This window comes from Streptomyces sp. SID9727, from assembly GCF_010550605.1.
Taxonomy (GTDB): domain Bacteria; phylum Actinomycetota; class Actinomycetes; order Streptomycetales; family Streptomycetaceae; genus Streptomyces.
On record NZ_JAAGNI010000184.1, the window covers coordinates 1 to 45,597 of the forward strand.

37 protein-coding genes and 1 tRNA gene are annotated in these 45,597 nt (G+C 71.5%); 16 read left to right on the plus strand and 22 right to left on the minus strand.

From position 1 onward, the window contains the following. Nucleotides 1–840: ATP-dependent helicase C-terminal domain-containing protein (locus tag G3I41_RS12520; protein ID WP_275408404.1), on the plus strand; the 840-nt coding region annotated here is incomplete at its 5' end. A 56-nt stretch (nt 841–896) separates the two neighbouring features. On the opposite strand, the gene G3I41_RS12525 is transcribed toward G3I41_RS12520, so the two are convergent. After that, nucleotides 897–2,612 carry a lytic murein transglycosylase gene (locus tag G3I41_RS12525; protein ID WP_164400285.1) on the minus strand — a complete coding sequence of 572 codons (1,716 nt, stop codon included), beginning with the start codon at nt 2,610–2,612 and terminating at the stop codon, nt 897–899. Between the two features lie 223 nt (nt 2,613–2,835). Between G3I41_RS12525 and G3I41_RS12530 the strand changes: the two genes are divergently transcribed. Continuing rightward, on the plus strand, nt 2,836–3,708 hold the full coding sequence (locus tag G3I41_RS12530; RefSeq protein ID WP_164400286.1) for a DUF4184 family protein: 873 nt from the start codon (nt 2,836–2,838) through the stop codon (nt 3,706–3,708). On the opposite strand, the gene polA is transcribed toward G3I41_RS12530, so the two are convergent. Beyond that, nucleotides 3,694–6,405 carry a DNA polymerase I gene (gene polA / locus G3I41_RS12535; protein ID WP_164400287.1) on the minus strand — a complete coding sequence of 904 codons (2,712 nt, stop codon included), beginning with the start codon at nt 6,403–6,405 and terminating at the stop codon, nt 3,694–3,696. The genes G3I41_RS12530 and polA overlap by 15 nt on opposite strands. A gap of 167 nt (nt 6,406–6,572) precedes the next feature. On the opposite strand from polA, the gene G3I41_RS12540 reads away from it, so the two are divergent. From G3I41_RS12540 to G3I41_RS12570, 7 genes are all read left to right on the plus strand, one after another. Further along, entirely contained in the window at nt 6,573–8,846 is a 2,274-nt protein-coding gene (locus G3I41_RS12540; protein WP_164400288.1) for an FdhF/YdeP family oxidoreductase, read from the plus strand. Between the two features lie 66 nt (nt 8,847–8,912). Further along, nucleotides 8,913–9,383 (plus strand): hotdog fold thioesterase, encoded by a 471-nt coding sequence (locus tag G3I41_RS12545; protein ID WP_164400289.1) that lies wholly within the window; start codon nt 8,913–8,915, stop codon nt 9,381–9,383. Nucleotides 9,384–10,031: 648 nt separating this feature from the next. Next, the gene (locus tag G3I41_RS12550; RefSeq protein WP_164400318.1) at nt 10,032–11,252 is read left to right on the plus strand and encodes a branched-chain amino acid ABC transporter substrate-binding protein; all 1,221 of its coding nucleotides are present in this window, start codon (nt 10,032–10,034) and stop codon (nt 11,250–11,252) included. A 99-nt stretch (nt 11,253–11,351) separates the two neighbouring features. Continuing rightward, nucleotides 11,352–12,281, plus strand: coding sequence for a branched-chain amino acid ABC transporter permease (locus G3I41_RS12555; protein ID WP_164400290.1), 930 nt, complete (start codon nt 11,352–11,354; stop codon nt 12,279–12,281). A gap of 5 nt (nt 12,282–12,286) precedes the next feature. Next, nucleotides 12,287–14,065, plus strand: a complete 1,779-nt coding sequence (locus G3I41_RS12560; RefSeq protein WP_164400291.1) for a branched-chain amino acid ABC transporter permease — start codon at nt 12,287–12,289, stop codon at nt 14,063–14,065. A 4-nt stretch (nt 14,066–14,069) separates the two neighbouring features. Continuing rightward, complete coding sequence (locus G3I41_RS12565) at nt 14,070–14,948, plus strand: ABC transporter ATP-binding protein (protein WP_164400292.1); 879 nt, start codon at nt 14,070–14,072, stop codon at nt 14,946–14,948. Further along, nucleotides 14,945–15,661, plus strand: a complete 717-nt coding sequence (locus G3I41_RS12570; protein WP_164400293.1) for an ABC transporter ATP-binding protein — start codon at nt 14,945–14,947, stop codon at nt 15,659–15,661. Before G3I41_RS12565 ends, G3I41_RS12570 begins: the two co-directional genes overlap by 4 nt. A 67-nt stretch (nt 15,662–15,728) precedes the next feature. On the opposite strand, the gene G3I41_RS12575 is transcribed toward G3I41_RS12570, so the two are convergent. Continuing rightward, nucleotides 15,729–16,379, minus strand: a complete 651-nt coding sequence (locus tag G3I41_RS12575; protein WP_018104545.1) for a response regulator — start codon at nt 16,377–16,379, stop codon at nt 15,729–15,731. A gap of 95 nt (nt 16,380–16,474) precedes the next feature. Between G3I41_RS12575 and G3I41_RS12580 the strand changes: the two genes are divergently transcribed. Continuing rightward, nucleotides 16,475–16,558 (plus strand) — tRNA-Leu (locus tag G3I41_RS12580). Between the two features lie 85 nt (nt 16,559–16,643). After that, the gene (locus tag G3I41_RS12585) at nt 16,644–17,432 is read left to right on the plus strand and encodes a helix-turn-helix domain-containing protein (RefSeq protein ID WP_164400294.1); all 789 of its coding nucleotides are present in this window, start codon (nt 16,644–16,646) and stop codon (nt 17,430–17,432) included. Nucleotides 17,433–17,438: 6 nt separating this feature from the next. On the opposite strand, the gene pyk is transcribed toward G3I41_RS12585, so the two are convergent. Both pyk and G3I41_RS12595 read right to left on the minus strand, forming a co-directional pair. Next, nucleotides 17,439–18,872 (minus strand): pyruvate kinase, encoded by a 1,434-nt coding sequence (pyk, locus tag G3I41_RS12590; protein ID WP_164400295.1) that lies wholly within the window; start codon nt 18,870–18,872, stop codon nt 17,439–17,441. A gap of 146 nt (nt 18,873–19,018) precedes the next feature. Next, nucleotides 19,019–19,720: an SIMPL domain-containing protein gene (locus G3I41_RS12595; RefSeq protein WP_164400296.1), complete on the minus strand. Its 702-nt coding sequence runs from the start codon at nt 19,718–19,720 to the stop codon at nt 19,019–19,021. Between the two features lie 246 nt (nt 19,721–19,966). On the opposite strand from G3I41_RS12595, the gene G3I41_RS12600 reads away from it, so the two are divergent. Next, complete coding sequence (locus tag G3I41_RS12600) at nt 19,967–21,778, plus strand: 5'-nucleotidase C-terminal domain-containing protein (protein WP_164400297.1); 1,812 nt, start codon at nt 19,967–19,969, stop codon at nt 21,776–21,778. Nucleotides 21,779–21,856: 78 nt separating this feature from the next. Here G3I41_RS12600 and G3I41_RS12605 read toward each other — a convergent pair whose 3' ends face one another. From G3I41_RS12605 to pepN, 4 genes are all read right to left on the minus strand, one after another. After that, nucleotides 21,857–22,945, minus strand: coding sequence for a peptidoglycan-binding protein (locus G3I41_RS12605; RefSeq protein WP_164400298.1), 1,089 nt, complete (start codon nt 22,943–22,945; stop codon nt 21,857–21,859). Nucleotides 22,946–23,165: 220 nt separating this feature from the next. Beyond that, the gene (locus G3I41_RS12610) at nt 23,166–24,572 is read right to left on the minus strand and encodes a SidA/IucD/PvdA family monooxygenase (RefSeq protein ID WP_164400299.1); all 1,407 of its coding nucleotides are present in this window, start codon (nt 24,570–24,572) and stop codon (nt 23,166–23,168) included. Continuing rightward, entirely contained in the window at nt 24,569–25,972 is a 1,404-nt protein-coding gene (locus G3I41_RS12615; protein ID WP_164400300.1) for a pyridoxal-dependent decarboxylase, read from the minus strand. The genes G3I41_RS12610 and G3I41_RS12615 overlap by 4 nt, the downstream gene beginning before the upstream one ends. Nucleotides 25,973–26,270: 298 nt before the next feature. Next, nucleotides 26,271–28,772 (minus strand): aminopeptidase N, encoded by a 2,502-nt coding sequence (gene pepN / locus G3I41_RS12620; protein ID WP_164400301.1) that lies wholly within the window; start codon nt 28,770–28,772, stop codon nt 26,271–26,273. 127 nt (nt 28,773–28,899) lie between these two features. Here pepN and G3I41_RS12625 point away from each other — a divergent pair, with 127 nt between their 5' ends. Then, nucleotides 28,900–29,412 carry a MarR family transcriptional regulator gene (locus tag G3I41_RS12625; RefSeq protein WP_073968269.1) on the plus strand — a complete coding sequence of 171 codons (513 nt, stop codon included), beginning with the start codon at nt 28,900–28,902 and terminating at the stop codon, nt 29,410–29,412. A gap of 128 nt (nt 29,413–29,540) precedes the next feature. Here G3I41_RS12625 and G3I41_RS12630 read toward each other — a convergent pair whose 3' ends face one another. From G3I41_RS12630 to G3I41_RS12680, 11 genes are all read right to left on the minus strand, one after another. Next, complete coding sequence (locus G3I41_RS12630) at nt 29,541–30,590, minus strand: aromatic ring-hydroxylating dioxygenase subunit alpha (protein WP_164400302.1); 1,050 nt, start codon at nt 30,588–30,590, stop codon at nt 29,541–29,543. Nucleotides 30,591–30,597: 7 nt separating this feature from the next. After that, nucleotides 30,598–30,819, minus strand: a complete 222-nt coding sequence (locus G3I41_RS12635) for a recombinase-like helix-turn-helix domain-containing protein (RefSeq protein ID WP_164400303.1) — start codon at nt 30,817–30,819, stop codon at nt 30,598–30,600. Between the two features lie 20 nt (nt 30,820–30,839). Next, complete coding sequence (locus tag G3I41_RS12640) at nt 30,840–31,796, minus strand: PDR/VanB family oxidoreductase (protein ID WP_164400304.1); 957 nt, start codon at nt 31,794–31,796, stop codon at nt 30,840–30,842. Next, on the minus strand, nt 31,793–33,463 hold the full coding sequence (locus G3I41_RS12645) for a thiamine pyrophosphate-binding protein (RefSeq protein ID WP_164400305.1): 1,671 nt from the start codon (nt 33,461–33,463) through the stop codon (nt 31,793–31,795). Before G3I41_RS12645 ends, G3I41_RS12640 begins: the two co-directional genes overlap by 4 nt. Nucleotides 33,464–33,496: 33 nt before the next feature. Further along, nucleotides 33,497–34,282, minus strand: a complete 786-nt coding sequence (locus G3I41_RS12650; protein ID WP_164400306.1) for an SDR family oxidoreductase — start codon at nt 34,280–34,282, stop codon at nt 33,497–33,499. Between the two features lie 97 nt (nt 34,283–34,379). Then, a complete protein-coding gene (locus tag G3I41_RS12655; RefSeq protein WP_164400307.1) occupies nt 34,380–35,138 on the minus strand; it encodes an SDR family oxidoreductase in 759 nt (252 codons plus the stop codon). Next, nucleotides 35,138–35,653: a cupin domain-containing protein gene (locus G3I41_RS12660; protein ID WP_343242108.1), complete on the minus strand. Its 516-nt coding sequence runs from the start codon at nt 35,651–35,653 to the stop codon at nt 35,138–35,140. The genes G3I41_RS12655 and G3I41_RS12660 overlap by 1 nt, the downstream gene beginning before the upstream one ends. Nucleotides 35,654–35,699: 46 nt before the next feature. Then, the gene (locus tag G3I41_RS12665) at nt 35,700–36,485 is read right to left on the minus strand and encodes an alpha/beta hydrolase (RefSeq protein ID WP_164400309.1); all 786 of its coding nucleotides are present in this window, start codon (nt 36,483–36,485) and stop codon (nt 35,700–35,702) included. Next, nucleotides 36,482–37,321, minus strand: coding sequence for an aspartate dehydrogenase domain-containing protein (locus tag G3I41_RS37405; protein WP_164400310.1), 840 nt, complete (start codon nt 37,319–37,321; stop codon nt 36,482–36,484). Before G3I41_RS37405 ends, G3I41_RS12665 begins: the two co-directional genes overlap by 4 nt. Next, nucleotides 37,318–38,265 (minus strand): VOC family protein, encoded by a 948-nt coding sequence (locus G3I41_RS12675; protein WP_164400311.1) that lies wholly within the window; start codon nt 38,263–38,265, stop codon nt 37,318–37,320. The genes G3I41_RS37405 and G3I41_RS12675 overlap by 4 nt, the downstream gene beginning before the upstream one ends. 38 nt (nt 38,266–38,303) lie before the next feature. Then, nucleotides 38,304–39,788 (minus strand): aldehyde dehydrogenase, encoded by a 1,485-nt coding sequence (locus G3I41_RS12680; protein WP_164400312.1) that lies wholly within the window; start codon nt 39,786–39,788, stop codon nt 38,304–38,306. Nucleotides 39,789–40,132: 344 nt separating this feature from the next. Here G3I41_RS12680 and G3I41_RS12685 point away from each other — a divergent pair, with 344 nt between their 5' ends. After that, nucleotides 40,133–41,569, plus strand: coding sequence for an MFS transporter (locus G3I41_RS12685; RefSeq protein ID WP_164400313.1), 1,437 nt, complete (start codon nt 40,133–40,135; stop codon nt 41,567–41,569). A 51-nt stretch (nt 41,570–41,620) separates the two neighbouring features. Here the strand turns inward: G3I41_RS12685 and G3I41_RS12690 are convergent, their stop codons facing one another. Together G3I41_RS12690 and G3I41_RS12695 are read right to left on the minus strand one after the other, a co-directional pair. Further along, nucleotides 41,621–41,959: a chorismate mutase gene (locus tag G3I41_RS12690; RefSeq protein WP_164400314.1), complete on the minus strand. Its 339-nt coding sequence runs from the start codon at nt 41,957–41,959 to the stop codon at nt 41,621–41,623. A gap of 19 nt (nt 41,960–41,978) precedes the next feature. Continuing rightward, entirely contained in the window at nt 41,979–42,857 is an 879-nt protein-coding gene (locus G3I41_RS12695; protein ID WP_164400315.1) for an AraC family transcriptional regulator, read from the minus strand. A 123-nt stretch (nt 42,858–42,980) separates the two neighbouring features. Between G3I41_RS12695 and G3I41_RS12700 the strand changes: the two genes are divergently transcribed. Continuing rightward, nucleotides 42,981–44,762 (plus strand): glycoside hydrolase family 35 protein, encoded by a 1,782-nt coding sequence (locus G3I41_RS12700; protein WP_164400316.1) that lies wholly within the window; start codon nt 42,981–42,983, stop codon nt 44,760–44,762. A 71-nt stretch (nt 44,763–44,833) separates the two neighbouring features. Beyond that, on the plus strand, nt 44,834–45,597 hold a 764-nt coding region (locus tag G3I41_RS12705; protein ID WP_164400317.1), incomplete at its 3' end, for a hypothetical protein.

A 45,597-nucleotide genomic window follows, 5' to 3' on the forward strand; every position in this document is an offset into this window, starting at 1 on the left:
TCCTGGCTGGCCGTGGCGGTCGCGGACCGGCCCGCGCACGCGGCGTCCGCCCGGGTGCGGCTGGCGGCCGTCATCGACGAGGACACCGCGCTCCTGGCTGCCGCCCCGCTGCGGTTCGCGGGCGAGGAGGTCCGCTGGGACGGCCGGGACGTGGTGGCCCGCCGGGTGGAGCGGCTGGGCGCGGTCGAACTGGCCGCGCGCCCGCTGAAGCAGCCCGGTCCCGCGCTCGTCCGGGACGCCCTGGTGGAAGGTCTGCGGCAGGAGGGACCGGGGCTGCTGCGGTGGAGCCGGGACGCGGCACAGCTGCGGGAACGGCTCGCCTTCCTCCACCGGGTGCTGGGGGAACCCTGGCCGGACGTGTCGGACGGGGCGCTGCTCGCGGACCCCGGAGCCTGGCTGGAGCCGGAACTGTCCCGGGCGCGGCGCCGCTCCGACCTGGCCGCGCTCGACGCGGGGCAGGCACTGCGCAGGCTGCTGCCGTGGGCGACGGGCGAGGCGGTCCGCCTGGACGAGCTGGCACCGGAGCGGATCGAGGTGCCGAGCGGTTCGCGGATCCGGGTGGAGTACGGCGGGGACCAGCCGGTGCTCGCGGTGAAGCTCCAGGAGTTGTTCGGCCTCCAGGAGACCCCGCGCGTGGCGGGCGTGCCGGTGCTCGTGCACCTGCTGTCCCCCGCCGGGCGGCCGGCGGCGGTGACGGCGGACCTGGCGTCGTTCTGGCGCGACGGCTACCGGGCGGTCCGGGCGGAGCTGCGCGGCCGGTACCCGAAGCACCCGTGGCCGGAGGACCCGGCGACGGTGGAGGCGACCCGGTACACGAAGGCGCGCCCGAAGCGGGAGTGAACGCGGGTCAGCCCCTCGGCCGGGAGCGGCGGAGGGGCTGACCGGGCCGGTCCGCGTCAGGAGGCGGCGGCGGCCGTGCGTTCCTCGACGGTCAGGTCGATGGTGACCGTGGCGCCGCCCTCGGTGGTGAGGCGCAGCTTGTACGTACCGGCAGGGCCGTCCGCGTAGAACTTCGGGAGCTTCAGGCTGCCGTCGGCCGCCGTGGTGAGCTCGATGGTGCGGACGGGCTCGCCCGCGTCGTCCGTGCAGTACGGGCCCTTGTCGTTCACGGCCGGGTCGTCACCGTCGGTGATCATGGTGGCGGTGACGGCGACCTTGCCCGCGGCCTTGCCCTTGTAGGTGGCGGCGACGGCGATGTCGTCGAAGGTCTGACCGGCGACGGCGGTCAGCTTCGTGGTGCCGGTCCTGGTGAGGGCGTCGGCCTGGCGGGGGGTGACGGTCACCTTGAAGGTGGTGGTGACGGAGGTGCCGTCGACGGAGGCCCGCACGGTGAACTCGCCGGTCTTCTCGCCCGCGCGGAGCACCGGCGCGGACACCTTGCCGTCGGCGCCGGTGGCACGGGTGACCGCCTTGAAGCCGCCGTCGAACACGGTGTCGGTGTCACCGACGACGGTGAAGGTGACCTTCGCCTTGGCCACCGTCCTGCCGAGCCCGTCGCGGGCCCGCACCTTGACCGTTGCGCCGAACTTCTCGCCGGCCGTGGCGGTCAGCGTGCCGGTGCCGTCGTCCTGCAGCGCGGCCACCTGCTGGGACGGGGTGGGCGCCGGGGCCGGGGTGTGCACCGGGGGCTTCGGCTTCGAGGGCTCGGGGCTGGGGTCGGAGGGCTGCGTGGGCTCGGTGGACGTGTCCGGCTCCGGCGTCTTGGACGGCGGGGGCGTCGGGGACGTCGACGGGGACGGGGTGCTCGACGGGCCGCCGCCCGGACGGCTGGGGCCCGGGTTCCGGCCGGTGGGGCCGGCCGGGAGGAAGCCGGTGCCGTCGGGGACCTCGTGCGTGCCCCGGTTGTAGTACGTGAACCAGGAGCGGACCGTACGCAGGTACACGTCGGAGTGGTTGTAGCTCAGGACCGCCCGGTCCAGGTCGGTGGCGGTCGACAGGTCGCGGTCGCCGGCGCAGAGGTAGCGTCCGGCGGCGAGCGCGGCGTCGTAGACGTTGTTGGGGTCCTTGCGGCCGTCGCCGTTGCCGTCCTGGCCCCAGGTCGCCCAGGTGGACGGGATGAACTGCATCGGGCCGACCGCCCGGTCATGCGTCCGGTCCCCGTCGTAGGCACCGTTGTCGGTGTCCTTGATCAGGGCGAAGCCGTTGCCGTCGAGGGCGGGGCCGAGGATCGGGGAGAGCGTGGTGCCCTGCGCGTCGACCCGGCCGCCGCGGGCCTGACCGGACTCGACCTTGCCGATCGCGGCGAGCAGCTGCCACGGCAGCCGGCAGGCCGCGTCCGTGCCCGCGATGGTCCGCTCGGCCTTCTTGTACGCCGCCAGAACGGAGGCGGGTATGCCGGACTCTGCGGGGCCGGTCACTGGTATGTCGGCCGAACTGCCGGGCTTTTCCGGGGTGTTCAGTGGCGGCAGGTCCGTGTAGTACGGCGAGTCGCCGGAGACGCCGCCCTGGTCCGCAGGGGTCGAGGAGCCGGCGGACGGGTGCTCGCCGTCCGCCGCGATCAGCGGGGACGGAGCCCCGGGGGCCTGGGAGGCGGAAAGCGCCGCCACGGCGACGGCGGCCACGGCGGTGGTGGCCGCTCCTCTGTAGAACCGGCGACCGAATTGTGCTGCCATGACGTGTGGGCCCTCCCCCTTGTCGCTGTCGGCGCTCCCCTGCGCCTGGACTCAGGCGACCCTACGGCAACTCCTGCGGCCCGCACACGGCAGGTGGGCCGGTTCTTACCGCTTTCTCACCTTCCTGAACACACGTTGTCCACGTGCGGACATTCCCGTGACGGACCTTCCTGCCCGCCGGGCCACCCCGGACCTGCCCCTCCGGGTCGCGCATACTGCCCGCATGCCCTTCACGCTGAGCCACGCCGCCGCCGTGCTCCCGGGGATCCGCCGCGACGGCTCCGGCCGTGGTCCGCTCCTCGCCTCCGCCCTGGTCGCCGGGTCGTTCGCCCCCGATCTGACGTACTTCGCGGACTCGGTGGTTCCGGGCGCCATGGAGTTCGGGGAGGTCACCCACGCGGTGTGGGGCGTCGTCACCGTGGACGTCCTGATCACCGCGCTGGCGCTCGGGCTGTGGCTGCCGCTGCGCGACCCGCTGGTGGCGCTGCTGCCGGAGCGGTGGAGGGGGCGCGTGCACGCCTGGCTGCGGGGCGGCGGGGCCGCAACGGCGCCCGGGCGGGGACTCGGCCCCAGGGACGCCGCGTGGTTCGCGGCGTCGGCGGTGATCGGGTCCGCCACCCACGTCGTGTGGGACGCCTTCACCCATCACGACCGGTGGGGTGTGCGGCTGGTGCCCGGGCTCGACGGCAGCGTGGCCGGATACCCCGTCTTCACGCTCGTCCAGTACGGCACGTCCGCCCCGGCCCTGCTGCTCCTCGTCTGGTTCACGGCGTCCGGGCTGCGGCGGACCGGGGGCCGGCCGGTCCCCGCCTCCGTGCCGGTCCTGACCACGCGGGCCCGGGGCTGGGCGCTCACCTCGATCGGACTGTGCGCCGTGCTGGGCACCGCGCACCGGTGCGCCCGCTGGTACGCGTACCACGGGCACATCGACACGCCGCTGGACATCATCCCGACGGCCTGCTTCGGCGCGGGCGCGGGCCTCGCGGCCGGGCTCCTGCTGTACGCGGCGGCGGTGCGGCTCACCCCGGCGCGGCGGGAGGCGGAGGCGGCCGGGGCCCCTGCGGACCCCGGCCGGAAGCGGTCAGTGGGCCGCTGACTCCCAGTCACCGCCGACGCCGACGGACACGTCCAGCGGGGCGCGCAACCGCACCGCCGCGGACATCTCGTGGCGCAGGATGCGCTCGACCCGCTCCCGCTCGCCCTCGGCGATCTCCAGCACGATTTCGTCGTGCACCTGGAGCAGCATCCGGGACTTCAGCTCCGCCTCGCGCAGCGCCCGGTCGACGTGGAGCATGGCGACCTTGACGATGTCGGCGGCGGTGCCCTGGATCGGGGCGTTGAGCGCCATCCGCTCGGCGGTCTCGCGGCGCTGGCGGTTGTCGCTGTTCAGGTCCGGGAGATAGCGGCGGCGGCCGAAGATCGTCTCCGTGTACCCGGTGGCCCTGGCCTCCTCCACCACGCGGCGCAGATAGTCCCGGACCCCTCCGAACCGCTCGAAGTAGGTGTCCATCAGGCCCCGGGCCTCGCCCGCCTCGATGTTCAGCTGCTGGGAGAGGCCGAAGGCGGAGAGCCCGTACGCCAGGCCGTAGCTCATGGCCTTGATCTTGCGCCGCATCTCCGGGTCGACCGCGGACTTGTCGACGCCGAAGACCTGCGAGGCGACCGTGGTGTGCAGGTCCTCACCGGAGGTGAACGCCTCGATCAGGCCCGCGTCCTCCGAGAGGTGGGCCATGACCCGCAGTTCGATCTGGCTGTAGTCGGCCGTCATCAGCGTCTCGAAGCCCTCGCCGACGACGAAGCCGCGGCGGATCGCCCGGCCCTCGTCCGTGCGGACAGGGATGTTCTGCAGATTCGGGTCGGTGGACGAGAGGCGGCCGGTCGCCGCCACCGTCTGGTTGAAGGTGGTGTGGATGCGGCCGTCGGCGGCGATCGTCTTGATCAGACCCTCGACGGTGACCCGCAGCCTCGCCTGGTCGCGGTGGCGCAGCATCAGCACCGGCAGCTCGTGCTCGGTCTGCGCGGCCAGCCAGGCCAACGCGTCCGCGTCCGTGGTGTAACCCGTCTTGGTCTTCTTCGTCTTCGGCAGGCCCAGCTCGTTGAAAAGGATCTCCTGGAGCTGCTTGGGCGATCCGAGGTTGAACTCGCGGCCGACCGCCGCGTGCGCCTCCTTCACCGCCTGCTGCACGGTCCCGGCGAACTGCTGCTCCATCGATTCCAGATGGGCCCGGTCCACGGCGATCCCGTGCCGCTCCAGGCGGGCGAGCAGAATCGACGTCGGGAGCTCCATGTCGTGCAGCAGCTCCGCCGCGCCGACCTCCTTCAGCCGCTCCGTGAACGCGTCACCGAGATCCAGCACCGCGCGCGCCTGCGCCATCAGCGCGTCGGCCTCCGCCCGGTCGTCGGCGCCGAACGCCAGCTGGCCGTCGGCCGCGGCGGCCGGGGCCAGCTCCCGGCCCAGATACTCCACGGCCAGGGCGTCCAGCGCGAAGGAGCGCCGGCCGGGCTTCACCAGATACGCGGCGAGCGCGGTGTCCATCACGACACCGTCGAGGTGCCAGCCGTGCTCCGGGAAGACACGCATCGCGCTCTTCGCGTTGTGCATGACCTTGGGCCGCGCCGGGTCCGCGACCCAGGCGGCGAACGCCTGCTCGTCGGCCTCGTCCAGCTGCGCCGGGTCCAGCCAGGCGGCGGCACCGTCGGCGGCGGCGAGCGCGACCTCGGTGACCGCGCCGGTGCCGAGCGCCCAGGTGTCGGCCGTCATGACGCCCAGCGGCCGCGCACCGTGCTCCGCCAGCCAGGGACCGACCTCTCCGGTGCCGAGCACGGCCCCGTCCAGCTCGATCCCGGCGGCGGGCGCGGGCGGCTCGGCCTCCGCCGCGCCCGGGTCCACCGCGAGCAGCCGCTCGCGCAGGCTCGGGTTGCGGATCTCCAGTATGTCGAGGATGCCGGTGACCGCCGTGCGGTCGTAGGGAGCCCGCTCCAGACCCTCCGGGGTCTTCGGCAGCTCCACGTCCCGCACCATCTCGGTCAGCACGCGGTTCATCTTCACCGCGTCCAGGTGGTCGCGGAGATTCTGCCCGGCCACACCCTTGACCTCGTCGGCCCGCGCGATCAGCTCGTCGAACGAACCGAACTGGTTGATCCACTTCGCGGCGGTCTTCTCACCGACCTTGGGGATGCTCGGAAGGTTGTCCGACGGGTCACCCCGCAGCGCCGCGAAGTCCGGATACTGCCGGGGGGTGAGGCCGTACTTCTCCACGACCTTCTCCGGTGTGAACCGGGTCAGCTCGGAAACGCCCTTGGTCGGGTAGAGCACGGTCACGTTGTCCGTGATCAGCTGGAACGAATCGCGGTCGCCCGTGACGATCAGGACCTCGAAACCGGCCGCCTCGGCCTGCGTCGCCAGCGTCGCGATGACGTCGTCGGCCTCGAAGCCCTCGACCGCGAACCGGTCCGCGTGCATCGCGTCCAGCAGCTCGCCGATCAGCTCGACCTGCCCCTTGAACTCATCCGGGGTCTTCGACCGGTTCGCCTTGTACTCCGGGAACTCCTGCGCCCGCCACGTCTTGCGGGACACGTCGAACGCCACCGCGAAATGCGTCGGCGCCTCGTCACGCAGCGTGTTCGCGAGCATCGACATGAAGCCGTACACCGCGTTCGTCGGCTGGCCCGCCGCCGTCGTGAAATTCTCCGCGGGCAGCGCAAAGAACGCCCGGTACGCCAAGGAGTGCCCGTCCATCAGGAGCAGGCGCGGTCGGTTGTCTGCCGTCTTCTTCGATGCCGTCTCAGCCACACCCCGATCCTGCCACGGACCACTGACAATCCGGACCGGCCACCGCCCGCGACGCCTCACCAAGCACCCGGCCCGCACCCCGTGCCAGGATCGGAGGACAGGAATCACCCACGGCGGACCCGCGAGACACCTCCCGGGGCCCCGCAGCCGGCTCGAAGGGGAGCACCATGGCCAAGAAGCCGCCCGCAGGAGACCCCGTCCAGGACGCCCCCCGGGTCGGGCCGGCCCCGCACGCGGCCGCCGGGCTGCCCGCCGTCGCCCAGAGCCTGCGCGTCGCCCAGCGGCAGATGGGCCTGCGCCGCACCGCGCAGACCCTCCTCAAGGTCAACCAGAAGGACGGCTTCGACTGCCCCGGGTGCGCCTGGCCCGAGGGCGACAAGCGGCACACCGCCGAATTCTGCGAGAACGGCGTCAAGGCCGTCGCCGAAGAGGCCACCCTCCGCCGGGTCACCCCCGACTTCTTCGCCGCGCACCCCGTCTCCGACCTCGCCGGGCGCAGCGGCTACTGGCTCGGCCAGCAGGGCCGCATCACCCAGCCCGTCTACCTCCCCGAGGGCGCCGACCGCTACGAGGCCGTCACCTGGGAGCGGGCCTTCGACATCATGGCCGAGGAGCTGGGCGCCCTCGCCTCCCCCGACGAGGCCGTCTTCTACACCTCCGGGCGCACCAGCAACGAGGCCGCCTTCCTCCTCCAGCTCTTCGCCCGCGAGTTCGGCACCAACAACCTGCCCGACTGCTCCAACATGTGCCACGAGTCCTCGGGCTCCGCGCTCACCGAGACGATCGGCGTCGGCAAGGGCTCGGTGTCCCTGGAGGACCTGCACCACGCCGACCTGATCATCATCGCCGGGCAGAACCCCGGCACCAACCACCCCCGGATGCTCTCCGCCCTGGAACAGGCCAAGGCGGCCGGCGCGAAGATCATCTCGGTGAACCCGCTGCCCGAGGCCGGCCTCGAACGCTTCAAAAACCCGCAGACCCCGCAGGGCATGCTCAAGGGCACCCCGCTCAACGACCTCTTCCTCCAGATCCGGATCGGCGGCGACCAGGCCCTCTTCCGCCTCCTGAACAAGCTGATCCTGGAGACCGAGGACGCCGTCGACCACACATTTGTCACCGAACACACCCACGGCTACGAGGAGTTCGCCACCGCCGCGGCCGAAGCGGACTGGGACGCGACGCTCGCCGCGACCGGACTCGACCGGACCGCCGTCGAACAGGCCCTCGCGATGGTCCTGGCCTCCGAACGCACCGTCGTCTGCTGGGCCATGGGCCTCACCCAGCACAAGCACTCCGTGCCGACCATCCGCGAGGTCGTCAACTTCCTCCTGCTGCGCGGCAACATCGGCCGCCCCGGCGCCGGCGTCTGCCCCGTGCGCGGCCACTCCAACGTCCAGGGCGACCGCACCATGGGCATCTACGAACGCCCCGCACCCGCCTTCCTCGACGCCCTCGACAAGGAGTTCGGAATCACCTCACCGCGCCACCACGGCTACGACGTGGTCCGCGCGATCCGCGCCCTGCGCGACGGCGAGGCCAAGGTCTTCTTCGCGATGGGCGGCAACTTCGTCGCCGCCACCCCCGACACCGACGTCACCGAGGCCGCCATGCGCAACGCCCGCCTCACCGTCCACGTCTCCACCAAACTCAACCGCTCCCACGCGGTCACCGGCGCCCGCGCGCTGATCCTGCCCACCCTCGGCCGCACCGACAAGGACGTCCAGGCGAGCGGCAAGCAGTTCGTCACCGTCGAGGACTCCATGAGCAAGGTCCACGCCTCGCGCGGCAACCTCACCCCCGCGAGCCCCCACCTGCTCTCCGAACCCGCCATCGTCGCCCGCCTCGCCCGCGCCGTCCTCGGGCCCGGATCCGCCACACCCTGGGAGGAGTTCGAGAACGACTACGCCACGATCCGGGACCGCATCTCCCGCGTCGTCCCCGGCTTCGAGAACTTCAACGCGCGCATCGCCCACCCCGGCGGCTTCACCCTCCCGCACGGCCCCCGCGACTCCCGCCGCTTCCCCACCACCACCGGGAAGGCCAACTTCACCGCCGCCCCCGTCGAATTCCCCGAGCTGCCCGAAGGCCGGCTGCTCCTCCAGACCCTGCGCTCCCACGACCAGTACAACACCACCATCTACGGCCTGGACGACCGCTACCGGGGCATCAAGGGCGGCCGCCGCGTCGTCCTCGTACACCCCGAGGACGCGGCGGCCCTCGGGCTCACCGACGGGTCCTACACCGACCTCGTCAGCGAGTGGAAGGACGGCGTCGAACGCCGCGCCCCCGGCTTCCGGGTCGTCCACTACCCCACCGCCCGGGGCTGCGCCGCCGCGTACTACCCGGAGACCAACGTGCTCGTCCCCCTCGACTCCACCGCCGACACCAGCAACACCCCCGCCTCCAAATCCGTCGTGGTGCGCTTCGAACCCGCGCGCTAAGCGCCCGCTCAGGCGTCTGATAAGAACGACGCAGACGAGCACCACACCGAGACGAAAGGCGGACCCATGGGCGAGCACACCGCACCCACGTTCCCCCAGGAGATCATCGACGAGTACGCCGCGCTCGGCGTCGACCTGCCCGCCCTCTTCTCCGCCGGCCACCTCGGCGAACGCATGGGCGTCCGCATCGTCGAAGCCTCCGCCGAGCGCGTCGTCGGCACCATGCCGGTCGAGGGCAACACCCAGCCGTACGGACTCCTGCACGGCGGCGCGTCCGCCGTCCTCGCCGAGACCCTGGGCTCCGTCGGGTCGATGCTGCACGGCGGCCCCTCCAAGGTCGCCGTGGGCGTCGACCTGAACTGCACCCATCACCGCGGGGTACGGAGCGGCCTCGTCACCGGCACCGCCACCCCCGTGCACCGGGGCCGCACCACCGCCACGTACGAGATCGTCATCACCGACGAACACGACAAGCGGGTCTGCACCGCCCGCCTCACCTGCCTGCTGCGCGAGACCCCCGCACCCCAGGCCTCCTGACCCCGCGCCACCGCACCACCCCGCTGCCCGGCCGCAACCCAAAACGGCCGGGCAGCGGCATATCCGGGCACAACCACCGCCACACCCAGGGCAATTGAACGGCACACCCCCCAACCCCCTTGACCCAGCGCCCCGTTCCATGGCCCACTCAGCTGCCACACCTCACCCGCCCCCACCACCACACCGCGTCGCCGCATCCCCGCCAACGTAACGCAACGTAATCAACGCCCGGGGTGAAGCCCTCCGCCGCGACGCGACCGGCCCGGCCCCGCAGCCACCGGGCCCCTTCGCCGTGCCCTCGCACCCCCACACCGGACCCCCGCCGCGCGACAGCAGCAAGATCGCCTCAAGCCCCTTAGCAGAGCTGCGCGTTCTCACATTGCGGTCACTTCACGGTCCGGTAAAAAGCCGTACATGTCCACCCAGCCACCTCAAGCCTTGCTCAAGGGCATAACAAGACAGTCACATCCTTGGCCGCCACCACTCCCGACCCCCACCACTGCCCTTAGAGTCACGGCCAGTCACCGCGCCGCCGGGCGCGTCTGCAAGCACGGCCCTGTACCAACCCAGTACGGCCCGGCGAACGACACGGCACCTCAAGCAGAGGAGGCCGCGCCAGGGAAAGGACCTTTCGTGCGACACCGTTCTTTGCTCATCCTCACCACAGTGCTCACCACCGGCGCACTGACACTCACCGCCTGCGGGTCGCGCGACGACGACAACAAGAGCGACGGCAACAGCGGCGGCAGCTCCAACACGACCGTCGTCATCGGCGTCGACGCGCCGCTCACCGGTGACCTCTCCGCCCTCGGCCTCGGCATCAAGAACTCCGCCGACCTCGCCGCCAAAACGGCGAACAAGGAGAAGACCGTCCCCGGCGTCACCTTCGAGGTCCAGCCGCTCGACGACCAGGCCCAGCCCTCCGTCGGCCAGCAGAACGCCACGAAGTTCATCGACAACAAGAAGGTCGTCGGCGTCGTCGGCCCGCTGAACTCCGGCGTCTCCCAGTCGATGCAGAAGCCCCTCAACGACGCCGGCCTCACCCAGGTCTCCCCCGCCAACACCGGCACCGAGCTGACCCAGGGCGACAACTGGAAGTCCGGCGACAAGAAGCGCCCCTTCAAGACCTACTTCCGCACCGCCACCACGGACCAGATCCAGGGCGCCTTCGCCGCGAAGTACCTGTACAACAACGCGAAGATCAAGCAGGTCTACCTCATCGACGACCAGAAGCCCTACGGCGCCGGTCTCGCCGCCTCCTTCAAGGCGACCTTCACCGGCCTCGGCGGCAAGATCGTCGGCTCCGACCACGTCAACCCCGACGACCGCGACTTCAACGCCGTCGTCACCAAGGTCAAGAAGTCCGGCGCCAAGGCCGTCTACTACGGCGGCGAGTACCCCGCCGGCGCCCCCCTGAGCCAGCAGCTCAAGGACAGCGTCAAGATCCCGCTCATGGGCGGCGACGGCATGTACAGCGCCGACTTCATCAAGCTCAACAAGAAGGCCCAGGGCGACATCGCCACCTCCGTCGGCAAGCCCGTCGAGAAGCTCGACTCCGCCAAGAAGTTCATCGCGGACTACAAGACCGCCGGCTACAAGGACGCCTACGAGGCTTACGGGGGCGGCACCTACGACGCCACCTGGTCCATCATCGAGGCCGTCAAGCTCGCCGTCTCCGAGAACGACGGCAAGCTCCCCGACGACGCCCGCGCCAAGGTCCTCGACGCCATGAGCAAGGTCAAGTTCGACGGCGTCACCGGCCCCGTCTCCTTCGACGAGTACGGCGACACCACCAACACCATGATGACCGCCTACCAGGTCGACGGCGGCAAGTGGGTCTCCAAGCTCAGCGAGGCGTACAAGCCGTAACCGCTCCCGGGCACACCCCGACCGACCCCAGACCGCGCGGGAGCGCTACGAGCACTCCCGCGCGGTGCCATATCCGAACCACTCCACGGAGGCCCTGCGGTGCACGAACTGCCGCAACAGCTGGCCAATGGACTCATCCTCGGCGCGATGTACGGACTCATCGCGATCGGCTACACGATGGTCTACGGAATCATCCAGCTCATCAACTTCGCCCACGGCGAGATCTTCATGATCGGAGGCTTCGGAGCTCTCACCGTGTACCTCTGGATGCCGGCCGGCTCCAACCTCCTCGCTATCGTCCCCCTCATGATCATCGGCGGCGTCATATGCTCCGTCGCCATCAGCGTCGCCGCCGAACGCTTCGCCTACCGGCCCCTGCGCAACGCCCCCCGGCTCGCCCCGCTGATCACCGCGATCGGACTCTCCCTCGCACTCCAGCAGGCCATCTGGAAGTGGTACCCCGACGCCACCAAGGACCACCCCTTCCCCCAGTTCAAGGGCGAAGCCTTCAACATCTTCGGCGCCCACGTCCAGCGCGGTGACCTCTTCGTCCTCGTCTCCGCCCCCGTCTGCATGATCGCCCTCGGGCTCTTCGTCTCCAAGACCCGCGCCGGCCGCGGCATGCAGGCCACCTCGCAGGACCCCGACACCGCCAAACTCATGGGCATCAACACCGACCGCATCATCGTCATGGCCTTCGCCATCGGTGCCGCGTTCGCCGCCGTCGCCGCCGTCGCCTACGGGCTCAAGAACGGCCAGATCGGCTTCCGCATGGGCTTCCTCATGGGCCTCAAGGCATTCACCGCCGCCGTCCTCGGCGGCATCGGCAACATCTACGGCGCCATGCTCGGCGGCGTCGTCCTCGGCGTCGCCGAATCCCTCGCCACCGGCTACATGAGCGACGTACCCGGCATGGACCTCTTCGGCGGCGGCGCCTGGAAGGACGTATGGGCCTTCGTCCTCCTCATCGTCGTCCTGCTGCTGCGGCCCCAGGGCCTGCTCGGCGAACGCGTCGCGGACAGGGCGTGATACGGATGACCACCGCACTCCTCCCCATCCCCGCCCCCGCCGCCCGCATCGCCACCCTCACCGGCGCCGCGGCCGCCCTCGCCGGCACCCTGCTCCCCTGGACCTGGACCTCCGAATTCCCCGGCGACCTCACCGTCACCGGATACCCCGGCGGCCTCCAGGTCCTCACCCTCACCGGCGCGATCCTCACCCTGCTCCTCGCCCTCACCGGCTACGGCATCCCCGGACTGCGCTGGCTCACCCCCGCCGGCACCCACAGCCCCGTCCGCCTCGCGGCCCTCGCCACCTTCGGCACCACCGGCTACGCCATGGGCGCCATCTCCTACGAACTCGGCGGCGTCGTCAACCTCGAACCGGGAGCCTGGGTCAGCGGCATCGGCGCACTCGTCGCCGTCATCGCCTCCCTCGCCCTCCCCTACGACGTCCCACTCCCCGCCGACGGCCCCGCGCCGAACGCCTGGCAGCGCTTCCGCAACAGCCTCGCCGCACCCTCGGCACCCCGCGCCAAGGCCCTCCCGGCCTGGGCCGAGATCCTCATCATCGCCGTCGCCTTCGGCCTCGCGCTGTACATCTTCACCTACGGGATCGACATCCCCACCGAGGACTCCGAACAGTTCATCGGCTTCCTCATCACCGCGGCCTTCGCCTTCACCGCACTCACCCGGGCCGGCCTCATCGCCCGCCTCACCGCGCTGACCGCCAAGCACCGCAACGTCACCCTCGCCGCGGCCCTCGTCGCCGCACTCTGCTTCCCCTTCACCCAGGACACCGCGGAATACGCCCTCATCGGCGTCAACATCCTCATCTTCGCCACCGTCGCCCTGGGCCTCAACGTCGTCGTCGGCCTCGCCGGCCTCCTCGACCTCGGCTACGTCGCCTTCCTCGGCGTCGGCGCCTACACCGCCGCCCTGGTCTCCGGCGCACCCCTCTCCGCGATCGGCGTCAAGTTCCCCTTCTGGGCCGCCGTCCTCACCGGAGCGGTCGTCTCGATGATCTTCGGCGTCCTCATCGGCGCCCCCACCCTGCGCCTGCGCGGCGACTACCTCGCCATCGTCACCCTCGGCTTCGGTGAGATCTTCCGCGTCACCGTGAACAACCTCAACGGCAACAGCGGCCCCGACCTCACCAACGGCTCCCAGGGCATCCCCAGCATCCCCGACCTCAACCTCTTCGGGATCGACTTCGCCCTCAGCCACGACGTCGGACCCTTCACCCTCAGCAGGCCGGCCAACTACTACCTGCTGATGCTCGTCGTCACCGCCGTCGTCGTCCTCGTCTTCCGCCGCTCCGGGGAATCCCGCATCGGCCGCGCCTGGGTCGCCATCCGCGAGGACGAGACCGCCGCCACCGCCATGGGCATCAACGCCTTCCGGCTCAAGCTCCTCGCCTTCGCCCTCGGCGCCACGCTCGCCGGCCTCGCCGGCACCGTACAGGCACACGTCAACTACACCGTGACCCCCGAGCAGTACCAGTTCGCCGGATCCGTACCCCCGAACTCCGCGTTCCTCCTCGCCGCCGTCATCCTCGGCGGCATGGGAACCCTCAGCGGACCCTTCGTCGGCGCCGCACTGCTCTACCTCATCCCGGCCAAGCTCCAGTTCATGCAGGACTACCAGCTCTTCCTCTTCGGAATCGCGCTCGTCCTCCTGATGCGCTTCCGGCCCGAGGGCCTGATCGCCGACCGCAGGAAACAGCTCGAATTCCACGAGACCGACCAGCTCGACGTGCCCACACCCCGGAAGTCCGACGAAACGGACGCCGGCATCGCCAAGGCGGGGGCGTAACACCATGACCACCACCACGGAAACCGCCACCAGGACGACCGTCCTGGACGCCAGCGGGGTCACCATGCGCTTCGGCGGCCTCACCGCCGTCCGCGACGTCGACCTCCAGGTCAACACCGGCGAGATCGTCGGCCTCATCGGCCCCAACGGCGCCGGCAAGACCACCTTCTTCAACTGCCTCACCGGCCTCTACGTCCCCACCGAGGGCAAGGTCAGCTACAAGGGCACCGTCCTCCCGCCCAAGCCCCACCTCGTCACCAAGGCCGGCATCGCCCGCACCTTCCAGAACATCCGGCTCTTCGCCAACATGACCGTCCTGGAGAACGTCCTCGTCGGACGCCACACCAGGACCAAGGAAGGGCTCTGGTCCGCCCTGCTCCACCTGCCCGGCTACCGGGCCGCGGAGAACTCCAGCCGCGAACGCGCCATGGAACTCCTGGAGTTCATCGGCCTCCAGAACAAGGCCGACCACCTCGCGCGCAACCTCCCCTACGGAGACCAGCGCAAACTGGAGATCGCCCGCGCCCTCGCCAGCGAGCCCGGCCTCCTCCTCCTGGACGAGCCCACCGCCGGCATGAACCCCCAGGAGACCCGCGTCACCGAAGAGCTCATCTTCGCGATCCGGGACCAGGGCATCGCCGTCCTCGTCATCGAGCACGACATGCGCTTCATCTTCAACCTCTGCGACCGCGTCGCCTGCCTCGTCCAGGGCGAGAAACTCGTCGAAGGCACCGCGTCCGAGGTCCAGAGCGACGAACGCGTCATCGCCGCCTACCTCGGCACCCCCTTCGAAGGCGCCCCCGGCGCCGACGAAGTCGCCGAGGTCGAAGCCGCCGAGGCCCACACGAACACCGAAGAGACGGAAGAGGAGGGCAACCGATGACCGCACTGCTGGAGGTCGAGGACCTCCGCGTCGCCTACGGCAAGATCGAAGCCGTCAAGGGCATCTCGTTCACCGTCGACACCGGCCAGGTGGTCACCCTCATCGGCACCAACGGCGCCGGCAAGACCACCACCCTGCGCACCCTCTCCGGGCTGCTCAAACCGCTCAGCGGCCGCATCCTCTTCGAGGGCAAACCGCTCACCAACGTCCCCGCTCACAAGATCGTCTCCCTGGGCCTCGCCCACTCCCCCGAGGGCCGCCACATCTTCCCCCGGCTGACGATCGCGGAGAACCTCCTCCTCGGCGCGTACCTCCGCAACGACAAGGCGGGCATCGAGAAGGACGTCCAGCGCGCCTACGACCTCTTCCCCATCCTCGGGGAGCGCCGCAAGCAGGCCGCCGGAACGCTCTCCGGCGGCGAGCAGCAGATGCTCGCCATGGGCAGGGCGATGATGTCCCAGCCCAAGCTGCTCATGCTCGACGAGCCCTCCATGGGCCTCTCGCCGATCATGATGCAGAAGATCATGGAGACCATCGTCGAACTCCGCGCCTCCGGCACGACGATCCTCCTGGTCGAGCAGAACGCCCAGGCCGCGCTGTCGCTGGCCGACCAGGGCCACGTGATGGAGATCGGCAAGATCGTCCTCTCCGGCACCGGGGCGGACCTCCTCCACGACGAATCCGTCCGCAAGGCGTACCTCGGCGAGGACTGAGCGCTTACGCGTACGAGAAAGGCCCGCGCCACGTGGCGCGGGCCTTTCTCCTGTTCTACGGTGGCTGCTACTCGGCGGCCTTCTTCTTCTCCTCGGCGTCCTCGATCAGGGCCTCCGCGAGCTGCTGCATCGACAGCCGGCGGTCCATGGACGTCTTCTGGATCCACCGGAACGCCTCCGGCTCGGACAGCCCGTAGTCCGTCTGCAGGATGCTCTTCGCCCGGTCCACCAGCTTCCGCGTCTCCAGCCGCTGCGCGAGGTCGGCGACCTCGTTCTCCAACGCCTTCAGCTCGGAGAACCGGGACACGGCCATCTCGATCGCCGGAACGACGTCGCTCTTGCTGAACGGCTTCACGAGGTACGCCATCGCCCCGGCGTCCCGGGCCCGCTCCACGAGGTCGCGCTGCGAGAATGCGGTGAGCATGAGCACCGGCGCGATGGACTCCTCCGCGATCTTCTCGGCGGCGGAGATCCCGTCGAGGACCGGCATCTTCACGTCCAGGATGACCAGGTCCGGCTTGTGCTCCCGCGCCAGCTCGACGGCCTGCTGCCCGTCCCCGGCCTCGCCGACGACGGAGTAGCCCTCCTCTTCGAGCATCTCCTTGAGGTCGAGGCGGATGAGTGCCTCGTCCTCGGCGATGACGACGCGGGTCGTCAGCGGCGGAACGTGCGACTTGTCGTCATCGGCGACGGGCTGGGGCGACTCGGGGGTGGTCACGGGGCTCCTTGGTCCAGGGCAGGGACTGCTGCGAAGCAGCCTACCTACCTGCTCTCTGCTTCTGTTACCAGGTACACTGCTGCCCGGGTTACCAAGCCGGGTTGGCGCAACTGGTTGACGCGGAGGTCTCAAACACCTCTGTCCGAAAGGACGTGTGGGTTCGAATCCCATACCCGGCACATTTCCGGAAAGCGGATGTTCACGTTCTCGTGAACATCCGCTTTTTGCTGTGCGCGCCAGGTCCGGATTGCTCATCGTATTCCCATGAACTTCCACGGCACGGAATTACGGCAGAACGCCCTCATCCTTCTGCGCGGCGGCGCACGCAACGCAGATGTCGCGCGGAAGCTGAACGTGCCCACCGGCACGATCAGCTACTGGAAGCACAAGGACCGGGCCAAGCGCGGCGAGTGTCCGGGCTCGCACGATCCGACGTGCCACCGGTGCGACGGTGTCGATCTTGAGGAGGCCGCGTACACATACCTCTTGGCCCTCTACCTGGGCGACGGGCACGTCAGCCACTATTCACAGCACCGCGTGCCCAGTCTCATGATCACGCTTGACGATTCCTGGCCCGGCATCCAGAACGAGGCTGAAGCTGCCATGCGGAACGTTTTCCCCGAAAATTCGACGTGCCGCGTCCGAAAGATCGGTTGCCACAACATCAAGGTCTACTCCAAGCACCTTCCGTGCTTGTTCCCTCAGCACGGCCCAGGGCGAAAGCACGAGCGCGCGATCGTGTTGGAGAGCTGGCAGCAGCACATCGTCGACTCACACCCGTGGGCGTTCGTTCGCGGCCTGATCCATTCCGATGGATGCCGCATCACCAACTGGACCACCCGGGTCGTCGCAGGCGAGCGCAAGCGGTACGAGTACCCCCGGTACTGGTTCACCAACGTCTCCGACGACATCCGGCAGCTGTACACCGACACCCTCGACAAGCTCGGCGTCCAGTGGACGCACTGCACACGCGCGGGCAAGGAGTACAACATCTCCGTCGCCCGACGGGCGTCCGTGGCCCTCATGGACGCTCACGTCGGGCCGAAATACTGAGCCGCCCTACTTCGGGCTGTCGTCCTCGCCGATGTGGTGTACCCGGACCAGATTCGTGGAGCCCGCGACACCCGGCGGGGAGCCGGCCGTGATGACCACGACGTCGCCCTTCCGGCAGCGGCCGATCTTCAGCAGCTCCTCGTCCACCTGGGCCACCATCGCGTCCGTGGAGTCCACGTGCGGGCCCAGGAACGTTTCGACGCCCCACGTCAGGTTCAGCTGGGAGCGCGTGGCCGGGTCCGGGGTGAAGGCGAGGAGCGGGATCGGGGAGCGGTAGCGCGACAGCCGCTTCACCGTGTCGCCGCTCTGCGTGAAGGCGACCAGGAACTTCGCGCCGAGGAAGTCGCCCATCTCCGCCGCGGCGCGGGCCACCGCGCCGCCCTGGGTGCGGGGCTTGTTGCGCTCGGTCAGCGGCGGGAGCCCCTTCGCGAGGATGTCCTCCTCGGCCGCCTCCACGATGCGGGACATCGTGCGGACCGTCTCGATCGCGTACGTGCCGACGCTGGTCTCACCGGAGAGCATCACCGCGTCCGTGCCGTCGATGATCGCGTTCGCGACGTCGGAGGCCTCGGCGCGAGTGGGCCGGGAGTTGTCGATCATCGAGTCGAGCATCTGGGTGGCGACGATGACCGGCTTGGCGTTGCGCTTGGCGAGCTTGATCGCGCGCTTCTGGACGATCGGGACCTGCTCCAGCGGCATTTCGACGCCCAGGTCGCCGCGGGCGACCATGATGCCGTCGAAGGCGGCGACGATGTCCTCGATGTTCTCGACGGCCTGCGGCTTCTCGACCTTGGCGATGACGGGGAGGCGGCGGCCCTCCTCGTCCATGACGCGGTGGACGTCCTCGATGTCCCGGCCGCTGCGGACGAAGGAGAGGGCGATGATGTCGGCGCCCGTGCGGATGGCCCAGCGCAGGTCGTCGATGTCCTTCTCGGAGAGCGCGGGGACGGAGACGGCGACGCCGGGGAGGTTGAGGCCCTTGTGGTCGGAGACCATGCCGCCCTCGATCACGGTGGTCCGGACGCGGGGGCCGTCGACCTCGGTGACCTCCAGGGTGACGCGGCCGTCGTCGATCAGGATGCGCTCACCGGGGGTGACGTCGGCGGCGAGGCCGCTGTACGTGGTGCCGCAGCCGTTGCGGTCGCCGTCCATCGGTTCGACGGTGATGGTGAAGTCGTCGCCGCGTTCAAGGAGTACGGGGCCTTCGCGGAAGCGTCCGAGGCGGATCTTCGGGCCTTGAAGGTCGGCGAGGACGCCGACGCTGCGGTGTGCCTCGTCGGACGCCTTGCGCACGCGGTGGTAGCGCTCTTCGTGTTCGGCGTAGCTGCCGTGGCTGAGGTTGAGGCGGGCGATGTCCATTCCCGCCTCGACGAGGGCCTTGATCTGGTCGTACGAGTCGGTCGCGGGTCCCAGGGTGCAAACGATTTTGGCTCGGCGCATGGTTCGAGCCTAGACCTTACCTATGGGTAGGTAATTGGCTGTGAATGACTGCTCAACCACCTTTGCGTGAAGGGTTATTGACAAGTGTTGAATTGTGCGGCGGCGTGCTCGGATGAGCACGCGCCGGTCTCCTGGTGGGTGGGAATTCAAAGTTTCGGCGGGGTCATGGTGAAGCGGGCGTTCACCTGCGCGTACACGGTCTGCCGCTGCGGTTCGAGGTCGACGGGGGGCGGCGGCGGGGCGCCCCCTCCGGCGGGGGCGGGCATCGCGCCGCCGTAGCCGCCGGTCCTGGCGTACGCGACGGGGGCGGCGTTCTCCGCGCCTATGTCGGCGAGTTCGACCAGGGCGGCGAGTTCCGCGCCGAGTGCTCCGGCGTATTCGCGGGCGCGCTGGACGGCTTCGCGGACGGCTTGGCGGCGGGCTTCGCCGTGGGCGGGTGAGGTGGGGCGGAGGGCCCACCAGGGTCCGTTGACGTGGGTCATGTCGAGGTCGCCGACGCGGGTGACGAATTCGCCGAGTGCGGTGAAGTCGTTGAGGACGGCGGTGATGTAGACGCGGCCGTGGTAGGCGCGGATCTTCTCGTCGCGGCCTCGTTGGACGAGTTCGGGGTGGATGGAGAGGGCGCCGGTCTCGATCTTCTCGACGGCGTCGCCGTAGGTGCGGGCGAGTTCGAGGACGGTGGTGTTGCGGCGGGTGAGGTCTTCGAGGGCGGCGCGGCGGTCCTTGCCGCGGGCGGTGACGGTGATGGAGAGGCGGGCGGTCTCCGGGTCGACTTCCAGGCGTGCTTCGCCGCGGACGGCGAGGCGGGGCTGGTCCGGGGTGCCATAGGGCTGGGCGGGCTCGGTCATGGGTCCACTGTGGCATCCGGGTGTGACAGTCGGGGCGTTGGCGGCCGGACGTCGTGATGTCGGTGTGTGGTCATGGAACGGAAACCTGCCGGGGGTGTTGCCGGGGGTGGTGTGTGGGTGATTATCTACGCGCGTTGTCCGGCGTGTGGGTGTGCCCTGGGGGCCGGTCTACACGCGTCACCCCTGGTGTGTCGGACGGCGTACGACGGAACTTCGCACCAAGTGAACCGATATGTGGGAGACGAGATGCCGCTGAACCGAAGGACGTTCCTGGGGACATCGGCCGCGGCCGGCGCGGGTGCGGTGGTGGTGGGCGGCGTCGCGTCGCCCGCCCAGGCGCACGGGCGCGGGCAGGGCCATGGTCACGGGCGTCCGCAGAAGCGGTACGCGTTCACGGTGATGGGGACGACTGACCTGCACGGGAACGTCTTCAACTGGGACTACTTCACGGATGCCGAGTTCGACGACAAGGACCACAACGACGTGGGTCTGGCGAAGATCTCGACGTTGGTGGAGCAGGTGCGGCGGGAGAAGGGCCGTCAGAACACGCTGATGATCGACGCGGGTGACACGATCCAGGGCACGCAGCTCTCGTACTACTACGCGAAGATCGACCCGATCACGGCGAAGCGTGGTCCGGTGCATCCGATGGCGCAGGCGATGAACGCGATCGGCTATGACGCGGCGGCGCTGGGGAACCACGAGTTCAACTACGGGATCCCGGTGTTGCGGAAGTTCGAGGAGCAGTGTGATTTCCCGCTGCTCGGGGCGAACGCGCTGGACGCCAAGACGTTGCGGCCGGCGTTCGCGCCGTATGTGATCAAGAAGCTGCGGACGCCGCACGGGCGGGATGTGAAGGTGGGGATCCTGGGCCTGACGAACCCGGGGATCGCGATCTGGGACAAGGCGAACGTGAGCGGGAAGATGGTGTTCCCGGGTCTTGAGGAGCAGGCGGCGAAGTACGTGCCGCGGCTGCGTTCGATGGGTGCGGACGTGGTGATCGTGTCGGCGCACTCGGGGAACAGCGGGACGTCGTCGTACGGGGACCAGATTCCGTACGTGGAGAACGCGGCGGGTCTGGTGGCGGAGCAGGTGCCGGGGATCGACGCGATCCTGGTGGGTCACGCGCACCTGGAGATTCCCGAGTACTTCGTGGAGAACAAGGAGACCGGGAAGAAGGTCGTACTCTCGGAGCCGTTGAAGTGGGGGCAGCGGCTGACGCTGTTCGACTTCGAGGTGGTGTGGGAGAAGGGCCGCTGGGTGGTCGAGAAGGCCGGTTCCCGGGTGCTGAACTCGAACACGGCGGCGGAGGACCGCAGGATCACGAAACTGCTGGCGGACGAGCACGAGAAGGTCGTGGCGTACGTCAACCAGGTGATCGGTACGGCGGCGTCGGAGATGACCACGGCGGAGGCGGCGTGGAAGGACGAGCCGATCATCGATCTGATCAACGTCGTCCAGGCGGAGACGGTGAAGGCGGCGCTGGCGGGCGGTGAGTACGCGGAGCTTCCGGTGCTGTCGCAGGCGTCGTGCTTCTCGCGTACGGCGCGGATCCCGGCCGGTGATGTGACGATCAAGGACGCGGCGGGTCTGTATCCGTTCGAGAACACGCTGGAGGCGCGTCTGGTGACGGGTGCGCAGATCGTGGATTACCTGGAGTTCTCGGCGAAGTACTACGTGCGGACGGCGGCGGGCGCTCCGGTGGATCCGGAGAAGCTGACGAATGCGGAGAACACCCCGGACTACAACTACGACGCGGTGTCGGGGCTGACGTACGACATCGACATCGCGAAGCCGGTGGGTTCGCGGATCGTGAATCTGTCGTTCGAGGGGAAGCCGCTGGATCCGAAGGCGCAGTTCGTGCTGGCGGTGAACAACTACCGGGCGAGCGGGGGCGGCAATTTCCCGCATGTCCCGGCCGCGAAGCAGCTGTGGGCGAATTCGGAGGAGATCCGGAACACGATCATCGCCTGGGTGCAGGCGAAGGGTTCGGTGGACGGTGCGGAGTTCGCTTCGGTGGACTGGAAGCTGACGCGGGACGGTGTGCCGGTTTTCTAGTGGCGTCTGTAGGGGTGTGACGGCGGCCCCTTTCCCTTCCGCGGGTGCGGTGGGAGAGGGGCCGCCGTGCTGGGTGGGTCAGCGGGTGCCGAGGAGGGTGCGCCAGGTGTTCGGGCCGATGACGCCGTCGGCGGCGAGGTGGTGCTTCTTCTGGAAGGAGAGGGTCGCGGACTTGGTCGCGGGGCCGAAGCTGCCGTCGACGGCGAGGCTGTAGCCGTAGAGCTTGAGCTGGTTCTGGGCCGCCTTGACGGCGTTGCCCTTGGTGCCGTACTTGACGGTGACGATGAGCTTGGACCAGGTGTTGGGGCCGATGACGCCGTCGGCGGCGAGGCCGTGGGCCTTCTGGAAGCGGATGACGGCGGCGCGGGTCGCGGGGCCGAAGCTGCTGTCGGCGGCGATGGAGTAGCCGCGTGCGATGAGGAGTTGCTGGGCGGAGCGGACGTCGGTGCCCTGGGAGCCGCTCTTGAGGACGGGCCAGGCGGCGCTGGGGGTGGAGGGCGTCGTGCTGCCTCCGCCGCTGCTGCTTCCGCTGAGCTTGAGGGGGCGGTAGGGGTCGTAGTTGTCCTTGCCGATGCCGTAGCTGAGGGTGCGGTGGGTGGTGCCGTGGGAGCCGCGCTGCTCGTAGGCCCAGTAGGAGCTGTGTGAGGCGTTGGCCCACTTCTCGAAGATGACGACGTGGCGGAAGTCGCCGTCGCTGGTGCTGGCGTCGATGAGGAGGTCGCCCTTTTTGAGCTGGCTGGTGCTGCTGAGGTGCTTGGTGACGCCGCTGGCGGAGCTGGCGAGGCCGACGGTGTTGAGGCCGGGCTTGCCGAGTGCGAGCGCCATGGAGACGAATCCGGAGCAGTCCTGGCGGTAGCCGTCCTTCCAGACGCGCTGCATGCTGTACGGGACCTGGTGGCCGCCGTTGGCGGTGAGCCAGGTGCGGGCCCGGTTGATCATGGTGTCGGGGGAGATCGTGCCGGAGGCCATGGAGGCTATCTGGTCGGCCTGGGTGACGAGGTCGCTGTCGGCCTCGGGTTCGGGGCCGTAGTCGGTGTCTCTGGTGGCGGCGACGTTTGCCTGGTCGGTGGTGTCGTCGGTGAGCGACGGTACGACGACCACGGCGGCGGCGATTCCCGCGGCGACGAGGCCGGCGAGGGCGATCTGCGTACGGCGTGTGATGGACATGGGTCCCCCGATGCGAGTCCAGGTGCGGCACACGGTCCGACGGCGCCCGTTGGTGCGGGGTGCTGTCGTTCCTGGTGTGCCGCCTGAGGTGGCTGACGGGGCACCACGATGGCAAGTGGGGGGTTGTCGGCCCAGCGTTGTGCGAAAGCCGCATCCGGTAGTGACGTGACCTCAACAATGTCGGCGATTGGTGGGCGGCTTGTCTCGGGGGCCGGGTGGGTCAGTTGTTCTGGGTGAGGGGGACGAGGGTGGGTTGCTGGGTGGGGATGGCGGGTTGAGTGAGGCCGAAGGTGGTGAAGGCGGTGCGCTGCGGGAGGGGGTAGGGGGTGGTGCCGGTGAGGTTGTTGAGGATGGTGGCGCTGCGCCAGGCGGCGAGGCCGAGGTCGGGGGCGCCGACGCCGTGGGTGTGGCGTTCGGCGTTCTGTACGTAGATGTGGCCGGTGATGGCGGGGCCGAGGTCGAGGCGGTGGTGCGCGTCGATGCGGGGGCGGCCGGCGGTGTCGCGGCGGAGGTGGGGGGTGAGGTGGTGGAGGAGGGTGTCGAGGGGGCGTTCGCGGTAGCCGGTGGCGAGGACGACGGCGTCGGTGGTGAGGCGGGTGCGGGTGGATTGCTGGGTGTGTTCGAGGTGGAGTTCGACGCGGGTGTTGGCGACGCGTCCGGCGGTGCGGACGGTGACGCCGGGGGTGAGGGTGGCGTCGGGCCAGCCGCCGTGGAGGGTGCGTCGGTAGAGCTCGTCGTGGATGGCGGCGATGGTGTCGTGGTCGATGCCTTTGTGGAGTTGCCATTGCTGGGGGACGAGGGTGTCGCGGACGGTTTCGGGGAGGGCGTGGAAGTAGCGGGTGTAGTCGGGGGTGAAGTGTTCGAGGCCGAGTTTCGAGTACTCCATGGGGGCGAAGGCGGGGGTGCGGGCGAGCCAGTGGAGTCCTTCGTTGCCGGTGGGGCGGGCGCGGAGGAGGTCGAGGAAGATCTCGGCGCCGGACTGTCCTGAGCCGATGACGGTGATGTGGCGGGCCTGGAGGAGGCGTTCGCGGTGGTGGAGGTAGTCGGCGGAGTGGATGACGGGGGCGGTGCCGGTGCCGGTGAGGGGTTTGAGGGGGTCGGGGATGTGGGGCTCGGTGCCGATGCCGAGGGCGATGTGGCGGGTGTGGGTGCGGCCGAGTGATGCGGCTTCGCCGTGGGTGTCGAGCTGGGTGTGGTCGATGTCGAAGCGGGCGGTCTGGGGGTCCCAGCGGATGGCGTCGACCTGGTGACCGAAGTGGAGGCCGGGGAGTTGTGTGCTGACCCAGCGGCAGTAGGCGTCGTATTCGGCGCGGTGGATGTGGAAGCGCTCGGCGAAGTAGAAGGGGTAGAGGCGGTCCTGGGCGCGTTGGTAGTTGAGGAAGCTCCAGGGGCTGGTGGGGTCGGCGAGGGTGACGAGGTCGGCGAGGAAGGGGACTTGGAGGGTGGCGCCGTCGATGAGGAGTCCGGGGTGCCAGTGGAAGGCGGGGCGCTGTTCGTAGAAGGCGGTGGTGAGGGGGGTGGGGAGGCCGTGGGCGAGGGCGGCGAGGGAGAGGTTGAAGGGGCCGATGCCGATGCCGACGAGGTCGTGGGTGCGGTGGGGGTCGGGGGTGGGTGGGGCGGCGGTCATCGGAGGGTGCTGCCTTCCTTGAGTTCGGCGGCGAGGTGGGTGACGAGGGTGAGGAGGCGGTGGAGGTCGTCGGGGGTGGTGTGGGGGTTGAGGAGGGTGGCCTTGAGCCAGAGGCGGCCGTGGGTGTGGGTGCGGCCGAGTACGGCGTGGCCGCGGGTGAGGAGGGTTCGGCGGATGGTGGCGACGGTGTGGTCGTCGGCGTCGGTGGGGCGGAAGAGGACCGTGCTGATGGTGGGGCGGTCGTGGAGGTCGAGGCCGGGGGTGCGGGTGACGAGGTCGGCGAGGGTGTGGGCGGCGGCGCAGGTGCGGTCGACGAGGTCGGCGAGTCCGGTGCGGCCGAGGGCCCGGAGGGTGACGGCGATTTTGAGTGCGTCGGGGCGGCGGGTGGTGCGCAGGGAGCGGCCGAGGAGGTCGGGGAGGCCGGCTTCGGTGTCGTCGTCGGCGTTGAGGTAGGGGGCCTGGTGGTGGAGCGGGTGGAGGTGGTGGCGGTCGGGGACGGCGAGGATGCCGGCTGAGGCGGGTTGCCAGCCGAGTTTGTGCAGGTCGAGGGCGACGCTGTGGGCGCGGTCGAGTCCGTCGAGGAGGGGGCGGTGGGTGGGGCTGAAGAGGAGGGGTCCGCCGTAGGCGGCGTCGATGTGGAGTTCGGCGCCGTGGCGGGTGCAGAGGTCGGCGATGTCGGTGAGGGGGTCGATCCGGCCGGTGTCGGTGGTGCCGGCGGTGGCGGTGACGAGGAGGGGGCCCTGTCCTCGGTGGCGGGCGAGGGTCTCGTGGAGTGCGGGGATGTCGATGACGCCGTCGGGGGCGGGCACGGTGAGGGGTGCGGGGAGGCCGAGGAGCCAGGCGGCGCGGGTGATGCTGTGGTGGGCGTTGGCGCCGGTGATGGTCTGGACGGGTCCGTGGCGTTCGCGGGCGAGGAGGAGGCCGAGTTGGTTGGCTTCGGTGCCGCCGGTGGTGATGAGGGCGTCGGGTGCGGGGTGGTGGGGGTAGATCTCGGCGGCGAGTGCGGCGGTGGTGTCGGCTTCGAGGGTGGAGGCGGCGGGGGCCTGGTCCCAGGAGTCCATGGAGGGGTTGAGGGCGGAGGCGGCGAGGTCGGCGGCCGCGGCGAGGGCGAGGGGCGGGGTGTGGAGGTGGGCGGCGCAGAGGGGGTGGGCGGGGTCGGCGGCGCCTTCGGTGAGGGCTTGGACGAGGGTGGCGAGGGCGTGGTGGGCGCCGGTGCCCTGGTCCGGGATGAGGGGGGTGAGGGCGGTGCGGGTGCGGGGGGTGACGGTGTCGGGTCCGCCTGCGGGGAGGGGGCCGTCGCGGCGTCGGGCGCCTTCGGCGAGGGCGGTGAGGACGGTGTCGAGGAGGGGGCGCAGGGCGTCGGGTCCGGTGGTGGTCCCGGCGAGGGGCGGTACGGGCATGGGGCGGGTGGTCCTTCGGGCGCGCGTGGTCGGGGTGCGGGCATGGTCGTGTCCGGAAAGTCCCGTCGTACGTCCGGAGGGCGTCGCGGGCCAGGCGGGACTTTCCGGGCACGGCCATGGGTGTGCGTGCCAGCTTGTCCGGGTTTCTGGTGGCGCGGCCGGGTTGCCGGGTGATCTGAACTCGAAAGGGTGGCGGGGCCCGGGTGGGGGCGGGTGGCGGGTGGTCGGGGTGGTATGGGTGTGCCCGGCGCGCTCCTCGGGGTGAGGGGCGGGCCGGGCACGGGTGGTGCGGGTGGGGTCAGTTGGCGTCGCGGACGTGCAGGGCGCGGCGCAGGTCGTCGATCTGGTCGATGAGTTTGCGGCGGAGGGCCGGGGTGAGGGCCGGGTCGTCGAGGGCTTGTTCGCCGGTGCGGAGGCTTTCGGCGTCGACGGCGTGGACGGGGAAGGCGTTTCGCCCGGCGGCCTCGGCGATGGCGGGGCCGCGGCGGGCGGCGAGCTGGGCGGCCTCGGGATAGAAGCGGGGCACGTATGCGCGTACGAGGTCGGTCTGTTCGGGTTGCCAGAAGCCTTGGGCGGTGGCGGTGAAGAGGTAGTTGGAGAGGCTGTCGTCGTGGAACATCGCGTCCCAGGCGGCGGCCTTGGCCTCGGGGGTGGGCAGGGCGGCGCGGCAGCGGGCGGCGCCTTCCTGGCCGGTGGCGCTGGGGTCGTCCTCCAGGGCCGCGTCGATGGCGGTCTCGTCGGTGGCGCCGAGGACGGCGAGGCGGGTGAGGATGCGCCAGCGCAGTTCGGGGTCGAGTTCGGGTCCGCCGGGGACGGTGTCGTCGGCGAGCCAGCCCTGGATGGTGTCGGGCTGGGTGGCGGCGTCGATGAGGTGGCGTACGGCGGTGAGGCGCAGGCCGGGGTGGGTTCCGTCCTCGGTGCGGCGGATGAGGTCGCGGCAGAGGGAGGTGAGCGTGGCGAGGGCGGCGGGCCGGTGCTCGGGGGCGGTGTAGCGGCTGGCGACGTGGGTGTCGGCGAAGGCGAGGACGCCTTGGAGGAGGGCGAGGTCGGTCTCGTACGGGAGGTGGGCCCGGGCGGCTTCGAGGTAGGTGCTGGGGGCGAGTTCGCCGTCGCGGACCATGTCGCGGGCGGCGTTCCAGACGACGGCGCGGGTGAGGGCGTCGGGGATGCCGGAGAGGCTGTCCAGGACGGTGTTCCAGGAGTGCGGGTCGAGCCGGACCTTGGCGTAGGTGAGGTCTTCGTCGTTGGGGACGACGAGGGCGGGGCGGCGGCCGGGGCGGGTGACGGGGGCTTCCTGGGGGATGCCGGCGTCGAAGCGTTCGCGCAGGACGAGGGGGGTGGGGCCGTGCTGGGTGTCGAGGCTGTGGTCGTAGACGCCGACGCTGATGCGGTGGGGGCGGGTGCCCCGGTGGTCGACGGTGAGGGACCAGGTGGTGTCGGTCTCGGTGGTGTGCGCGGCGAGGGTGTCGACGCCGGTGGTGCGGAGCCACTGCTCGGCCCAGGCGTGGACGTCCCGGTCGGTGGCGGAGGCGAGGTTGTCGATGAAGTCGGCGAGGGTGGCGTTGCCGAACTTGTGGCGGGCGAAGTGGGTGTTGATGCCGGCGAGGAAGTCCTTCTCGCCGAGCCAGGCGACGAGCTGGCGGAGGGCGGAGGCGCCCTTGGCGTAGGAGATGCCGTCGAAGTTGAGGAGCGCGGAGGCGGTGTCGGGGACGTCGGCCGGGTCGGGGGCGACGGGGTGGGTGGAGGGGCGCTGGTCGGCGTCGTAGCCCCAGCCCTTGCGGGCGACGCCGAAGTCGACCCAGGTGTCGGTGAACCGGGTGGCTTCGGCGAGGGTCTGGTAGCCCATGTACTCGGCGAAGGACTCGTTGAGCCAGATGTCGTCCCACCAGGCGAGGGTGACGAGGTCGCCGAACCACATGTGGGCCATCTCGTGGGCGATGACCATGCCGCGGGTCTGGCGTTCGGTGTCGGTGACGGCGGAGCGGTAGATGAATTCGTCGCGGAAGGTGACGAGTCCGGGGTTCTCCATGGCGCCGGCGTTGAATTCGGGGACGAACGCCTGGTCGTACGAGTCGAAGGGGTAGGGCTCGGTGAACTTCTCCTGGAACCGGTCGAAGCAGGCCCGGGTGATGTCGAGGATCTCGTCGGCGTCGGTGTCGAGGTGGGGGGCGAGGGAGCGGCGGCAGTGGATGCCGAAGGGCAGTCCGGCGTGCTCGGTGGTCACGGAGTGCCAGGGGCCGGCGGCGACGGCGACGAGGTAGGTGGAGAGCGGCGGGGTGGGGGCGATGGTCCAGCGGCCGTCGCCGGTGTGCTCGGCGGTGCCGTTGCCGAGGACGGTCCAGCCTTCGGGGGCGGTGACGGTGAGGGCGAAGACGGCCTTCAGGTCGGGCTGGTCGAAGGCGGCGAAGACGCGCTGGACGTCCTCCATGAAGAGCTGGGTGTAGACGTATGTCTCGTTGTCGCTGGGGTCGGTGAAGCGGTGCATGCCTTCGCCGGTGCGGGAGTAGCGCATGGCGGCGTCGACGTGGATGGTGTGCGGGCCTTCGGTGAGCCCGGTGAGGGGGTACCGGTTCTCGGTGAGGTGCGCGGGGTCCAGCGGCTGCCCGTCGAGGCTGATCGAGCGCAGGGTGGCGGGCTTGACCTCGATGAAGGTGTCACCGGCCGTGCGGGCGGTGAACTCGATCACGGTGCGGGAGTCGAAGGTCTCCTCCCCCGCGGTGAGATCGAGTTCGATCGTGTATCGCTGTACGTCGAGGATCTGGGCTCGGGCCTGCGCTTCATCGCGCGTCAGTACGGACATGGGGACATGCTGCCGTATGCGCGGGGCGGCGCGCAGGCGGGTTCCGGTGGGGCGGGGGGCCGCCCGGCGGTCCTTTGAGCGCTAAGATTCTTACCCCATTGTGTACCTGCGCGGAGGTGTGGCCGGGATGGCGGAGCAGGCGGACGCGGTGGCGTCGATCGTGGCGGACTGGCGGCGGGAGCGGCCGGAGCTGGACACGGCTCCGCTGGAGGTCTTCGGCCGGCTGCACCGGGCGTTCCTGCGGTACAGCACGGCGATTTCGCGCCCGGTGGAGCGCAAGGGCCTGTCGATGGCCGGCTTCGACGTGCTGACGGCGTTGCGCAGGGCGGGGGCGCCGTTCCGGCGTACGGCGGGTGAGCTGGCGGATTCCGGGCTGATCAGCTCGGCGGGTGTGACGCTGCGGATAGACCGGCTGGAGAAGGACGGGCTGATCCGGCGGGAGCGTGATCCGCAGGACCGGAGGGTGGTGCACTCGCGGCTGACGGACGAGGGTCTCTCGCTGATCGACGCGCTGTTCTCGGAGCACCTGGAGAACGAGCGGCGGATGCTGGCGGGGCTGTCGGAGGCGGAGTGCGTGGAGCTCGCGCGGTTGCTGGGGAAGCTGGAGCGGTCGGTGCTGTCCGCGGAGGGCGGGGAGTAGGCGCTACGCGGGGGCGCCGGGACCCCGGCGCGGGGATGTCCTCCATCGCCGGACGGGCTTGTTTTCGTCCCGCGCGGGGGTGTCCTCGGTCGCCGGACGGGCTTCGCGGGAGGACACCCCCGCTGGTGTCAGGAGGCCGTGGCCTGGGTCTCCGCCTCCGTGCGGTACATGCGGCGGACGCGGACCACGCCCAGGTCGTGCTGGTAGAGGTTCTCCGCCTGGTCGGCGTCGGCGCGCAGGTCCTCCAGCATGACGCGGTCCTGTTCGAGGACCTCCCAGTGGCGGTCCTCCAGGAGCGTCTTGTACAGGAAGCGCCAGGTGTCGCGCTGCCAGCCGGTGACCTTGCGGTAGCGCCAGAAGAAGACGGCGCAGCGGTCCTCGTCGATGGGGGTGGCCATGCCGACGATGCCGAAGGGGCCGCCGGGGCCGGCGGTCGGCGGGTAGGGGATGGTGAGGTCGACCCAGTCGACGCCGGTGCGGCAGAGCTCGACCCAGTCGAAGTTGACGCCGCTCTGGTCGGTCTTCTCGAAGAAGAAGCCGCGTTCGGTCTCGCGGATGCGGAAGCGGGCGGTGGTCTGGCCCTCGGCCATGCTGTGCGAGTCGCGGTGGAGGAACGAGCCGTGCATGGGGTCGAGCAGGTTCTCGACGGCGTAGCGCCAGTTGACGTTCCACTCGGCGTAGCAGAGGAACGCGGAGGTGCCGGGGTCGGTGAGGGGTTCGGGCAGGGTGAGCGGGACGGGTTCGGCGTGGGCGTGGTCGCCGAAGTAGGCGAGGACCGCGCCGCCGGTCTCGATGAGGTGGGGGGCGGCGACGAGCTGTTTGCCCTCCAGGTTGCAGCCGGGGAGCCCGGGGACGGCGGCGACGGTGCCGGTGCCGTCGACCTGGACGCCGTGGTACCAGCAGGCGATGCGGTCGCCGAGGTGTTTGCCGAGGGAGAGGCGGGCGCCGCGGTGGGGGCAGCGGTCCTCCAGCATGTGGAGGGTGCCGTCGGCGCGGCGGAAGAGGAGCCATTCCTCGCCGAGGAGGGTGAGCCGTTTCATGCCGCCCGCGGGCACGAAGTCCGAGGGGCAGACGGCGTACCACTGGTTGCGGATGCCGGTGGCGAAGAGGCGGTCGGCGGTGCGGTCGCCGGGGCGGGCGACCTCGGAGGGGCGGGTCGGGGTGGTGGCGGTGGTCATGGCTGTCTCACGCTCCCAGTCGTCGCATCTCGGTGCGGAAGGTGTCCTCGGTCCAGGGGCTGCCGTCGGGTGCGGGCAGGTCGCGGGCGTTGAGTCCGGCGACGAGTCCGGGCAGGTCGTGTGCGCCGCCGCCGAAGACCTCCTCGATCACGGCGGCGAGCTTCTTCTCGTACGGGGTGGGCTCGGCGGTGCGGGCCTGGTGCGGTTCGAGGTACTGCGGGCCGGTCATGTCGGCTCCCTTCGGCAGGTTCAGAGGTCGAGTACGAGGCGGGGGGTGCGGGAGCGGGAGACGCAGAGCATCATCGAGGCGCCGGCCGCGCGTTCGCCTTCGCTGAGGAGGAAGTCGCGGTGGTCGGGGGTGCCTTCGAGGACCTTGGTCTCGCAGGTGCCGCAGATGCCGTCGCGGCAGGAGGAGGCGACGGGGATGCCGGCGTTCTCCAGGGCGTCGAGCGCGGAGGTGCCGGGGGCGACCTCGACGGTGCGGCCGGAGCGGGAGCAGACGAGGTCGAAGCCGGTGTCCTCGCCGTCGCGGGGTGCGGCGGCGGGTGCGGCGAAGCGTTCGGTACGGGCGTCGGGGCAGCGTTCCTCGACGGCGGCGAGGAGGGGCTCGGGGCCGCAGCAGTAGACCTGGGTGCCGGGTGCGAGGCCGGCGAGCAGGGTGTCGAGGTCGGGGTGGCCCTGTTCGTCCTGGGGGATGAACTCGACGCTGCCGCCTGGCTGTCCGGCGAGGGCGGTGAGTTCGGCGGTGAAGGCCATGGAGGCGCGGGTGCGGCCGCCGTGGACGAGCCGCCAGGGGGTGCGGGTGCGGGTGGCCTCGCGGGCCATGGCCAGGAGCGGGGTGATCCCGATGCCGCCGGCGACGAAGAGGTAGCCGGGGGCGTCGGGGTCGAGGGCGAAGTGGTTGCGGGGGCCCTGGACGTGGACGGTCCGGCCGGGGCGGAGGTCGCTGTGGATGTGGGCGGAGCCGCCGCGGGAGGCGGGTTCGCGCAGGACGCCGATGCGCCAGCGGGTGGTGTCGGCGGGGTCGGAGCACAGCGAGTACTGGCGTACGTGGCCGCCGGTGTGGACGTCGATGTGGGCGCCGGGCCGCCAGGCGGGGAGGGGCTTGCCGTCGGGGTGGGTGAGTTCGATGCTCAGGACTCCGTCGGCCTCCCACGTCATGCGGTGGACGAGCAGGTCGAGCCGGGGCTCCTCGGCGGGTGTCATGACGGGTTGCCTCCTTCTGCGGGGGTGCCGGCGGCGGTGGCGGGGAGTTTGACGGGCGGGGTGAACGGGGTGTTCATCGGGCCGAGCGCGGTGAGGTCGATCTCGACGAGCGTGGGGCCGGGGGTCGCGACGGCTTCCTTGATGACGGGTCCGGCGTCGGCCTCGGCGGCGATCCGCGCGTACGGGAGGCCGGTGGCGGCGGCGAGCAGGGCGAAGTCGGGGGTGGTGAGGTCGACGCCGGAGCGGCGGGGGAAGTGGTTGTCCTGCATGTTGCGCAGGACGCCGTAGCCGCCGTCGTTGAAGACGAGGAGGGTGAGGTCGGGCTTCTCCTGGGCGAGGGTGAGGAGTTCGCCGAGGTGGACGGCGAGGCCGCCGTCGCCCGCGATGACGACGGTGGGGGTGCCGGGGCGGCCGAGTGCGGCGCCGATGCCCATGGCGAGCCCCTGGCCGATTCCGCCGCCGCGGGGGAAGACGTTGGTGGCCGGGTCGGTGATCTCCAGGAGCCGGTTTCCCCAGGTGGAGGACGGGATGGTGACATCCCGGGCGATGACGGACCCGGGCGGGCAGGCGTCGCGTATCGCGTCGTTGATGGCGGCCTGCGGTCCGATGGCGTGGCGCTGCGCGGCCCGGGCGGCGGTACGGGCCTCGCGTACGCGGCCGGGCCAGTCCGGCTCCGTGCTCCCGCTGGTGACGCGGCCGAGGAGGGCGGCGAGGACGGCGGAGGCGTCGCCGGTGAGGGCGACGGTCGCCGGGTAGACACGGCCGGGGGCGGCCGGGTCCAGGTCGATCTGGATGTGCGTGGCGGGGAGTTCGAGGCCGTAGTCGGCGGTCTCGTTGGAGCGGAAGTGGGTGCCGATGGTGAGCAGGACGTCGGCTTCGGCGAGCAGGGCGCGGCCGGCCGGGGCGGTGGCGTAGTTGCCGAGGACGCGCTCGTCGGACTCGGGGACGGTGCCGCGCCCGGAGTTGGAGGTGACGAGCCCGGCGTCCAGGGCGTCGAGGAGTGCGGCGACCTCGGGGCGGGCGGTGTGGGCGCCGCCGCCGGCCCAGAGGAGGGGGCGGTGGGCGGCGGACAGCAGGGCGGCCGCCCGGTCCAGGAGCGCCGCGTCGGGCAGGGCCGGGGTGGCGGGTGCGGGAACGGGGGTGCCGGTGAGCCGCTGGGGGGCGAACTGGAGGTCGATGGGCCACTCGACGCTGACCGGGCCGTGCGGGGCGGTCAGGGCGCGGGCGGCGGCCTCGCGCAGGAGGTCGCCGGCGCTCTCGGCGTCGGTGACGGCGACGGCGTGCGCGGAGACCGCGCGGAGCATGCCGAGCTGGTCCTTGGTCTCGTGGATGAAGCCGCGCCCGGAGCCGAGGTACGCGCTGTCGATCTGCCCGGTGACGTGGAGGACGGGGGTGCCGGAGCTGAGGGACTCGATGAGGGAGCCGGCCGCGTTGCCCGCTCCCGTACCGGTGCTGGTGAGGGCGCAGCCGAGCTTCCCGGTGGCGCGGGCGTAGCCGTCGGCGGCGTTGACCGCGGCTGCCTCGTGGCGGACGGGGACGAAGCGCAGGTCCCGGTCGACGGCTTCGACGAGCGGCAGGTTGTGCACGCTGACGATGCCGAACACCGTGTCGACGCCCAGTCCTCGTAGCGTCTCGACGAGCAGGTCGCCGCCGTTGGGTCGGGTCATGTCGGGTGCTCCTGTTGGGGGGTGAGGGATGGGTTACGCGACGGCGCGGTTGACGCCGCCGCAGACGTCGACGGTGGTGCCGGTGATGTAGGACGCCCGGGGCGAGAGGAGGGCGGTGACGGCGTACGCGACTTCGTCGGCGTTGCCGAGGCGGCCGAGGGCGATGCCGCGGTCGGCGGCCAGTTCGGCCTGCCAGGCGGGGTAGTCCAGGGGGCTGCCGGAGGCGGCGTACCGGCGTTCCCACTGCCCGGTGTCGATGAGGCCGAGGCAGACGGAGTTGACGCGGATGCCGTCGGGGGCCAGTTCCTTGGACAGCGAGGTGGAGAGGTTGAGGATGCCGGCGCGGGCGGCGCTGGTGGTCATCAGCCGGGTCTCGGGCTGTTTGGCGAGGACGGCGTTGATGTTGACGACGGAGGCGGCGCCGGAGGCGCGGAGGTGGGGCAGGGCGGCGTTCAGCGGGTTGAGGACGCCGAAGAACTTGAGTTCCAGCTCCTCGCGCCAGTCGGCGGCGGTGGTTTCGGCGAAGGGTTTCATCCGGGAGGCGCCGGCGTTGTTGACGAGGCCGTCGAGGCCGCCGAGGTGGTCGGCGGCGGCGTCGGTGAAGGCGCGTACGGCGGCCTCGTCGGTGACGTCGCAGGGGGCGTGGTAGAGCGTGCCGGGTCCGGCGAGGCCGTCGAGGGCGGCGGCGAGGGCGTCGGGGCGGCGGCCGCAGGTGGCGACGCGGGCGCCCTCCGCGAGGAGCGCGCGGACCGTGGCGAGGCCGACGCCGGAGCTGCCGCCGGTGACGAGGATTCTGGTGCCTTCGAGGCGGAGGTCCATGGGGGCGGGCTCCTTTCGGGTGGGGTGCGGGGGCTCCGCGGGGGCACGGGGCCCCGGTGCGGGTGGTGTCCTCGGTCGCCGGACGGGCTCTTCGTGCTCACTGCATCGTGAAGCCGCCGTTCACGGCGAACGTCTGGCCCGTGATGTAGCCGGATTCCTCGCCGATGAGGAAGGCGATGAGGCCGACCAGGTCGGACGGTTGCTGAGGGCGGGAGATCGCCCGGTTCAGCCGGTACAGCTCGTGGCGTTCGGCGGGGATGTCCACGGCGGACTCCCCTTCCGTGAGGCCGGGCGCCACCGCGTTGACGGTGATGCCGAGGTCGCCGGTCTCCCGGGCCATCGCCCGGGTCAGGGAGATCACCGCGCCCTTGGAGGCGATGTAGTGGGCGAGCCGGGGCGAGCCGTAGAGCGCGGCGTCCGAGGCGAGGTTGACGATGCGTCCGGCGCCGTTGGCCCGCATGAGCGGGAGGAGGGCGCGGGCGACGAGCCAGGGTCCGCGCGCGTTGACCGTCATGATGCGGTCCCACGCCTCGACGCCGATCTCGTGGAACGGCTTGCCGCCGACGGCGTTGGCCAGTCCGGCGTTGTTGACCAGCCCGTGGAGCCGGCTGCCGTCGCCGGCGAGGGTGTCGGCGAGGGCGGCGACGGAGTGCGGGTCGGCGACGTCGAGCGGGTGGTAGTCCGCGGTGATGCCGTCGGCGCGCAGTTCTCCGGCCGCCTGCCGGCCGGTGGCCTCGTCCAGTTCGGCGATGACGACGCGGTGTCCGTCGTCGCCGAGCCGGCGGGCCGCGGCCAGTCCGAGGCCGCGGCCGGCGCCGGTGACGACGACCGTGCGGGGGGTGTCGTCGGCGGCCATCAGTCGCGGGTGACGCCGTGCATCGGCGAGTGCTCGGGGTAGGTCGGCACCTGCGGCTTCTGCGTGCCGATGATGACGCAGAAGAGGGCGTCGGTGTCGCCCTCGTTCTTGAGGGAGCGGGCGACTCCGGCGGGGACGACGATCATGTCGCGGTAGCCGAGGGTGCGGTATTCGGTCTCGTCGGCGCCGCGGTGGATGCCGACCCTGACCTGTCCCTCCAGGACGAAGAACGCCTCCTCCACGTCGTGGTGGGTGTGCTCGGGGCCCTCGGCGCCCGGCGGGAGCAGCATGTTGGAGAGGGTGAAGCCGCCCGAGGGCAGGATGCGGTTGTCGTTCTCGTGGTTGCCGGTGGCGCCGGAGCCGACGTACCGGATCTGGGCGCGGCGGTACTGGGCGCCGGCCTTCTCCTGGAAGGAGAGGGTGTCCCAGTCGGGTTCGCGGGAGTCCTTGGTGGCGATGAGGGAGTCGGTGAACTTGGCGAGGTCGCCGTTGTTCTCGTACGGGGTCTTGTCGATGGGCACGGTTTGCTCCTCGTGGGTCGGGGTGGGTGGGGGTTCGTCGTTACGCGGGGACGCGTGCGACGACGTGGAGGTGGGCGCGGACCCAGGCGTTGAACGCCTCGGGGCGTTCCTGGTTGGCGAGGTGTCCGGCGCCGGAGAGGGTGACGTAGACGGATTTCGCCAGGCCCCCGGCGATGGCCTGGGACTCGTCGGTGCCGGTGACCGTGTCCTGTTCGCCGCAGAGCACGAGGGCCGGGGCGGTGATGGCGGGCAGGTCGTCGGTGAGGTCGGCGCCGGCCATGGCGTCGGCGGCGTAGCCGTAGCCGGGGCTGCGGACGGAGGCGGCCATGGTGGCGACGACGCGGGCGACGAGTTCGGGGGGTGCGCCGTCCGAGACGAGGCGGGGTCCGCGGGCGGCGGCGAACGCCTCGGGTCCTTCGGCTGCGAGCTGGGCGGCCCGGGCGCGCATGGCCTTCGCCTTGTCCGGGTGGGTGCCGGAGCCCCGGCTGGAGTCGGCGACGATCAGGGAGGCGACGAGGTCCGGGTGGCGGGCGGCGAGGCGGAGGGCGATGACGCCGCCCCAGGAGACGCCGAGGACGTGGGCGGGGCCGCCGCGTTCACGGATGAGGGCGGCGGCGGTGTCCGCGTAGCCGTCGAGGCCGGGGGCGTGGGCCGGGTCGGCGGAGTCCGCGTAGCCGGGGGCGTCCCAGGCGACGACGCGTACCTGGTCGGCGAGGCCGTCGAGCTGGGGGGTGAAGGCGGCGGAGGAGGAGCCGATGCCGTGGAGGCAGAGCAGGAGCGGGGCGTCCGGGGTGCCGGCTTCGCGGGTGTGGATGGCGGCGGTCACAGGATCTGTCCCGCCCGTCCGACGACGGCGCCGAGGCTGCGGAGCACGGCGTGCGGGACGACCTGGCTGGTGGCGGGGTTGGCGGCGTCGGGTCGGTGGGCGACCTCGAAGCGGTAGCTGCCGTGCGGGCCCGCCGCCTCGATGACGTGCCGGGTGAGGGTGGCGTCCGGGTCGGCGACGACGACGACTTCCACGAGGTCCGGGTCGCCGGTGGCGAGGGCGACCGAGGCGGCGACGTTGGTGGACTTGGGGAACTTCACCGGGACGTCCCGGGCGGTGCCGCGCATGACCTCGACGGGTTCGGTGGTGGTGCGCAGCCGGGTGGTGAGCTCGTCGTCCATCCAGGGCTGGTGGAGGGTGGCGGGGAGCTTGGTGGTGGTGAGGGTGACGGAGGTGAGGGGGCCGAGTCCGCGGACGGCCTGGAGGAGGTCGAGGCCGCCGACGGCGCCGCCGGTGAAGTAGACGCGGCCGGGTCCTGCGGCGCGCAGGCGTGCGGTGAGCCCGGGGTCGACGAGGGCGCCGGTGGAGGCGATGAGCAGGTCGGCGCCGCTGGTGAGGACGCGCTCGGCCCATTCCCGTACGACGGCCTGGCCGGCCGCTTCCACGACGAGGTCGCAGACGGCGAGGGCGTCCTCGAAGGACAGCTGGGGTGCGGGGGCGTCGACGAGGGGCCGGTTGTCGATGACGCAGGTGAGTTCGGCGCCGGGGACGCGGCCCTCGGCGAGGGCGGTGCCGACGACGCGTCCGATGGCGCCCCAGCCGACGAGGGCGACGCGGCGCACGGTGGGGCCGGGGCGGGCGGGGGTGTCGGGGCGGGGGGTGAGGACGGTGGTCACGCGGTCACCTCTTCCGGTGCGGGGGCGAGGGGGCCGGGGTCGGGGGTGCCGGCCATGTGGCGGCGGATCGCGGGGGACGGGGGTCCGGCGGTGCCCCAGAGGTCGGAGAGGTCGGGGGTGCGGCGCCAGACCTTGGCGATCCAGGCGTCCTCCACGATCTGGGCGACCTCGGAGGTGTATTCGCAGACGAGTCCGGCCGGGTCGGTGAAGTAGGAGAAGGTGTTGTTGCCGGGGCCGTGCCGGCCGGGCCCCCACTGGGGGGTGATGCCGTGGTGGCGGAGCCTGCCGAGGCCGCGCATGAAGTGGTCGACGGACGGCATCTCGTAGGCGACGTGGTTGAGGGAGGTCCACTCGGCCTGGTTGAAGGCGATGCAGTGGTGGTCGGCGTTGCAGCGCAGGAAGGCCATCTGGTGCTCGGACCAGTCGGAGACCCGCAGTCCGAGCACGGAGGTGTAGAAGGCGACGGCGGCGTCGATGTCCGTGGTGTTGAGGACGGTGTGGGTGACGCCGACGGGGACGGCGCCGTCCCGGCCGCGCGGGGTGACGGCGTGGGTCTGGGCGCTGAGTTCGATCAGCCGGCCCTCGGGGTCGGTGAAGCGGAGTCCGTAGCCGCCGCCGACCTGGTCGAGGGGGCCGGGTCCGGCGGTGGGGACGATGCCGCGGGCGAGGAGGCGGCGGGCGGCCTCGTCGATCTCGGCGGGGGTGGCGACGGCGAAGCTGATGCGGCCGAGGCCGTTGCGCCCGGCGCGGGTGAGGTGCAGGACGTGGTGTTCCTCGCCGGTGCCGCGCAGCCAGGTGGCGTCGGTGTCGCGTTCGACGGTTTCCAGGCCCCAGACCTCGGCGTAGAAGTCGGCGGACTCGGTGAGGGCGGGCGTGTGGAGTTCGACGGAGCGCAGGGCGCGGAGCCGGGCTATCGGCCGGTCGTGGGGGTGGTCGTGGGGCATGGTGTCCTCCCGCTCGGGTGGGTGGGGCGCGTGCGGTGTCAGTGGGCGGCGGCCCAGGGCAGCGGGGTGGTGTCGGTGGCCCAGTAGAGGGACTTCTGCCGTTGGTAGCCGCGGATGAGGTCGCGGCCCTTCTCGGTGCCGATGCCGCTGTCCTTCAGCCCGCCGAACGGGGTGGAGATGCTGAACTGCTTGTAGGTGTTGATCCAGACGGTGCCGGCGTCGACGCGGCGGGCGAGCCGCCAGGCGCGGGCGTGGTCGCGGGTCCAGATGCCGCAGGCGAGCCCGTAGACGCTGTCGTTGGCCTGGGCGACGAGGTCGTCCTCGTCCTCGAAGGGCAGGGCGACCAGGACCGGTCCGAAGATCTCCTCCTGGCAGGTCCGGGAGGTGTTCGGCAGGCCGTCCAGGACGGTGGGCAGGTAGTAGGCACCGTCCCGGTAGCGCTCGCCCTCGGGGGCCGCTCCCCCGCACCGGACGGTGGCGCCCTCCGCGCGGGCCAGGTCGACGTAGGCGGCGACGCTGTCGCGGTGGCGGTGGTGGACCAGCGGGGCGACCTGGGTGTCCGGGTCGGTGCCGGGGCCGACGCGCAGCTTCTCGGTGCGGGCGACGAGTTCGCCGAGGAACTCCTCGTAGCGGGAGCGGTGCACGAAGAGGCGGGAGCCGGCGATGCAGCTCTGCCCGCTGGAGGAGAAGATCCCGTACATGACGCCGGCGAGGGCCTGTTCGAGGTCGGCGTCCTCCAGCACGATCGTCGGTGACTTGCCGCCCAGTTCGAGGGAGACGGGGATCAGCTTGTCGGCGGCGGCGTGGGCGAGGGTGCGGCCGGTCTCCGTACCGCCGGTGAAGGTGACCTTGCCGACGGCGGGGTGGCGGACGATCGCGTCGCCGATGACGCTGCCGCGGCCCGGCAGGACGGAGAGCAGGGCGGTCGGCAGGCCGGCCTCGGTGAGGGCCTGGTGGACGAGGCGGCCGAGCGCGAGGGCGACGAGGGGGGTCCACTCGGCGGGCTTGAGGAGGACGGCGTTGCCGGCGGCGAGGGCGGGGGCGAGCTTCTGGGCGTCGCTGGCGATCGGCGAGTTCCAGGGGGTGATCGCGCCGACGACGCCGATGGGTTCGTGGACGCTCATCGTGAGGTACGGGCCGCGGGCCGGGGTGAGGGCGTCCTCGGCGGTCTCCAGGGCGGCGGCGGTGTAGCGGAAGGTGCCGGCGGCGCTGAGGACGAGGGCGCGGGTCTCGGTGCGGCACTTGCCGGTGTCGGCGGTCTGGAGGGCGGAGAGCCGGTCGGCACCCTGCTCGACGAGGTCGGCGACGCGGTGCAGCAGCCGGGCGCGGAGGTGGGCGGGCTGTTCGCGCCAGGCGGGGTCCTGGGCGGCCCGGGTGGCCGCGGCGGCGGCCTCCTCGACGTCTTCGAGGGACGCCGCGTGCACGGTGGCGATGACCTGGCCGGTGGCCGGGTCGATGGTTTCGATGGGGGCGCCCCGGCCCTGGCGCCACTGTCCTGCGACCAACACCTCGTCGGCAAGCATCGGTTGGCCTCCTGCGGTCGTGATCGGTTTCCGGTCCGGCCGGAGCCAGTACCTCAGGGCTTAAAAGCTAAGCACTTAAGTAATTGCCCGCAAGCCCCCCTGGACGGAAAGCCCGGGCAAAAAGTCTTTTGCTCCCCGGCCCTTGACGGCCGCCACCCCTGGACCGATAGAACTTAAGCCCTAAGAAGCTAGGTGCTTACAGAGGTTCGTGGGCGAGGTCACCGCTCCACGGGCACCGCGTACCGCTCCCCCACCCGTACGCTCGGCCCCCTACTGCCTCTGCGAACACGTACACCTGGCTCCCCCAACCGCTCCGGGCCCCCGCGGAGCAGGAGGAACCCTGGATGAGCACCGACATCTCACCGGACGCCGCGCCGGGCCCCTCGCCCGCCGGTACCACCCGCACCGCCATCGCGGCCCGGTTCGAACGGCTGCCGCCCTCCCGCTGGCACGTCACCGTCCGCCTGATCGTCGGCGTGGTCACCTTCTTCGAGGCGTTCGACCAGCTGCTGATCGCCTACGCGCTGCCCGAACTGCGGGACGAGTGGCACCTGTCCACCGGTGACGCCACGGCCGTCCTGACCGTCGGCTCGGTCGGCATGCTCGTCGGCGCCCTGCTCTCGGGGCGGCTGGCCGACCGCTACGGCCGGGTGAAGGTCATCGCGTACTGCATCGCCCTGTCGGGCCTGGTGAGCCTGGCCCTCACCGCCTGCACCTCGCTCACCCCGTTCCTGGCGCTCCGCTTCGTGCAGGGGCTCGCGATCGGCGGCGAGGTGCCGGTGGCGGCGGCCTTCATCAGCGAGATCACGCGCAGCTTCAAGCGGGGCCGCTTCGTCCTGCTGTACGAGCTGGTCTTCCCGGCGGGCCTCACCGTCGGCGCGCTGGTCGCGGCCTGGGTCGTCCCGGCCGCGGGCTGGCGCACGATGTTCGCGGTCGCCGCGATCCCCGGCCTGCTGGCCTTCCTCGTGCAGCGCCGCGTCCCGGAATCCCCGCGCTGGCTCGCGGACCGGGGGCGGCTCGCGGAGGCGGAAGCGGTGATGGCCGGAATCGAGGCGAAGGTGGCGGCCGCGACGGGCCGGCCGCTCCCGGCCCCGGACGCCCCGGGCGCCCCTCACGCTCCGGAGAAGCCGTCCGCCGCGGCCACCGACGCGGAGCGGGCGGCGACCGGCATGCGCGGCCTGTTCACCGGCCGCTACCGGCGCCGCACCCTGGTCGTCGGCGCGATCTGGTTCACCGGCTACTTCGTGAACTACGGCGTGACGTCCTGGCTGCCGAGCATCTACAAGGACGAGTACGGCCTCGGCCTCTCCGACGCCCTCCTCTACTCCACGGTGACCTCGGTCGCCGGCCTGCTCGGCTGCCTGATCGTGGCGCTCACGGTGGACGTCCTGGGCCGCCGCAGGATCTTCGCGATCTGCCTCGGCGCCTCGGCCGCCCTCCTGCTCACCCTGGCCGCGCTCGGCGCCGGCTCCCCCGTCCAGGTCCTGATCTGGACCTCGCTGTCGGCGGTCGGCTTCTTCGGCTCCAACATCTGCCTGTACCTGTACACCCCCGAGCTGTACCCGACCCGGATGCGGGCGCTCGGGTGCAGCGTCGGCGGCGCGGTCAACCGCCTGGGCGTGATCCTCGGCCCGATCCTGGTCGGGGTCGTCTACGCGGCGAACGACAGCGTCGTCGCGGTCTTCGTGATGCTCGCCGCGGTGGCGGTGCTCGGCGCGGTGGTCGCCGGCACCCTGGCCGAGGAGACGGCGAACCGTCCCCTGGAGGAGATCTCGCCCTGACGGGCGGGCGGACGCGGACGCGGAGGCGGCCGGGGGCGGGGCGACAGGCCCTCAGCGCCCCCCGGTCGCCTCCGTGCCGTTCGCGGACTCCTCGGCGATGCGCTCGTGGTGGCGGATGACCTCCGCGACGATGAAGTTGAGCAGCTTCTCGGCGAACGCCGGGTCGAGATGGGCGCTCTCCGCGAGCTCGCGGAGGCGGGCGATCTGGCGGGCCTCGCGGGCCGGGTCGGCCGGCGGCAGCTGGTGGGCGGCCTTGAGGTGGCCGACCTGCTGGGTGCATTTGAAGCGTTCGGCCAGCATGTGGACGACGGCGGCGTCGATGTTGTCGATGCTCTGGCGCAGCCGGTCGAGTTCGACGCGTACGGAGGCGTCGATGTCGTTCGTGGTCATGGGCAGCGAGCTTACGGGGCTACGAGGTGATCGTCGGCGGGTGTTCGGGGTCCGGGACGCGGTCGCTCCAGCCGCCCGGGACCGTACGGCCCTGCTGTTCGCGGAAGCGCACCGGGGCGATGCCTACGCGGCGGGCGAAGAGGCGGGAGAAGTAAGCCGGGTCGTCGTAGCCGACGCGGCGCGCGACGGCCGCCACCGGCAGGTCGCTCGTGGCGAGGAGCTCCTTCGCGCGCCCCAGCCTGATGGTGAGGAGGTAGTCCTTCGGGCTGCTTCCCGCGCCCCGGCGCACCGCGGTCCGCAGTTCGGCGGGGGTCATCCCGTGCCGGGCGGCGTGCTCGGCGACCGACAGCGGCTGGAAGGCGTCCCGGGCGAGCGCCTGGAGGACCGGGTCGCCGTCCGGGCCGACGTCGGCGCGGGCCCGGCGCAGGGCGACCAGGAGTTCGTGCACGGCGGCCCCGGTCTCGACCTCCAGGAGCGGGTTGCCGCGCCGGGCCGCCCGGACCATCCGGCCGATCGCGGCGCGCGGGGCGGCGGTGTCGGAGAGGGGGACCAGGGGGCGGTCGGGTTCGATGTAGCCGAGCTCGGTGTACGTGGCGGTGGCGGGCCCGGTGAAGTCCACGAAGCTCTCGTCCCAGCCGGTCGCGGGGTCGGCTCCGTAGTGGTGCGGGGTGCCCGGGGTCAGCCAGATGAGGCTGGGCGCGGTGACCGGCACCCGCCGCCCGTCCGGCCCGGCGAACCAGCCGCTGCCCGAGTGGACGACGACGGCCACGTGGTGGTCCAGGGTGCGCGGCCCGACGGTCGGCAGGGTGCCGTGCTGGAGGCCGACGCCGAGGCAGACGAGGCCGAGGCGGTGGTGGAGCGGGCTGGGCGTGAAGAAGCGCATCCAGGTGTGGTACATGGGCTCCCTCCCTCCCGGCCCGGCGACTCGCGTCCAAACAGCCAAGATCTTTGTCCATGGACCGGCCGCACGCCAGGGGTGAGGCTGGACCGAGACATTCCGCGCATCAGGAGAACGGGCACCATGGCTGACTTCACCGTCGGGGACGACGACTTCCGGATCGACGGGAAGCCCGTACGGCTGCTGTCCGGGGCCCTGCACTACTTCCGGGTGTACGAGGGCCAGTGGGACCACCGGCTCGCGATGCTGCGGGCGATGGGCCTGAACTGTGTGGAGACGTACGTCCCGTGGAACCTCCACGAGCCCCTGCCCGGCCGCTTCCGGGACACCGGGGCGCTGGGCCGCTTCCTGGACGCGGCGCACCGGGCCGGCCTGTGGGCGATCGTGCGCCCGGGCCCGTACATCTGCGCGGAGTGGGAGAACGGCGGGCTGCCCGCGTGGGTGACCGGCCGGTTCGGGCGGCGGGTGCGGACCCGTGACGAGGGGTACCTCGACGCGGTCCGGGCCTGGTTCGCCGAGCTGCTGCCGCAGGTCGCGGAGCGGCAGATCGACCGCGGCGGCCCCGTGATCATGGTGCAGGCCGAGAACGAGTACGGGAGTTACGGCACCGACGCGGTCCATCTGCGCCGGGTGACGGAGCTGCTGCGCGCGTACGGGGTGGAGGTGCCGCTGTTCACCTCGGACGGGCCGGAGGACCACATGCTCACCGGCGGCTCGGTGCCCGGCCTGCTCGCCACCGCCAACTTCGGTTCGGGCGCCCGCGAGGCGTTCCGGGTGCTGCGCCGCCACCAGGCGTCGGGTCCGCTGATGTGCATGGAGTTCTGGTGCGGCTGGTTCGAGCACTGGGGCGCGCCGCCGGTGGTGCGGGAACCGGCGCAGGCGGCCGCCGCGCTGGCGGAGATCCTGGAGTGCGGGGCGTCGGTGAACGTCTACATGGCGCACGGCGGTACGAACTTCGCCGGCTGGGCGGGTGCGAACCGTTCCGGCCCGCTCCAGGACGAGGAGCTGCTGCCGACGGTGACGTCGTACGACTACGACGCGCCGGTGGACGAGTACGGCCGGGCCACGGAGAAGTTCCGGCTGTTCCGGGAGGTCCTCGCCGGGTACGCGGACGGGCCGCTGCCCCCGCCGCCGCCCGAGCCCGTCGGGCTCGCCGCCCCGGTCCGGGCGGAGCTGACCGAGTGGGCGCCGCTGGACGCGGTGCTGGAGGCGCTGGGGGACGAGGAGGCGGCGGAGTCCGGGGTGCCGCCGACGTTCGAGGAGCTGGGGGTGGACCGCGGTCTGGTGCGCTACCGGGTCGCCGTGCCGGGTCCGCGCCGCCCGTACACGCTGGCCGTCGCGGGGCTGCGGGACCGTGCGGTGGTGTACGTGGACGGGGTGCGCCGGGGCGTCCTGAGCGAGGGGGCCGCCGCGCTGGCGGAGCCGGTGGCCGGGCCCGCCGAGGTGGAGCTGTGGGTGGAGTCGCTGGGCCGGGTCAATTACGGGCCGCGCCTGGGCGAGCCGAAGGGCGTCACCGGGGGTGTCCTCCACGAGCGCCAGTATCTGCACGGGGTGCGGGCGCGGGCGCTGCGGCTGGACGCGTTCGAGGAGCCGGGCGCGGTGGCGGGTGTGCCGTTCGCGCCGGTCGACGGGGAGGGCGGGACGGGCCTGTACCGGGGCACGTTCGAGCTGGCGGCGGGCGCGGACCACGCGGGGCTCGGACTCCCGGGCTGGACGCGGGGGTTCGTCTGGGTGAACGGCTTCTGCCTGGGCCGGTACTGGTCGGCGGGCCCGCAGCACACGCTGTACGTGCCGGGTCCGGTGCTGCGGGACGGGGTCAACGAGGTGTGGGTGCTGGAGACGGAGGGCGCGGGCGCGCGGTACGTCGAGCTGGGCCCGGGGCTGCCGGTCCGGGCCGGCGGCTGACAACCTCGGGGCTCCTTCCCCGGTTTACGTGAGTGAGGAGTCGGGCCGGAGCGACGAGCGGGGGTACGGACATGCCGGACAGCCCTCGCCGCAGCCCCGTCGAGCACGGGTTCCCGCATCTGGCGACGGTCCGCTCGGCGATCACCGCGCTGTACCGGAGGCTGTCGCCCGACGGCGTCCAGCGGTTCGCGCCGAGCCTCGCCCCGGCCGACGCCGCGTTCGCCGCCGCGGACGATCTGCACCTGGGCGCGCAGCGGGTGGCGCGGGCGATGGTGCACCACTACCGGCTGCCGGACGCCCGGGTGATCGTGGCGTTCCGGTCGATGGAGCACGCGGGGAGCGTCGAACTCGCGTCGGGGCCGGAGTACTTCGTGGAGCTGAACGACCGCTTCCGCACCCATCGCCGGGACATCGGCGCGGCCCTGTCGCACGAGGTCGCCCATGTGCTGCTGCACCGGCTGGGCCTGGAGTTCCCCGGCACGCGCGACAACGAGATCCTCACGGATACGGCGGCGGCGTACCTCGGGGCGGGGTGGCTGCTGCTGGACGCGTTCCGCGAGGACGCGACGTCCAGCCAGAAGCTGGGGTACCTGACGCCGGAGGAGTTCGGGTACGTGCTGGCCAAGCGGGCGCTGGTGTTCGGCGAGGACCCCTCGCCGTGGTTCACCAGTCCGCAGGCGTACGCCGCGTACACGGAGGGCCGGGCGCGGGCGCTGCGGGATGCGGCGCAGCCGCCGCTGACGGCTGCGGGGTGGGCGGGGCGGCGGCGTTACGCGCGTGACCGGCGGTCGGTGGCCGGGGTGCCCGGGGGGCCGTACGCCTTCGAGGCGGCGGC

What these genes read in the sequence shown, in the direction of transcription:
- G3I41_RS12530 (WP_164400286.1), top strand. Translation starts at nt 2,836, where the DNA reads ATGCCCTTCACGCTGAGCCACGCCGCCGCCGTGCTCCCGGGGATCCGC.
- G3I41_RS12680 (WP_164400312.1), bottom strand. Translation starts at nt 39,788, where the DNA reads ATGCTTGCCGACGAGGTGTTGGTCGCAGGACAGTGGCGCCAGGGCCGG.
- G3I41_RS12600 (WP_164400297.1), top strand. Translation starts at nt 19,967, where the DNA reads ATGCCGCTGAACCGAAGGACGTTCCTGGGGACATCGGCCGCGGCCGGC.
- G3I41_RS12560 (WP_164400291.1), top strand. Translation starts at nt 12,287, where the DNA reads ATGACCACCGCACTCCTCCCCATCCCCGCCCCCGCCGCCCGCATCGCC.
- G3I41_RS12540 (WP_164400288.1), top strand. Translation starts at nt 6,573, where the DNA reads ATGGCCAAGAAGCCGCCCGCAGGAGACCCCGTCCAGGACGCCCCCCGG.
- pyk (WP_164400295.1), bottom strand. Translation starts at nt 18,872, where the DNA reads ATGCGCCGAGCCAAAATCGTTTGCACCCTGGGACCCGCGACCGACTCG.
- G3I41_RS12615 (WP_164400300.1), bottom strand. Translation starts at nt 25,972, where the DNA reads ATGCCCGTACCGCCCCTCGCCGGGACCACCACCGGACCCGACGCCCTG.
- G3I41_RS12700 (WP_164400316.1), top strand. Translation starts at nt 42,981, where the DNA reads ATGGCTGACTTCACCGTCGGGGACGACGACTTCCGGATCGACGGGAAG.
- G3I41_RS12605 (WP_164400298.1), bottom strand. Translation starts at nt 22,945, where the DNA reads ATGTCCATCACACGCCGTACGCAGATCGCCCTCGCCGGCCTCGTCGCC.
- G3I41_RS12585 (WP_164400294.1), top strand. Translation starts at nt 16,644, where the DNA reads ATGAACTTCCACGGCACGGAATTACGGCAGAACGCCCTCATCCTTCTG.
- G3I41_RS12525 (WP_164400285.1), bottom strand. Translation starts at nt 2,612, where the DNA reads ATGGCAGCACAATTCGGTCGCCGGTTCTACAGAGGAGCGGCCACCACC.
- G3I41_RS12690 (WP_164400314.1), bottom strand. Translation starts at nt 41,959, where the DNA reads ATGACCACGAACGACATCGACGCCTCCGTACGCGTCGAACTCGACCGG.
- G3I41_RS12645 (WP_164400305.1), bottom strand. Translation starts at nt 33,463, where the DNA reads ATGACCCGACCCAACGGCGGCGACCTGCTCGTCGAGACGCTACGAGGA.
- G3I41_RS12625 (WP_073968269.1), top strand. Translation starts at nt 28,900, where the DNA reads ATGGCGGAGCAGGCGGACGCGGTGGCGTCGATCGTGGCGGACTGGCGG.
- G3I41_RS12570 (WP_164400293.1), top strand. Translation starts at nt 14,945, where the DNA reads ATGACCGCACTGCTGGAGGTCGAGGACCTCCGCGTCGCCTACGGCAAG.
- G3I41_RS12630 (WP_164400302.1), bottom strand. Translation starts at nt 30,590, where the DNA reads ATGACCACCGCCACCACCCCGACCCGCCCCTCCGAGGTCGCCCGCCCC.
- pepN (WP_164400301.1), bottom strand. Translation starts at nt 28,772, where the DNA reads ATGTCCGTACTGACGCGCGATGAAGCGCAGGCCCGAGCCCAGATCCTC.
- G3I41_RS12565 (WP_164400292.1), top strand. Translation starts at nt 14,070, where the DNA reads ATGACCACCACCACGGAAACCGCCACCAGGACGACCGTCCTGGACGCC.
- G3I41_RS12655 (WP_164400307.1), bottom strand. Translation starts at nt 35,138, where the DNA reads ATGGCCGCCGACGACACCCCCCGCACGGTCGTCGTCACCGGCGCCGGC.
- G3I41_RS12610 (WP_164400299.1), bottom strand. Translation starts at nt 24,572, where the DNA reads ATGACCGCCGCCCCACCCACCCCCGACCCCCACCGCACCCACGACCTC.
- G3I41_RS12695 (WP_164400315.1), bottom strand. Translation starts at nt 42,857, where the DNA reads ATGTACCACACCTGGATGCGCTTCTTCACGCCCAGCCCGCTCCACCAC.
- G3I41_RS12650 (WP_164400306.1), bottom strand. Translation starts at nt 34,282, where the DNA reads ATGGACCTCCGCCTCGAAGGCACCAGAATCCTCGTCACCGGCGGCAGC.
- G3I41_RS12545 (WP_164400289.1), top strand. Translation starts at nt 8,913, where the DNA reads ATGGGCGAGCACACCGCACCCACGTTCCCCCAGGAGATCATCGACGAG.
- G3I41_RS12675 (WP_164400311.1), bottom strand. Translation starts at nt 38,265, where the DNA reads ATGCCCCACGACCACCCCCACGACCGGCCGATAGCCCGGCTCCGCGCC.
- G3I41_RS12595 (WP_164400296.1), bottom strand. Translation starts at nt 19,720, where the DNA reads ATGACCGAGCCCGCCCAGCCCTATGGCACCCCGGACCAGCCCCGCCTC.
- G3I41_RS12635 (WP_164400303.1), bottom strand. Translation starts at nt 30,819, where the DNA reads ATGACCGGCCCGCAGTACCTCGAACCGCACCAGGCCCGCACCGCCGAG.
- G3I41_RS12640 (WP_164400304.1), bottom strand. Translation starts at nt 31,796, where the DNA reads ATGACACCCGCCGAGGAGCCCCGGCTCGACCTGCTCGTCCACCGCATG.
- G3I41_RS12685 (WP_164400313.1), top strand. Translation starts at nt 40,133, where the DNA reads ATGAGCACCGACATCTCACCGGACGCCGCGCCGGGCCCCTCGCCCGCC.